Genomic DNA, 57,671 nt, shown 5'->3' with positions numbered 1-57,671 from the left:
AAAGAATTGAGAGCAATTTTAAGTAATCCTAGTACAGGCACAAAGTCTAATAACCCATCATCTGATAAAATAGGGGTTTTACCAGATTTAAAAGCGATTTTGTCTAACCTTGGATTTCATAGTGATTTGACTATCAATGATCCTATGGTATTTCCAGATAACGTAGAAAAAAATGAAGGAAAAGAAAATTCAATTTTCGTATTTCCAGGTGAAGAAACAAAAAGAACAGGTGATAAAAATTCAACTGTAACATTCCCAGAAGAAGATTTAAAACAGGAGGAAAAAGAAGAGGGATTAATTGTTTTTCCTGATTAATAAAAAAATACTACCTTCCATTTGGGGGTAGTATTTTTTATTTCTTGTCATTAACAAGCAGGCATGAAATTTGTATTTGTTTATCTTTCATAATGAATTTAACTAAAAAATCGAATATTTGACTGTTAATTTACTTTTTCGTCTCAATCAATTACATGAATCAATCTAGAAATGCTTGCTGCAATGCTTTCAATCCATCACTGTAAATACCATGAAACAGATTTATTGCCTCTTCGTCACTAGCTTCAACAGGAGTGAACGTACCAGACCACTCTACTAACGATGTATTACTTTCAGTACCTTTTTTCACCTGGATTGTAGATAGATAATTAGTGACTGGGAACGGTGCATTCATGATTGAATACGTGTAGTAGCGTTCTTTCTCATTGAATACTTCTAAGCGTTCTATAATTGTATCGCCATCTGGATTAGCTAAATGACGTACACGACCGCCTTCAGTTAATTTACTGCTAGGTATATAAGGTAACCAGTCTGGAAGGGAGTTGAACCCTCCGATTAATTGCCATACTTGTTCAGGTGAACCGAAAATTTCCATAGATGTAGTAGTATGTGCCATATTTGTTATGCTCCTTTTTAACCCGAATTTTTTTATTTAATATATAACTTATAAATCAAAACTATATATTTTTTATAACTAAACTATATAATAAATATAGAAACGAAAATTTATGAGCAAGGAAGTTGAAGAATATGACATTAACAATGGGCTTTATTGGGTTTGGAAAATCAGCTAACCGCTATCATTTACCTTATGTAAATACACGTAATAATATAAAAGTAAAAACAATTTTTGTACGTCAAATAAATGAAGAATTAGCGGCACCGTATGAGGAAAAAGGTATTAGTTTCACTACTGATTTGAATGAATTGTTGAATGACAAAGAAATTCAAGTGGTGACGATCTGTACGCCAGCACATACGCATTACGAATTAGCAAAAAAAGTTATACTTGCTGGAAAATCCGTTATCGTTGAAAAACCATTTTGTGATACAGTAGAACATGCGAAAGAATTATTAGCTTTAGGACGAGAGAAAGGCGTAGTCGTTATGCCTTACCAAAACCGTCGTTTTGATGGTGATTTCTTAGCTGTGAAGCAAGTTGTGGAACAAGGATTCCTTGGTGATATTATTGAGATTGAATCACATATTGATTATTTCCGTCCTGGTTCAATCACTCATGAAGCTCCAAAAGAAGAAGGTTCATTTTACAGTTTAGGTATTCATATGATGGACCGCATGATTTCACTATTCGGCCGTCCTGATACGGTAACATACGATATTCGTAATAATGAAGTGGAAGGTGCGGTTGATAACTATTTCGATGTTGGTCTACATTACGGAAATCAGCTGAAAATTAAACTGAAAACAAACCATGTCGTAGCGAAAGATTATCCACGCTTTATCGTCCATGGAACAAATGGATCATTTATTAAATATGGTGAAGATCAGCAGGAAAATGATTTGAAAGCGGGTATTATGCCTGAGAGTGCAGGATTTGGTGAAGATTCACCGATGTACTATGGAGTTGCTAAGTATCGTAATGCAAATGGTGACTGGATTGAAAAACAAATTAAAACGCCGCTTGGTGATTACGGTCGTTTCTACGATGCAGCGTATGACACAATTGTAAATGGTGCACCAAAACTTGTGAAAGATGAAGAAGCGGTAACGAATATTGAAATCTTAGAAAATGGATTTGCTGCCCCATCACCTTCAGTTTACAAACTTGAGGCTTTACATTTGAATGAATAGAAGAGAGTTTGCAGTATAAAGGAGGTATGGAAATGGCAAGCGGATCAACACAAGTAAAATACCTCGGCATTTACCAAAAGATTAAACAGCAAATTTTAGACGGTGAATATAAAATCAACGAAAAAATTCCGAGTAGCTCCGTCCTTGCTGAAGAATTCGATGTTTCAGCACTTACTATTAAAAAAGCGCTGGATCTATTAGTAAGAGACGGTTACATTATCCGCCGGCGCGGAAGTGGAACAGTCGTTCAAGATTGGCGTCAACAGGAAAAGGCACGAATGATTCAAACTTTAACAGGTACGAAAGCTGTTTATGGCAGCGAGGTAGAAAGTAAAATTATCGAGTTTACGATTGTCGGAGCCGAGGAAATCATTGCTGAAAAATTGGGCATTTCAGTAGGGGATTTTGTATATAAAATCATTCGCCTCCGTATCATTCACAGTATCCCAACGATTATGGAGCATACATGGATGCCTATTTCAGTCATTCCAGGTGTTGAGGTTTCTGTTTTAGAGGAATCGATCTACTCGCACATTCAAAATAAACTAGGTCTTGAAGTGGGAACATCCGTTGTTAGGGTCAAAGGAATTCGCCCAGATGATAAAGAAAAGCAGTTTATGAACTTAACAAATCAAGATTTCCTAATGAGAGTTGAACAGGTGGCCTATTTAACGGATGGACGAACTTTTGAATATTCTTATGCTGATCACCTCCCAGAAACCTTTGAATTTGAAACAGTTATTACTGCAAAAAGTTATAATGAAGCATAAAAAATAGGTTGGGGCACGTATTGCCTCAACCTATTTTGGTGTCTTCAATAACGCTATGGGGAAATTCACACAAACAAATGACTAATTACTCCAAGACTTAACATTTGATTAATTGAACTGTAAGGTTTAAAATTACAGTAAGCTTTTTGGAAGTGAGTTGTTAACGTCTGTAAAATGTAGCATGAATAATAGAGATAAATGATACATTGCTGAATAACTAACATGACATGAATTTGATTCTGAACTGTAATTTTTTTTAATACATTTAAATGACTGATATTTAAAATAGAAGTTTCATAAAGAACATTAAAGGAGTGAGTTAAATATGGTAATTCTATATACAACAGCAAGCTGTGCTTCATGCCGAAAAGCGAAAGCATGGCTTGAAGAGCATCAAATTGATTATATTGAAAAAAACATCGTATCAAATTCTATGACAGTTGATGAGCTTAAATCGATTCTTCGTTTAACTGAAGAGGGGGCTACTGAAATTATTTCAACTAGATCCAAAACTTTTCAGGACTTAAATATAAATATTGATGAGCTCTCACTAAATGAATTTTATACATTAATAATTGAGCATCCACTAATGTTACGTCGCCCGATTATGCTGGACGAAAAAAGATTGCAAATTGGTTTTAACGAAGAAGAAATTCGTAAATTTTTACCACGTAGCGTCCGAACATTTTTAAACATTGAATTACAAAGGTTGGCTAATTAATAAATAATATTTCTTACAGAAAATTTTTTTGAAAGGAGGAAACAAGTGATGATTGAAGTATGTGTCACAGTTAATTATAAAAATAGAAACTATCAAACAAATGTTATTGTGAACAAAGATACGATTTGGACAAAAATTAAACAATTGGCAGAAGAACAAGTGAAGAAACAGTGGAGTGTTTAATTTTATTTCCAACTTAAAAAGCTAAATGAAGTTATCAGATATAGGTGGGACCGGATAGGATATAAGGGAATTAATTTTTTGTGGCAAGAAGTATTCCACATGTTTTAACGTTCTAACCAATCTGTAATATTTATGGCTACAGTATGTTAATATATGAGAAACAATATTTTTAATCGTAGGAGGAAAATCATGAACAGCGACTTTACCTTGGCCATTCACAGTTTAACTTATTTAGCTTTACAGCCAGACCGGATGTCAACAAGTAATGCTATTTCAGAAAGTGCAGGTGTACATCCAGTACGTATTCGTAAAGTGCTAAGTTTGTTAAAAAAACATAAATTTATACAATCAAAAGAGGGAACTGGTGGAGGTTTTATTTTCGCTCGCGATTTAGATGAAATTAATCTTTGGCATATTTATCAGATAACCTCTGAAGGTGCTTTGCAGCCGAAGTGTCCGGAATCAAACAATCAGTGTGTTGTAGGTTCGAACATGCGAAAAGTTCTTTTCGCTATTTTCTTAGGTGCTGAAGAACATCTAGGTGAATACTTAAAGAATTATACAATGAAAGAAGTTGTTGACCTTATCAATCAAGAGCGTTAAGCGGCTTAATTATTATATAGCCGTGAGTTCTTAACACTTAAATGTAATGAAAAATATTACAGTATAATTTTTTTTTATATCTTTTTTATCGTCACAAAAAATATTTATAAGAAGGTGAAACGGTATGATGTCAAATAATAATCATGTTTTAAAAGTAGGAGATTGGGTTCGTGGAATATCAAATGAAGGTGAATTAATAGTTGGTTATATTGTATCACTTGATGATGTGGAGGATATAGTTACAGTTAGTATTGTGAAACGTGACGGCGAGTACACAATAAACGAAGCGATTTTACTCTTTAGTAAACACGTTAACAAACTCCCTGAATCAAAGGTAATAAATAAGGAACAAATCCTTTATCTTATAGATCTTGCATTATTAACAGGAGATGAAGAATGGTTTATCGAGCTTTCTTCAAAATTAAACTCGATAAAAGAGCTAGTTAATGAGGGATTTTAAAATTTAAACTTTTGAGGGTGCATACAATCCGCCGTATGGAGAGGACACAATTACTTTTCGCATAAAAGGAAAGAATCTAAAAACGATTCATTACAAACATAGAGATATTCCTGAAGAAGAGCCGAACAAATTACAATTAAGATGATATTGAAGTGATTTGTTTGTGTATTCCTGATAACGATAATTATGTAAATGAGCTGTCCATATGGGGCAGCTTTTTTGTTTTTTGCTCAGTGTAGTTTTTTTAAGTGTATATGAATTCAATATTAATAATATATATCCTAAAATTTGGTTTTTTTGTTTTGGGAATTTTTTCTTTTTACCTACATTAATTATTTATTAGAATATCTTTTATATTTAAAATGATTTTTTTGATAAAAGGGGGATATAAGTATCTTTATAATAAGTCACCTAGAAAGACAATGTATTATTGTATTTTTTTACTAACTAATTCAGCTTTAAGCGATAAAAACAATGGCTACATGCTAACTGTAAAATATTATCCATATAAAATTATTTCACTTTAATATTTCTGAAAATATAAAAATATTAATTTTATAAATATACACGTTATAATGAGGGCGTCGAGAGAAATTTTATTATCTCTGGAGAAAATATAAAAAATGCGATTCTTAGTAAGAAAGGTGTGTGATTAGAGGCGAAATGTATGTAATGTGCTTCAGTGGCTTGTGTAAGCAATATCATCAGTGCTACCGAAGTTATTAAAGTAATGTATAGAACTGAGAAAGAAATGCCTCGCAAATTAAGAGAGGCCGGTTTAGCTAAAATTACTGTTAAAAGTAAAAAAGAGTAACCATTAAAGTAATACACTGTTATTAGAAATGTTGCAACGTATTTATGAAGTCTATTCTATATTGTTCTCTTAAGGGGTCTTTATATAAAGAGCGGATATTATGAGTAAACTTTTTTGTGAACGCTAACAATTATATTAGGACGCTAACTAGCGAATGTTTCAATTTGGATTCATTATGATGAAGGACATACAATGTGGGGCAACTTGTAAGGAATTCATTTTCCGAAAAGGGAATATTTGTTAGATGCAAAGAGAGATGCAGGAATAGATACAAGGGGGAGTTATTATATGAACGGGAATACTGCAAAGAAAATAGAAGTTCAAGCTGAAAATACCGCACTAAAAAATGAGCAATATGCAGATCCGAAAAAGTGGCATAAGCAGGATACTACATGGGCACTGAGTCTATTTGGAACTGCAATTGGAGCAGGGGTGCTCTTTTTACCGATTAATGCAGGTTCAGGTGGTTTATTATCTTTACTACTAATTACATTACTTGCATATCCAGTTATGTACTACTCACATAGGGCGCTTGCTAAAATGATATACGCTTCTAATTCTGCTGATGAGGGGATCACAGGTACAATTAGAGAGTATTTCGGAAATAAAGCGAGTATCATTTTTAACATCGTATATTTCGGTTCAATTTATACAATCGTACTAATGTATTCGGTTGCGCTTACAAACACTGCAAGTAGTTTTATCGTGCATCAATTGCACATGCCAGAACCTCCAAGGGCTATTTTATCACTTGTATTAGTTCTTGGTCTTATCGCTATACTGAATTTTGGTCAAGATATTACTGTAAAGGTAATGAGTATGTTAGTGTATCCTTTCATAGTTTCTCTACTTTTTATCGCAATATCTTTAATTCCACAGTGGAATACGTCAATGCTTAGTTTTTCAGCTGTTTCAACTGCTTCAACAGGAACAGGCTATTTTGGGACGATATTGATGATTCTACCAATCATCGTATTCTCATTTAATCATTCACCTATGATTTCATCATTTGTTGTGAAACAGAGAGCTACGTATGGAATCGAAGCCACTGATGCTAAATGTGCGCAAATACAAAAGGTTTGTTATATCATGACATTCGCTGTTGTTATGTTCTTCGTTTGGAGTAGCGCATTGAGCTTGACTCCAGATGATATAAAAATGGCAAAAGAACAAAACTTATCAATCCTTTCATATCTTGCTAATGAGCTTAATTCGCCTGTAATCACTATTGCAGCTCCAATTATTGCTTTTGTGGCTATTACAAAGTCTTTCCTTGGCCATTATATAGGAGCATTTGAAGTAATGCGTGACATGATTATTAAGTTCGGTAAATCACGTGGAAAAGATATTGAAGAAAAAACAATTAAGACAATAATCCTTACTTTTGTTGTATTATCATGCTGGTTTGTTGCTTATACAAATCCAAGTATTCTTGGACTTATTGATTCTCTAAGCGGTCCTTTAGTTGCTGCTATCTTATGTCTATTACCGATGTATGCGATTCAAAAAGTACCAGTACTAGCTAAATACAAAGGGAAAATGAGCAACGTATTTGTTATTATTGTAGGTGTACTTACAGTTTTAGCAAGTATTAATTCATTATTCTAATTCACTATTGTTGATTTTAGTGTCAAAGTAGTGGCATATGAAATATCTATTTTTGGACAAACTTCTCAAGTTGGAGAGTTTGTCCTTTTTATTCAATCTATTAACAAACAGCCACCTTTCAGATAAGGTGGCTGTTTCGGTATTAATTTATTATTCACGTCTAAATGGACCTTTTGGAGCAATTAGCTCTAAATTAGTACCATCTGGATCACGGAAGTAGGCAACTCCTGTACCAAATCCAGATTTCAAGCCGTCTTCTTGAAAGATAATTGGTTCTCCATATGGGTGCTATCTTATGCCCATCAGGCTAACAAAATGAATTGCCTCTGAAACAAAAAAATGATTTTTATTACTATAAAAAACGTAAAGTATCTGTTTTTAGAAAAAATTAATTTTTATAAATTGATGGAGATATAACTCAATTCTTTTATATATTTAGTTAAATATGATTGTCAGAATGAACTTAAAGTAATTATGATTTCTAGAAATGCGAACTGATGTTTTGAATTGGTTTAAAGTTGCTGGAACAAAATAAAACCAATTGAGCAAAAAAACTTGCAAAAATAAAAAGAGAGATGTATATTAATTGATGTATCAATAATTGATATATCAATTAATGTTTTGACAAGAAAGAAAAGGAACGTTTCATGAAGGGAATGTTCGTAAATATCAGTGGAGAAGAACGCAAAATACTTATTCATGTTCTATTACAGATGCAAAAAAATGTAGGGAATATTAAAGAATAGAGAGTGTAGGGGGCAGAATAGTGTGGAAATAATCGTAGCTATTTTAGTCGGGATCGTAGCATTAGAACATTTGTTTATCATGATCCTTGAAATGTTTTTTATTGATTCAAAAGTAGCGAAACGTGTTTTCAAATTACCGAAGCATTTAGAAGGAGATCGAAACGTAGCCATTATGTTTGCAAACCAAGGTTTATATAATGGATTTTTAGCGGCTGGTCTCATTTGGGGACTTGTACTTGGACTCAATCCAATTGGTTATATGGTCCAATTATTTTTTGTGATTTGTGTGGTGGTAGCAGCTATTTTCGGAGGTTTCACATCTAATAAATCAATTATTGTGAAACAAGGACTTCCAGCTGTTTTAGCAATGGTTGCCCTTTTATGTATGATATAGAATCAAAGTTTCTCAATAAAAGAACTCATTTTTGAAAAGAATACGCTATTCTTTCTTTAGAATTATAGGAAAGGATGGCGTTTTTGTATGTCTATTTCTATAAGTAGTGAATTATAACTATTCCCTCAAGGGACTCAATTGCTTTTTAGCTTTTGGATATATGTTCATCCATCTATGTTTCCTCCTATTGTTGGATAGTGTAATAATTGATAAAAATTTTGATGAAATTGGATTATAACGATTGATCAAAAAAGTTAGTGATTAAAAATATTATTCTTTAGTACATACATTTTTAAGATGTTAAATATATTTCATAATAGTCTCTGTAAGATAGGGATAAGTAGAATAGTACTTTTTATAACTTTGAATATCATTCATAATAGCATCAGTAAGAAGAAAACAAGCTTTACGGTACTAGTTACCAACGATGTTACAGCAGTTTATTTGGAATCAGATTGATTGAAAGGTTGTACTATATGGCCTAATAATTTCGAAAAAATGTCGGTGTGGCATAAAACAATTATGGAGGTTAAAGATATGAGTACTTCAAATTTGAATGAAATAAGTAAACAAATTTTAAAAGAGGAGGAAACACTTCAATTTTCCTCTTTTACAAATGAAGATGCCTTGCAACTAGGTTTATTTATCGTTGAAACAGCGAAGCAAGAAGGGAAATTGATTGCTGTTGATATAACGAAAAATGGTGTGCAATTATTTCATTTCAAGATGACAGGGACAAATGAGGAAAATACGAAATGGATTGAGCGTAAAAAACGAGTCGTTTCCCTGCATGATCGTAGCTCGTATTATATGCAGATACAAAGTGAAATAACTGGAATTTCATATAATGAAAAATATCTTTTAGATACTTCGGAATATGCTGCGTTTGGTGGATGCTTTCCTATCAGAATAAAAAACGTAGGGGTTATTGGAATGATAACAGTTTCAGGATTACCACCAGAAGAAGATCATGAATTGGTTATAAGAGCGGTGAAAAATCAGTTAAATCAGTAATGAAAGTATTTTTATACTTTCATATTAGATAATGGAGTATTATAAGCAATTACTAATATGTAAATCCTTATGAGATGTTAATTATTAAATAAGTGACCAGTATGGTTTCTACTACAGTTCATTAGTAATATTTAGTTAAATTTAAAATGTAAAAAGCCAGGTAATGCATTATTCATGCTACCTGGCTTTTTAACTATCAATTTAAGTTTATTTTCATGTTTGTGTAAATATGAAACACGCAGGATACATGAATAGAGAATGGGTAAAATAGTACCGAATGATCACTAGATTTTATGAATGATGTTATAAGTCTTTTTTAGGGAAATTGAAGGAAGTGATGTGTTTAGATTTAGAATGACTGGCAATGGGTGTTAGGAAGTTCAATGATTCAAAAATGAACTCATTTAAACGCATATTATCTTTGAGATGTATCCTTTTGAAGAATATTAAAACTTAGGAGGAAATGAATTATGACAAAAGATTTCTATACTGCACTGAAAGAAAGACGTACTTACTATGGAATTAACAAAGAGGTACAAGTATCGGATGAAAAAATTAAAGAAATCGTGGAGTTTGCTGTGAAATATACTCCATCAGCTTTCAATTCTCAAACTGCGCGATTAGTTGTATTATTTGGTGAAGCTCATGATAAATTATGGGATATTACAACTGAAACATTAAGAAAAGTAGTTGGAGATGGAGATTTCTCAGGAACGCAACAAAAAATGGATTCTTTTAAAGCTGGTTATGGAACAGTACTATTCTTTGAAGATGAGGCTATCGTTAAATCGCTTCAAGAAAAATTTGCTGCATATGCTGAAAACTTCCCAATTTGGTCACACCAAGCATCAGGTATGCACCAATTAGTCGTGTGGACAGGTTTAGAAGCAGAGGGATTAGGGGCATCTTTACAACATTATAATCCATTAATTGACGATGAGGTAAAACAAGAATGGAATGTCCCTGCTAATTGGAAACTAATTGCACAAATGCCATTTGGTAATCCAACTGCTACTCCAGGTGAAAAAGAATTCCAACCGCTTGAAGAACGTGTGAAATTTCATAAGTAATATTCAAATGTAATAATACGATTTAGTTATAGTAGAGTTATTCGCTCTTTTTCGGGATAGGACTATGCTATTGATGAAATCGGAAAAATACTATTATATTTTTAAAAAGAACAAGGCGATCATTTTTGATCGCCTTGTTTGACATTTGTACAATTAATCTACGCATTACGCTTAATAAGCTAAACAGCATGAATTATTATGTATATTATCTAGTTATAGTTACCAAACATTTTTCAACACTATTTTACCTATTGCATTATTCGACTCCAAATACTTGTGTGCTTGTGCAACTTCATCAAACGTGAAAGTTTTCGAATCTAGCAATGGACGAAGTTTTCCTTCTTCTACTATTTGAGTTAGTTTAGTCAAAATTTCCCCGCAAGCGTCACGTTTATCGGTATGTAATATTTTTAACGCCATAAAAGTAACGTGCAGAGTAAGTCCTTTTGCGTGTAAAGGAGAGAGGTCATGGGTTGAACGAGCTGCAATTGTTACGACAGTTCCATTAACTGCGGCAGCTTCAAAAGAATGATCAAGATTCTTGCCGCCTACTGTATCAAATATAACTTCAAATCCGTTTCCGTTCGTATGTTTTTGTACATATTCTTGAACAGATTCTTCTTTATAATTAATAGCTATATCGGCTCCTAAACGATGGGCTATTTCTATTTTGCTTTGCTGAGAAGCGGTTGTAAAAACTTTAGCACCTGCCCATTTAGCTAGTTGAATGGCTACGTGTCCTACGCCACCAGTAGCTCCATGAATGAGAACATTTTGACCAGGTTTAATATTTGCACGATCAAATAAAGATTCCCAAGCTGTAATTGCCACTAATGGTAGAGCAGCTGCTTCTTCCATTGTTAAATTTTTAGGTTTGTGAGCAATTAATCGCGCATCAGCAAGCATAAATTCTGCAAGTGCACCTCCAGTTTCTTTAAAACCTCCGGCACATCCGTATACTTCATCCCCACATTTAAATTTCGAAACACCTTCTCCTACTTCAATAACAATACCAGCTACATCGCCGTGTAATATAGCTGGAAACTCAGGAGCGACTGCTGAAACGGCACCACTACGCATTTTTGTATCGATTGGATTTACACTTGTTGCTTTTACATCGATTAGAACATGACCTGGTAAAAGTTTTGGTTTTGAAACTTCTTCTAATTGAAATACAGATGAATCCCCAAAAGAATGGATAATTTGTGCTTTCATAGTTTATACCTCCTGTTTGTGGTTATAGCATAGCAAAGTACGAAAAATAAGTATAATATTTTGAATTTGGTTAGTGAGAATTTTATATAAAGAAGAGGAAAGTGCATGAAATGAAATAATGTAACGTACTTCTAAAAACTACTGTAAAGCTTTTTGAAGAAAGGGTAGATGTTATTTTTGCAGCATGATTTATTCATTACGTTTATCCCGCATTAACAGGCAGTAAGACCCCCGCCTCAAAATTCAGCGAAAGCAAAGAAGTTAGGTGGGAGTTGGGCTGCTCGTAAAAGCCCGATTGGTGAGGGCTGATTAAAGTTTCACTTTATTCGGAGCGACAGGGGATTTAGCGAAACGCAAAATTTACCCTGCTTTATATAAACTATTTAGTAATCAAAATATACCACAATCTATTTCGATTATCGGTATTGGCAGAAAGGCAATGTCAGATTTGGAATTTCAAACAAAGGTAGAACAATCCCTTGCTACATTTTCTAGAATATCTTCTGATGACGAATCAGGAGTAGAAGAATTTATTAGCACATTTCGTTATTGTCAATTAGATACAGCGAATATAGTGGGCTATCAAGATTTACTGAGCCTTGTAAAAAAGCGTGAAACAGAATTAAACATTCCTGAAAACCGTATGTTTTATCTATCTGTTATACCAGAAGTATTTGATGTGATTGCTTTAAATATTAAAGAGAGTGGATTGTGGGCTACAAAAGGATTAAACCGTCTTATTATAGAGAAGCCTTTTGATTATAATGTAACGTCTGCTCGCGAGTTTAACGGAAAATTAATTGAAGATTTTGATGAAACTGATATTTATTATATTGATCATTATCTTTGAAAATGAATGGTAACTAGGAATACACTTAGAAAAGTATTATGAAATAAATAGTATTTAATTCAAGACATTTTTATTGACGATAATAATTTATGTGGTTAATATATTAGACATAAGATTACTTAATTACTAAAAGTAATTAGATATAAAATATTTCGTTAAGTTCTATAAATAAGTAAGTTGCAGTAGAAATGCTTTGAATTGCCACTATTAATATTGGGGACAATGAGAGAGCGAAAGGTATAAAAAGAATTGGAATTAGATAACTCTTTGTTTTTTATAAAAACAGGAAGTATAAGAGTATGAGCTTCTGTACAATTCATTTTTAGTATATTGACGAGGATTATACAACAAGAGGGGGACTGAAATTGGAATCAATGACCTTTGTTTTATTTGGAGCGACAGGGGACTTAGCGAAACGCAAAATTTACCCCGCGCTATATAACTTATATAGAGATCAAAAGCTTCCAAAGCAGATATCTGTTATCGGGCTTGGAAGACGTCAAGTATCTCATGAAGATTTTCAAGAAAGAATAAAAGAATCAATAGAGACGTTTTCTCGTCAGAGGGAAGAAGGTACTCCGGAACTCGAAGGTTTTTTAGATAATTTTCGCTATTGTCCATTAGATGTGAGTAAACCGGAAGACTATGAGAGGTTATTACAAGTCGTTCGTGAAAGGGAAGAGGAACTACATATAAAAGGTAATAGAATGTTCTATCTTTCAGTTGCTCCTGAATTTTTCGAGACGATTGCTTTAAATATTAAGGAAAGCGGACTTGATAAAACAGATGGATGGAAACGCCTGATGATTGAGAAACCGTTTGGGCACGACCTTACATCTGCTCGTGAGCTTAATGATAAGCTTAGTCGCACGTTTGAAGAAGACGAGATATACCGTATTGATCACTATTTAGGTAAACCGATGATTCAAAACCTTGAAGCACTAGAATTTGCAAATCCTGTTCTCCAATCGATTTGGAACAAAGAACATATAGCAAATGTACAAATTACAGCTAGTGAAACAGTTGGGGTTGAAGAAAGAGCCGGATATTATGATCATGCAGGAGCCATTCGAGATATGGTTCAAAATCATATGTTACAAATATTAATGATGACTGCTATGAATCTGCCGGAAAAGGTTAATGCATGTGAAATTCGAGAGGAAAAACGAAAGGTAATGGAGACGCTTCGTAAAGTGAAAAAAGAAGACGTTCAAAGCCATATCATTCGAGGTCAATACTCTTCAGGAGAGATAAAAGGCGGGCAAGTTGTAGCGTATAAAGAGGAGCCAGGAGTAAATCCTTCTTCTAACATAGACACATTTGTTGCTGCTCGTTTGTGGATCGATAATCCATTTTGGACTGGCGTTCCCTTCTATATACGAACAGGAAAACGAATGAAAGAAAAGTCCACTCGTATTGTAATCGAGTTTAAAAATACGTTAAAACAGCAATATCAAGATAATAATCCAAATGCAGCACCTAACTTATTAATAATTGAAATTAGCCCAGGTGAGAATGTTTCATTACAGTTAAATAGTAAAAATCCATTGAAAAATGGAGAGATTGAACCGATGCGTATTAACTTTACTTGCGAGCAAGTGGATGTGGGAGTACCTGAAGCGTATGAAAGACTCATTCATGATGCGGTGAGTGGAGACGCTACATTCTTTGCACATTGGAGAGAAGTTGAATTGTCATGGGAATGGGTACAACCAATTCTTGAAGCGTTCGAGGAAAACTTATTACCGCTTCATGAATATGAGTCTGGTTCATATGGTCCAGAAGCGTCTAATGAACTGTTGCAAGAAAGTGGATTTAAATGGTGGTTAGATCAAGAGCCGGAAAAATAAGTACTTTCTTTCATGAAAGCATTTAGGGGGACGATTACTATGACACAAAACATAAATCAATTAGCAGTGAATACACTTCGTACGTTATCGATTGATGCTATTAATGCGGCAAACTCAGGTCATCCAGGTCTTCCGATGGGAGCAGCACCAATGGCTTATGCATTATGGGCGAATCATTTAAATTACAATCCTAATCACCCAGAATGGTTTAACCGTGATCGTTTCGTTTTATCGGCGGGACATGGATCTAGTCTGTTATATAGCCTACTTCATTTAGCTGGATATGACGTTTCAATTGATGACTTGAAAAACTTCAGAAAGTTAAATAGTAAAACACCAGGACATCCTGAGTTTGGTCATACTCCTGGAGTTGAAGCGACTACAGGCCCGTTAGGACAAGGGATTGCTAATGCTGTCGGAATGGCAATGGCAGAAGCTCATTTAGCAGCGAAGTTTAATAAGGATGGTCACTCTATTATAGATCACAATACGTATGCTTTAGTCGGAGATGGTGACTTAATGGAGGGTGTCGCTTATGAAGCGATGTCAATGGCAGGACATATGAAACTTGGCAAGTTAATTGTACTGTATGATTCAAATGAAATTTCACTTGATGGTGAATTAGGCATTGCTTTCTCTGAAGATATTCAGAAAAGGGCAGAATCTGTACATTGGCAATATGTAAGAGTTGAAGATGGAAACGATGTCGATGCTATTACAAAAGCCATTACATTAGCGAAAGAAAATACGGATCAACCTACTCTTATAGAAATTAGAACCATTATAGGTTATGGAAGTCCAAAAGTTGCTGGAACGAACAAAGCACATGGTAATCCGCTTGGAGTAGAAGAAGCGACAGCGACAAAACAAGTGTATGGTTGGCACTATGAGGAAGACTTCTTTGTGCCTGAAGAAGTAACAGCTCATTTTAATGAACTGAAACAAAAAGGTATTGAAAAAGAAAATGACTGGAATGAGCAGTTCAATTCATACAGAGAGTCGAACCCTGCACTAGCAGATGAATTAGAAAAAGCGATTACAGGTGAGGTTTTAATTGAAGCGAAAGACATTCTATCCTTTGATATTGAAAAAACGATTTCCACTCGTGTTGCAAGTGGGGAAGCTATTAATCATTATGTGAAATCGATTCCTTCTATTTTCGGTGGAAGTGCAGATCTTTCTCATTCCACTATGACAGATATAAAAGGTGAAGCTGTGTACGCGGTAGAATCGTATGCTGGACGAAATATATACTTCGGTGTACGTGAACACGCAATGGGCGCGGCAGCGAATGGACTGGCTCTCCATGGAGGAGTAAAACCTTTCGTAAGTACATTCTTTGTATTTAATGATTACCTTCGTCCATCGATTCGACTGGCTGCACTGCAAAATTTACCTGTTACTTACGTATTTACACATGATTCGATTGCTGTAGGAGAAGATGGTCCAACGCATGAACCAATTGAACAATTGGCAGCGCTTCGAGCAATTCCTGGTCTAACAGTTATCCGTCCGTCAGATGCAAATGAAACAGCAAGTGCTTGGGCGTATGCTTTACAGCAAACGGATGGTCCAGTCGTTTTAGTACTGAGCCGTCAAAATTTACCGGTGTTTAATGAAACGAAAGCGAACATAGAGAATCTCTCTAAAGGAGCTTACGTATTAACACAAACGAATGAAAATCCGGATGTAATTTTAATTGCGACAGGTTCTGAAGTATCCTTAGCTGCTAGTGCGAAAGCAAAATTAGAAGAAGATCAAGTTTCTGTTCGCATCGTTGCAATACCGAGCTGGGAGTTATTCGATCGCCAATCGAACGAATATAAAGAATCCGTTCTTCCGTCTTCTATAACGAAACGAGTATCTCTTGAGATGGGTGTATCTCTAGGTTGGGAACGTTATGTAGGACAAGAAGGAAAAGTACTATCAATTGAAACATTTGGAGCTTCAGGAACTGGGGCTGAAGTCATGAATCTATTTGGATTTACGACAGAAAATGTTGTTCAAATTACAAAAAATGTGTTGAATTCTTAAGCTATGACTGTGAATACCTTTCTGTACATACTAACATTTCAGTGCTGAAAGGTATTCCAGATTGTAGTGATATGGATTTTTAATAAAAGATGATTTGAGGAGGAATTATATTATGCAAGTAGGATTAATTGGGTTAGGTAAAATGGGATTAAATTTAGGGAAAAATTTAATGGATCATAAACATGAAGTAGTAGCATTTGATTTAAATACGAGCGCAGTAGAAGAAATGAAAGAGTACGGGGCAACAGGTACATCTAGTTTAAGTGAACTTGTTCAGTCATTACAATCACCAAGAATTCTTTGGGTAATGGTACCACACGCTGTTGTTGATTCTGTTATTGATGAGGTTACACCACTTTTATCAAAAGGAGATATTTTAATTGAAGCTGGTAATTCACATTATAAAGAGTCTATCCGCCGATATGAGCAATTAAAGAAAGATGGCATTCACTTTATGGATGCAGGAACTTCTGGCGGAATGGAAGGCGCTCGTAATGGTGCTTGTTACATGATCGGAGGAGATCAAGAAGCTTGGGACATCGTTGAACCTATCTTCCGCGATACTGCTGTAGAAAATGGATTCTTATATGCTGGAAAAGCTGGTAGTGGTCACTTCTTAAAAATGGTTCATAACGGAATTGAATACGGTATGATGGCTGCTATTGGTGAAGGATTTGAGATTCTAGAGAAAAGTGAATTTGACTACGATTATGAAAAAGTATCAAGAGTATGGAACAACGGTTCAGTAATTCGTTCTTGGTTAATGGAATTAACAGAAAATGCATTTTCTAAAGATGCAAAACTGGATGAAATTAAGGGTGTTATGCATTCTTCTGGTGAAGGAAAATGGACAGTAGAAACAGCATTAGACCTTCAAACAGCAACTCCTGTTATCGCAATGTCTCTATTAATGCGCTACCGCTCATTAGACAATGATACATTTACAGGAAAAGTTGTAGCGGCTCTGCGCAATGAATTTGGCGGACATGCAGTAGAAAAGAAATAAAGTGAAACTTTAATAAGTAGGGGCTTTATTCCACACCAATCGGGCTTTTACGGGATAAGCATATTAAACATGTAACTCATCAACGTTTAAAAACTGGAGGGAATTGATCATGAAATTTTTTATTGATACTGCAAATCTTGAGGACATAAAAAAAGCATATAAACTTGGAGTTTTAGCTGGTGTTACAACGAATCCTTCTTTAGTAGCAAAAGAGGGTGTTAAGTTTGAAGACCGTATCGCAGAAATTTGTCAGGCAGTACCTAAAGTTGAGTCTGTTTCGGCAGAAGTAACGCCAGATGCTGTTACAGCTGAAGAAATGATTGCTCAAGCAGAAGAATTAATTAAAATTAACGGTGGCGATAAAAATGTCACGATAAAACTTCCAATGACGCTAGCAGGATTAGAAGCTTGTCGCTATCTTACTGAAAAAGGTGTGAAAACGAACGTTACACTTATTTTCACTGTGAACCAAGCACTTTTAGCTGCTCGAGCAGGTGCAACGTACGTTTCTCCATTTTTAGGACGTTTAGATGATATTTCTGAAGATGGTGTATTATTAGTTGCTAAAATTGCTGAATTATTCGATGTTCATCAATTAGATACACAAATTATTGCGGCTTCTGTCAGACATCCAGATCATGTAACTCGTGTAGCGATGGCAGGTGCTCATATTGCAACAATTCCTTATAAAGTAATTGAACAACTTGCTATGCACCCATTAACAGACCAAGGTATTGAGAAGTTTGCTGCGGATTGGGCGAAAGCTCCTAAATTATAATGCATGAAAGTGAAGGTGCTTTCCGAAAATTGCTTTTTATGAGAGGACAAATCCTAAGTAACTTCATCGTTTAAACTGGATCCTGAGTTTGTAGTCTTACTACGTGAAAACAGCAGAGAAGAAAGTGTCATTCACTTTTAAAAAAGGAAAAATTGATCGCGCGAAGCATTTATCACAATAACATTATAATTATGAAAGAGAAATCCCCTTATTAGAGAGATGAGTTATAGTGTATCTCTAATAAGGGAGATTCTTTTTATATAAATCATTATGATGTGAAGATGCTTTTAAGTGTATAGCAATATGTAAAGGTATCTTTTACTCAAGTAAGAACTATATAGGTTCTTTTAATTATATAGTAATTATGAAAGGGTTTACATAAAGGGGGATTGAGTATGAATATGTACCTTTTAATTATTACATTATTATCAATTGTAATTGTTATTTTAGGGGTATCTTGGTGGAGATGGCATGCGTTTATTAGTTTAACGATTGCAAGTTTGTTTTTAGCAATTATGTCTGGAATGCCAATGGATAAAATAGTGAGTGCTTATGAAACGGGAGTCGGAAGTGTTCTAGGACATTTAGTAGGCATTTTAGTATTAGGTACAATTTTAGGGAAAATGATGGCAGAGTCAGGTGCTGGAATGCAAGTGGCAGAGTTCTTTATTAAATCCTTTGGGATAAAAAACTTACCATGGGCCATGTTAATTGCAGGTTTTATTATTGGAATTCCGGTGTTTTTTGAAGTAGGTATTTTAATATTACTGCCGTTAGTAATTTCAATTCATAAAACTACGAAACAAAATATTTTATTGATAGCGTTACCAGCAATTGCTGGGCTATCTGTCGTACACGGCCTTGTTCCTCCACATCCAGGGGCAATCGTTGCAATTGGTATTTATAAAGCGAATCTTGGGAAGGTACTATTGTATTCACTCATTATTACATTTTTTGCAGCGATTATTGCAGGTCCTATATTCGCTAAATGGATTCACAAACGTGTAATTCCTGAAAATGAGCCAGAATTGATTCGTGTAAATACAAAATCAACGAAATTACCAGGAATAGGAGTTTCATTTTTAGTTATTTTGTTACCTGTTATGTTAATGGTTTTAGCTGCAGCAGCTCCTTATGTGCCTTTTTCTACTACTTTGATGAAGACTGTCACATTAATCGGTAGTCCTATCATTGCGCTATTGATTGCATGTTTTGCGGCGTTCTATTTTCTTGGATTTCGTCAAGGTATCGATAAAAAAGCTATTAAGAAGATAACAGAAGATAGCTTATTACCAATCGGTTCAATTGTTGCGATTATAGGTGCTGGTGGCGGATTTAAGCAAATTCTTATCGATAGTGGCGTAGGGAATGCTATTGCTCAAATGTCTGAACATTTAGCTCTATCTCCAATTGTATTAGCATTTATGGTTGCTGGATTAATTCGAATTGCGACAGGATCAGCGACAGTCGCCTTAACAACAGCAGCAGGTATTGTTTCGCCAATCGTTGAAAATACGACAGGTGTGAACTTAGAGTTACTCGTCATTGCAACGGGTGCAGGAGCACTTATGTTTTCACACGTAAACGATGCTGGTTTTTGGATGGTAAAAGAATACCTAGGGTTAACAGTGAAAGAAACATTTAAAACATGGACGGTATTAGAAACGTTACTTTCATTTATCGCTTTTGGAGGAGTTTTACTACTCGATATGTTTGTTTAAGATAAAGATGTTTCTATTTAGATAATTGTGGCATACAACGTTATCAATAGATAAAAGGAATGTATTTTTATGGTGGGATACTGTAACAATTTTTTGTTAGGAGGAAGAAATGGTGAGCTCAAAATATATGATTGGTGTAGACATTGGGACAACTAGTACAAAATCAGTTCTATTTTCTACTGATGGATCTGTTATTGCTAGTCATGGAATTGAATATCCTTTATATTCTCCTACACCTGAAACAGCAGAACAAAACCCAGAAGAAATTTTTCGTGCAGTAATAAATACGATTAAAGAAACTGTACGATCAAGTAGTGTACAGCCGAATGATATTCTTTGTGTCTCTTTTAGTTCGGCAATGCATAGTATCATTGCTGTAGATGAAAAAGGAGAGCCGTTAACGAGATGTATTACTTGGGCAGATAATAGAAGTGCAAGCTGGGCGGAGAAAATAAAGAATGATATGAATGGTCATGAAATTTACCTTCGTACTGGGACACCAATTCATCCGATGTCACCACTTTCGAAATTAGTTTGGCTACAGAATGAGCAGGCAGAGTTATTCGCAAAAAGTTATAAATTCATTTCTATTAAAGAATATGTTTTTTACAAGTTATATAAAGAGTATGTAATTGATTATTCTATAGCGTCAGCAACAGGGATGTTTAATTTAAAATCTTTAAAATGGGATGAAGAGGCTTTACATGTTGCGGGAATTACAGATGAAAAGCTTTCAAAGCTTGTTCCAACAACGCACAGTTTAACAGGATTAGATGAAGAGCTGGCCAAAGAGATGAATGTACTTGTTTCTACGCCTTTTGTAGTAGGAGCGAGTGATGGAGTACTATCTAATTTAGGTGTAAATGCAATAGATCCTGGCGTTGTGGCTGTTACAATTGGTACAAGCGGTGCGATACGTGCTGTAACAAATCGTCCTGTAACAGATCCAAAAGGGAGAATCTTTTGTTATGCGTTAACTGAAGACCATTGGGTAATCGGTGGTCCAGTTAATAACGGTGGTATGATTTTCAGATGGGCTCGTGACCAATTGGGTACTTCAGAGATTGAACTTGCGAAGCGTTTAGGGAAAGATCCATATGAAGTACTTACTGAAATAGCAGCAAAAGTGAATCCTGGATCTGACGGTTTATTGTTTCACCCGTATTTAGCAGGGGAAAGAGCTCCTTTATGGAATGCAAATGCACGAGGATCTTTCTTTGGACTCGGATTGCATCATAAGAAAGAACATCTTATCCGTGCTGTTTTAGAAGGCGTAATTTATAATTTATATACGGTTCTTCTCGCTTTAAAAGAGTTAATTGGCGAACCGAAAAAAATTCAAGCGACAGGCGGCTTTGCAAGGTCGGAACTTTGGAGACAGATGATGGCGGACATCTTCCATCAAGACGTATATGTTCCGGAAAGTTTCGAAAGCTCTTGCTTAGGAGCTGCAATCCTCGGTTTATATAGTTTAGGTGAAATAGATACATTATCCGTAGTTTCTGAAATGGTAGGTGCAGATTTTCATCATGAGCCAAACATGGAAAGTGTGGAAAAATATAAAGATTTAACGCCAATCTATATTCGTCTGTCCCGTCAATTGGAAGAAGAATATGAAAGTATAGCAGCGTACCAAAAAAAGTGGGTTTAAAAGCTATTTACCAAGAAAATATGGTAACGTATAAAGAGGTACTCCGATTTTTTAGGATACTCTTTCAACATAAAATATTTTAAGAAGTATGATGAATGAAAAATATAGGGAGAGAGGGTTATGAAAATGAAGGATAACAAAGAGTTTAATGGATATGTTGGAACTTACACGAAAGAAAATAGTGAAGGAATATATAAGTTTACTTTAGACACAGAAGCAAAAAAAATTAGTAATGTAACACTTGCCGCTAAGCTTGATAACCCTACATATGTAACGATTAACCGAAATAATGAATATCTCTATTCTGTTGTTAAGGAAGGCGAATCTGGCGGTGTAGCTGCGTATTCCATTGATAGTCATACTGGAGAACTAAAAGCGAAAAATAGACAAGTAGTAGAAGGTGCTTCTCCTTGTCATATTAGTGTTGATAGTGGAAATCATACAGTAGTTACAGCGAATTACCATAAAGGAACGATTGAGTCTTTTGAAATAAATGAAGAAAATGGAACTGTAAATCCTGCTTCATCTATTATGGCACATGAAGGTTCAGGTCCGAATAAAGAAAGACAAGAAAAACCACATGCACATTACGCGGGGTACACTCCTGATGAAAAATATGTGATAGGTGTTGATTTAGGGATAGATAAAATAATTACGTATGAAGTAAAAGATAGTACATTAACAGAAGTGAATCGTTTATCTGTAAATCCAGGAAGTGGTCCAAGACATATTACTTTTCATCCGAATGGAAAGTATGCGTATGTGATGACGGAGCTTAGTTCAGAGGTTATTGTGTTAACATATAATCCTACAGAAGGATCCTTTACAGAATTACAGTATATTTCTACTGTTCCAGAAGAGTTTGATGAAAATAATCAAGGAAGTGCGATTCATATTTCTTCTGACGGCCGTTTTGTATATGCAGGTAATCGTGGTCATAATAGTATCGCTGTTTATAGCGTAGATCAAAATTCAGGTCAGCTTACATTTGTTGAACACACATCTACAGAAGGAAATTGGCCAAGAGACTTTGTATTAGATCCTACTGAAAAGTTCCTTGTTGCTACAAATGAAAAGTCACATAATCTTGTGTTATTTTCAAGAGATGAATCTACAGGAAAGTTAACACTTTTACAATCTGATGTTGCTGTGCCAGAGCCTGTTTGTGTGAAGTTTTTAAATGTTTAAGTTGTGTCCGATATAATTTCATATACTCAGAAAACAATAAAAAGCAAAGCGATATCGCTTTGCTTTTTATTGTTTCTTTTTCGGTCTACGTACTAACTCACCGCCGCAATTTGGACAAACGTTTTGCCTTTCTTCTGTACATGGTGCGCAAAATGTACATTCGTATACGCAAATGTAAGCTTCAGAATCTTGCTCGAGTGATTGATCGCAAATTTGACAGTTTGTTTTCATTTCTAGTGCCATAATAAGTCTCCTTTTAGTTTGAAAATTTATAATTTAATTATAATTCATTAAATAGAAATAGTCCTTTTCAATTGAAAGGAAATCGAATGATAAAGTTATGAATTGAAATGAAAGATGCTAGTTTATTTTAAAATTGATTATTTATTACAGTTGGAATATTATGAAATAGTCAAAAGACAACAGGGGGTATAGATTTTGACTAATCATAACGATCATTTAAAAGCAAACTGCGAAACATGCTTCGGTCTATGTTGCGTTGCATTACCGTTTGCAGCATCGGTAGATTTTGCAGTGAATAAAGATGGTGGTAAACCATGTTCCAACTTACAATCAGATTTTAAATGTAGTATACATAAAAATCTTAGAGGAAAAGGTTATAAAGGTTGTACAGTATTTGAATGTTTCGGTGCTGGGCAGAAGATTTCTCAGGGTACGTTTAAAGGGATTGATTGGAGGAAAGATGCAAAGCATGCAAGAAAAATGTACGATGCTTTTCCGGTTATGCATCAACTTCATGAAATGCTTTGGTATTTGAATGAAGCGATTCTTTTAAAGGCAACACAGCCAATTCATAAAGAGCTGGAGACCGCAATTGAGGAGACAGAGCGACTTTCGAATTTAAATCCAGATGAGTTAATGAAAATAAATGTTCCAATGCATAGGGCAGAGGTGAACATTCTTCTTTTAGAAACGAGCGAATTAGTATGGAAGGAAATGAATACTGCGCGTAAGAAACGAATCATTCACCGCGGAGCAGACCTTATGGGAGCGAATCTGAAAAAGAAAAATTTACAAGGTGCAAATTTAAGAGGAGCTTACTTAATTGCGGCTAACTTAAATGGTGCAGATTTAAGAGGAGCAGATCTCATCGGAGCAGATTTGCGAGATGCAGATATTCGCGGGGCTGATTTTACTAATAGTATTTTTCTGACGCAAGTTCAAGTTAATGCTGCTAGAGGGGACAAACATACGAAATTACCGAAATTATTGTCTCGTCCATCGCATTGGAGTGCGTAAAGAGTGAGGAGTATTTAGTGTGGATATATTTCAGTATTTAGAAGAGATGCAAGAGGATGTCTTTTCGTTAGCAGTAGAGCAAATAGAAGCGAAGTATTATGATATTTGTTGCATGTTGGCATCTACAGAATATGCAGAACGAATTAAAGTAATTGATGTAGAGTCATATAAGGTAAGTATTCGAGTAGGTTTGGATGCAGCTGTAGAAATGGCTACTAATGAAGAAGCAAAAGCGATTTATTTTGAGTATGACCTTGATAACGAGTGGACTAGTCAGTTTTATATTTGTGAGGAGTATGCTCCACTTGAAGAAGAGGATGATGATTGGGCTTCTGAATGGACATATGATGTTGAGGGACCGGAGTCTGTAGAATTAGCGGATATGTATAATGAAAATGGCTTTGACACAAGTGAAAAAGCAATCGGTATCACTTTATATTTAATTGCTAAAACGCTGTGTAGTTTTATAAGTGTACGTAGTGAAGTGCAAAATAATATACCGATTTGTATTGGTTTTCACGACCAAGATCCAATAATGCGAACAGGCAGAGACTAAGAATCTCTGCCTGCTTTTTATTTCTTTTCAAAAGTAGTAATTAAAACGCTACATATAATAAGAATACCACCAATAAAAAAGTTACTATTTAATGTTTCATTTAAGAGCAACCAACCAAGTAACGATCCAACGATAGGTTGGAAGAAGAAAAATAAGGAACCTATGCTTGCATCCAGTAATTCTAATCCTTTATTCCAAAGGAAAAAGGCACCTGCTGTTGAGACGATTCCTAAGTATAATACGCCTAATATTACGTACGTATTTACTGTTCCGATAGAGGCCGCTTGTAGCTCCCATATCATAAAAGGTGTAATAAAAAAGAGTGAAAAGAAAATTGCGTACGTTGTAATAACTAAGGATGAAAATTGGATTGAAGCGATTTTTACATAAATAGATAGTAAAGCCCACGTAATAGCGGCTCCAACTAAAATGATTGTTCCGATAAAATAGGAGCCAATTTCAATATCCCATCCGATTACGATAATGACACCGATTGTCGCTATTATAGTAGATAAAAGTCTACGAGCAGTTAGTTTTTCTTTCAAAATGAGCGCTGCAAATATAACCATAAATGCAGGTGTAGCTGATGTAACTAACGAGCCTGTATGAGCGTCGGATAATTTTGTTCCGATAAATTGGCATGTGATCGAAATGAAATAGCCGATAAATCCAATCCAAGCGAATAGGAGCCAATCTTTTTTGCGAATGGTTACTTTTTTCTTTTGCTTTTTCTCAGCTAGTTTCAAAATGCCATATAAAACAACAAAAGCGATAATAAAGCGTAGCCAAACGAGTGTTAGTGGTGGGATAAAATCGAGTACGTATTTGCTAACAACATACATACCGCCCCATATACTTGCTGCTAGTGATAAGTATATAGCTCCTAAAATTGTTTGTTTCATTTGAAATACCTCCGTCTATTTTTAGGGTAATATGAGTTCCCTAAGACGAGGCATAGTGTATGTGCTAAATGAATGCCCGTCTTAGTTTATAGACGGCCTACAGGTTGATCGTTTTCGAATGAAGTGTTGTAGTACATGAGTGCATTCCTCCTTCATAATTTTATAATGATATTATAACTTAATTTTCAGTTTATTGGAGGTTCTTATGAAATATATCGTTATAAAATCACATGTTAGCAATTATCCTAATCCAATTCGCTTAGAAGAGAGGGGTGTAGTGAAAATGATAGAGAGTTACGTTGGTCCAGAAGACTGGGAAAACTGGATGTTTTATCACGAAGAGAAGTATAACTGGAAAGGATGGGTTTGGTGAGAAGGAACAGATGATGAGAAGGGCTGGACACCAAAGGAAAACTTACAAAAATATTAGTAATACTATTTGTTTAATAATTAGGACACATATTTTTTGTTTGTGAGTATATTGGTTGTAGAGTAAAAAGTAGATTAATAGAGAAAGAGGAGGAGATTGTAATAACTACAACCGTTATTTCTCATTTTTATAACGAAGAGTATTTGCTACCATGGTGGCTTATGCATCACACGAAACTGTTTGATCATGGTATTTTAATTAATAAAGGTTCAACAGATCGTTCCGTTGAGATTTGTAAAAAATTCGCACCGCATTGGGAGGTGCGAGATTCTGTAAATCCAGAGTTTGATGCATATGCGACAGATCATGAAGTGATGAGGATAGAACAAGAAGTACAAGGATGGAAAACGATTTTAAATACGACTGAGTTTCTTTGCGTGCAAGATAAAAATCAGTTTTGGAAATCGCTAAATGAATTGGGGGGGAGGATGTATTGGCTGGACGGGCTTATTATGGTTGATGATCCTAACTACAACTATCCGGACCTTAACTTTGGAATACCTTTAATGAAACAGCGATTTCATGGTTATTTACCAGAAGATTGGCCGTTATGGAGAAGAGGTAGATTTATTCATAATCATGAGCATGGAAGTTATACGGTTGGAAGACATTTATCTGCGCATGAATCGATGATTTATCCACCTCTTGCCTGTATATTATGGTTTGGGTTTAGTCCGTGGAACGATGCGATGAGAAAGAGAAAGTTACAAATTGGTCCGACTCTTTCTGAAGCTAGTAAGCATGGGGGAATGGGGACGCACCATATTATTACGCCGGAAAGATTAGAAGAATGGTATAAGGAATTAGCGAGAGGAACGAAGGATTTACGTTTTAATGATGCATATCGTTATGTTTTTGTATAAATGATTCCCACCATAAAATTGTTTCGTCTATTCCTGTATTTAAATCGTATGTTGGTTTCCAGTTTACTTCAGTTTTTAAACGTTCTACACTAACGCCGACGAATAAAGGTTCATCCTTAGAGAAAGGAATCGCGTCTAGTATAATTAAATGTTCTTTTCCTATTTTTTTAGCGATGATAGAAGCTAGTTCTTTAATTTGTACAGATTGACCTGAAGCGATATTGATGGTGCCTGTAACGCCATGTTCTAATATTGTTACGAGAGCGTCAGCGACGTCACTCACATGGAGGAAATCTCTCGATTGTTTTCCATGTGTACATAGTGCTTTCTCATTTTTTAATAAGGAAGTGATAATGTTAGAAACGAGCCGATTACCTTGTTCGTAAGGTCCATACATATGAAAAATGCGGCCCCAACACATGCTGAGGCCTGTTTGTTGTGCATACGTTTCTAGCCAGGAGTGCAGTGCATTTTTACATAAAGAATACGGGGTTTTATAGGAAAGGAGCGGTGAATCTTCAAATAATACGCCGTTAAACCATTCGTATTCTGCGCCAGTACCTGCAACGACAACACGCTTTCCGCCGCATGTTGTAAAGTGTTGAATCAATGAAATACTAGACTTTAGCCAATAGTAATTATTAATAGATACATAGCATGCTGGTGGCACTGCTTCCCAAGCAAGGTGAATGAGATGGCTAGGCTGAACGTCGTAAATGAATTGTTTTACTTCGTCATCGCGGAGCAAGTTGACTTTATGCCAGTGGCAAGGGAGGTGAGAGGATTTATTTTTATTATACGTGGCGTGCACTTCATATCCCTTTTGTATAAGTGAATGTACAACATATTTACCTATCCAGCCACTACCACCTGTTACAACAACTTTCTTCATGGATCGATCACCTCAACTTCTGGAACCGTCACTAAAAATTTACCGCCCCATTCACGAATGAAAGAGCATTCTTTCATAATTTCGTCTTTCAAATTCCAAGGAAGTATGAAAATGTAATCCGGTTTTGTACGTTTAATTTCTGCTGGAGATTTTATTGGAATACGAGTTCCTGGTAAAAGAAGATTTTGTTTGTGAGGATTTTTATCTACTGTATAAGCTAGAAATTCTTTACCTATCCCGCAATAATTCAAAAGGGTGTTTCCTTTAGCTGGAGCACCGTAACCGATAATTTGTTTGTTTAAAGCTTTCGCTTCAATAAAAAACTTTAAAATATTTATTTTCAATTGTTCGATGCGTTTAGAAAAAAGGAGATAGCAATCTAAAGTATCTAACCCGTGGTCGACTTCTCTTTGAATTAATTTTGTAACATTGGAATGGATAGTTGATTGGGCACTTAGATGGTTTACAAAAATCCGTAAGGAACCACCATGCGTTGAAAGTTCTTCTACATCAACAATTTGTAAATGATGATAACTTAAAACTTTTTGAAGGCTTATAAGTGAGAAGTAGGAAAAGTGCTCATGGTAGATAGTATCGAACTGTTTAAAGGATATGAGGTTTAATAAGTGCGGGAATTCAATTGTTATCGTTCCATCACGTTTTAATAAGGTTTTTAAACCAGAGACAAAATCATGCAAGTTTGGAACGTGTGCTAATACGTTATTTGCGACGATTAAATCAGCTTGTGGTAATTTTTTTGCTAAGTCATTACTGAAAAAATTCACATGAGTAGGAATTCCTTTTTTGATAGCGATGTCTGCTACGTTTTTTGCTGGTTCAATTCCTAACGCATCGATATTTTCTTTTTGAAAGTATTGTAATAAGTACCCATCGTTACTTGCGATTTCAATCACTTTTGAATGTTTCGTTAAGTTGAAACGCTTAATCGCCATTTCTACGTATTGTTTAGCGTGTAGTAGCCAACTTGAGGAGTAAGAGCTGAAGTATAAATAGTTATGAAAAATATTTTGTGGGGATTCAAATTCATCTAGCTGTACGAGTAAACAAGAGTTACAAACAAATGTGTGCAGCGGATAAAAAGGTTCCATTTTATATGAGCTTTCAGGAGCTACAAATGAATTAGCAAGAGGGGAAACGCCCAAATCTAAAAAAGTGTTGGTTAGTAATGAGTGGCAAAAACGGCATTTTTTCTGTTCCATTTTATAGCCCCCTTATAAATTTTTGAATGCATCGATTTGTTGTCGTGTGAAAGATTCTATATTTTCACCAGATGCATATTTTTTGTACCAATCAACAGTCCAAGCGATAGAATCATCTGTTGATAATTTAGGAGTCCAGCCGAGTTTGTTTACTACTTTTGTACTGTTGAGTGTTAAAATTGGTGATTCATAAGGAGTTTTCGTAGGAGGAGAATGGATTGTGAGTCGTTTATTCCATAATTTCATTACGGATTGAATGACATCATTTACGGTTCTGCTAGATTCATTAATCGGTCCGAAATTCCACGCTTCTGCATATTTAGCATCATCCCAAAGTTTCTCAGCTAAAAGGATATAGCCATGTAGAGGATCTAAAACATGTTGCCACGGGCGGATGGCATATTTGTTTCGAATACACAAAGTATGATTGTGCAAATATGCCCGAATGATATCAGGGAATAATCGATCTTCTGCCCAATCACCACCACCAATAACGTTACCTGCTCTTACAGAAGCAAGCGAAGTAGTATTCGTGTAAAAAAAGGATTTGTGATAAGATGTCGCCACTATTTCAGCACAAGCTTTACTAGCGCTATAAGGGTCGGAACCTCCTAGTCGGTCATTTTCCACGAACGCTCGGTCGCCACTACCGTCATTCTCATAACATTTATCGCTTGTCACATTAATAATGACACGTACGCTTTCGACGGACTTTGCTGCTTCTAGCACGTGGACAGTACCTAAAACATTCGTTTTGAATGTATCGATAGGATTTTTGTATGAAGCAGTTACGATTGGCTGAGCTGCTAAATGAAATATTATGTCGGGTTTATGCTGCTTCATGGCATGACATAAAGAATGGTAATCTGTAATATCGCCTTTTATTGTCGTGCACTCTTTTGCTACGTTACCTTGTTCAAAAATGTTAGGAATGGATGGGGGATGAGAAGAAAAGCCTACTACTTCTGCACCTAAAGAACTTAAGAAAAGGGTGAGCCAGGAGCCTTTAAATCCAGTATGTCCCGTAATAAATACTTTTTTCTTATTCCAAAAAGATGATGAAGCCATATTACCAAACCTTCCACGGAGCGTTATTACTTTCCCATAGCTCGACTAATTTATTTTTATCGCGCAATGTATCCATCGGATGCCAAAAACCAGAATGTTGATATGCGGCCAATTCATTTTTGTTTACTAACTGAACTAAAGTGTCTGTTTCAAAAACAGACTTATCTCCACTAATGTAATTGAAAACTTCAGGATTTAAAACGAAAAATCCACCGTTAACCCATCCGCCATCACCTAATGGTTTTTCTTGAAAAGATGTTACAGACTGTTTATCTAATATGAGAGAACCAAATCTACCAGGAGGTTGTACGGCGGTAACAGTAGCCATTTTTCCATGTTTTTTATGGAATGTAATAAGTTCTTTTATATTTACATTACTTAATCCATCACCATAAGTGAGGCAGAAAGGTTCGTCTCCGACATAATTTTGAATCTTTTTCACTCGGCCACCCGTTTCGGTATTTACACCAGTATCGATTAGTGTAACTTTCCATGGTTCTACACGATGAGAATGGCTAGTAATTGTATTATCGTTTAACTGTATTGTGAAATCAGACATGTGTAAGTTGTAATTTAGAAAGAACTCTTTAATTGCATATCCTTTATAGCCTAAGCAAATAATAAACTCAGTAATCCCGTAATGACTATACAAACTCATAATGTGCCATAGAATGGGCTTTGTTCCAATTTCAATCATAGGTTTCGGTTTTAAATGTGTTTCTTCCCCAATTCTTGTACCGTACCCACCAGCAAGAATAACAGCTTTCATTTTTTCCTCCTAAAATAAAAATTTATTATTTATACAGTATTCATGTTTTATGCAAATGAGATTGTTTTTGATTAAGCGAATGAAAATGTTTGAGGTGATGACGATGCAGAAAATATTACGGTTTGAATTTTGGGAATAATTCTTGATATTCAGGGTTATGACGGAGGTCTTGTGTTAGGTTACTAAGCTCTAAAAAACGTATGTCCAGTACTTCAGGAGATTGACCGTAATGTGTTTGAAGCCCCATTTGAATACCCCTTTTTGAAAGGGTAGGTGTAATTTGTAATTTTCTTGCTTTTGATTGTTCATTCCAAGGGCTAAAATAGAATTTTAAAATAAATGAAGGATAGTCATAAATTATATATCCGTGCCGCGAATGATGTCTACCAGGTAAATATGCACCGTCTAGATGATTGTGAATAAATCTCCAAGCACATCCTAGATTTGGGTTATAAGGGAAGACACCGTGGTATCGCTGTTCTACTAAGGGGATAGAATATCTAGGCTTTGAATAATTATAATTATGATTATCTATCATTAAAATCATTCTAATCGCATACATGTTTTGGCCTAGTGTATGAAGAGATGAAAAAAATTCTTCAGTATTATTACAACAAAAGAATTCAGTAGTATTTAAAACGATTTTCCAACCTGAAACTTCTCTTTCAATTTCCATCACTTCAATATCAGTATTAGTTGGATCAAACTCAAGAAATCTTGAATTTCGTACTTCCCAGTGGGGTGCTAATAGTTTACAAATCTCTACGGAACGATCTGTAGACCCTCTATTAATTAAAATGCCGTGATCGAATATTTTCGTGTGATGCATAAGCCACCATGGAAGTAGGTATTCTTCATTATAAAAATGAGAAATGATTGTCTTTTTCATGTTAATTCCCTCCTATACAAGCAATCGTTATTAGTAGGATATGCTTTTAAATAAGAAAGGTTAAAAGGTGCAGACAATGTAGTGATTAGGTAATAGTTTAGTAATTTTATTGTATGAGTTTAGATTACTCGTATTGAATAATAATAGGGTGGAGCTTGGAATTTTATATAAACTGTGAATAATAAACCGTCACGTTTGACTGTACAGTTTATGTGTTGTATGATGTAAGTAATATAAACAAGGGGGGAAGATCGTTGGGAAGGTGTATCGAATCGGACAGTTGGCTCTCATGGCTCACGTGTCGAAACGAACGATTGATTATTATACGAATCTAGGTATCTTAAAAGCGGAGCGATCTCAATCTAATTATCGCTATTACGACGAAACAGCATTTGAGACATTACAATTTATTGAGAAGTGCAAAGAAATGCATATGCCGCTTTGTGAGATTAAAGAGAAAATCGAGGAGAAGAAGAAGCTGCTCGGTATCAATGAACACGTTTCGAAACAAGTGAATGAAGTGACAGACCATATTCATCGATTAGAAGTGGAGCTTACTGAGTTAAAACCGCTTTTAGATGAATTGACTGATTCACAACGTGAAAAAATATCGAAATCTTTATCAGGTCAAACGACAGCTTTAATACAGACACTTGCTCTATTATTATAGAATAAGTGAAATCCGACCTCTTTAATTTTTGTATCGGGCTATGTTTTCTAACAAACAAATAAGAAAACATTATAGTATACAGGAGGTGGACACCTTAGTTTTTTAACTAAGGGGATTCATTGGAAATATTTAATTTAGTCATGGTTGCGATTTTAATCGCATTTACTGGATTTTTCGTAGCAGCAGAGTTTGCGATTGTAAAGATACGTTCAAGCCGTATCGATCAGCTTGTTGCGGAAGGAAAACGCGGTGCTTTAGCAGCGAAAAAGGTAACAACAAATTTAGATGAATATTTATCTGCTTGTCAATTAGGTATTACAGTTACAGCTATGGGATTAGGTTGGTTAGGTGAACCGACAATTGAAAAGTTATTACACCCGTTATTTGAGAAATGGAACTTAAATCCTTCTATTTCATCAGTATTAACATTTGGTCTTGCTTTTATGATTATGACGTATTTACACGTTGTAGTAGGAGAATTAGCTCCAAAAACGATGGCAATTCAAAAGGCTGAAAGGGTAACGTTATTATTGGCAGGTCCATTAATGATGTTCTATAAAGTAATGTATCCATTTATTTGGGTATTGAACGGTTCAGCTCGTGTGATAACTGGTTTATTTGGTTTAAAGCCAGCTTCAGAACATGAAGTAGCTCATACAGAAGAAGAATTACGTCTTATCCTTTCAGATAGCTATGAAAGTGGCGAAATTAATCAAGCTGAATACAAGTATGTAAATAACATTTTTGAATTTGATAATCGTATTGCAAAAGAGATTATGGTACCGCGAACAGAAATCGTTGGTTTCTACCTGGAAGATTCAGTAGAAGAACACATGAAAGTAATCCAAAATGAGCGATACACACGTTATCCGATTTTTGGAGAAGATAAAGATGATATTATCGGTATGGTCAACGTAAAAGATTTCTTTATTCGATATATGACCGAGGATCAAAAAGATTTATCATCTATTCGCTCGTATATGCGTCCGATTATTGAAGTGATGGAAACGACTCCAATTCACGATTTATTACTTCAAATGCAGAAGAAGCGAATTCCGATGGCTGTTTTATATGATGAGTACGGAGGAACAGCCGGAATTGTAACGCTTGAAGATATCTTGGAGGAAATCGTCGGCGAAATTCGTGACGAATATGATGAAGATGAAGCACCGCCAATTCAACATGTGAACGAGCAACATATCATTGTTGATGGAAAAGTGCTTATCTCAGAAGTGAAAGATTTATTTGGATTACACATCGAAGAAGATGATGTGGATACAATCGGTGGATGGATTATGATGCAAAATCATGAAATCGAAGAAGGACAACACGTTGAGGCAGAAGGTTATGAATTTAAAGTGTTAGAAAAAGACGCTTACCAAATTAAACGTGTTGAAATTCGTAAGATGGAACAAGAACAAGAAGAAGAGAAAGCAGCAACTGTGTAAGTTGCTGCTTTTCTTCTAAAGTACAAAAAATGAGAACTTAGGAGCGGATATTTTGATTCAAGAAGCCTTACGTGTATATCGATTACAATTGTATGTGATCTTTAGTGGTTTACTACTTATGTGGACGATTACTCCGTTTGGAAAACAAGTGACAGGGTTCGGTATTGGATTAGCAGTAAGCGCCTATTGTCTTTGGTTATTAGCTCGCAGAGTGGAGAAACTCGGGAAAAGTATCGTAATGAAGGAAAAGGCTCCTGGATTAGGAGTTTTAAACCGATTTGCAGCTGCTATTTTAGGAGCTATCATCATGTATGAAATTGAGCATGAAATGGAAATGTGGGCATTCGGTACAGGGATTTTAGGTGGTCACTTTTTAATGATTGCAAATTTAGCTTATGCAAATATGCAATTAGTGAAAGAAGAAGAGAAACAAAGGGAACATGCTTCGAAAAACATAGAGCTATGATGAAAGGGACCTAATCGGGTTCCTTTTTTAGTTTAGCGATATTATACAAGTAATCAAATTAACGACAAATATAATACGCTTCTTTTTTGCGTTTTTCAATAGTATGAAAAATAATAAAAAAATTTTAAAAAACCCATCGATTTCTAAAGGTTATGTATGTTATTATGACAAAAGACTTTTTGAAAGAGGTGGATACCAATGTTACAAGCGCTACTTATTTTTGTGCTTCAAATTATTTACGTTCCAATTTTAACAATCCGTACGATTTTGCTTGTAAAGAATCAAACAAGATCCGCTGCTGGTGTTGGATTGTTAGAAGGAGCTATTTACATTGTCAGTTTAGGTATTGTGTTTCAAGATTTATCAAATTGGATGAACATCGTTGCCTATGTCATTGGCTTTAGTGCGGGACTGTTATTAGGCGGTTATATAGAGAATAAATTAGCAATTGGTTATATTACGTATCAAGTTAGTTTACTAGACCGTTGTAATGAATTAGTAGATGAGTTACGTCACTCTGGATTTGGCGTTACAGTATTTGAAGGCGAAGGTATTAATTCTATACGTTATCGCTTAGATATCGTCGCAAAGCGTTCTAGAGAGAAAGAGCTTTTAGAAATCATTAATGAAATTGCACCGAAAGCGTTTATGTCTTCGTATGAAATTCGCTCGTTTAAGGGTGGATATTTAACGAAGGCGATGAAGAAAAGAGCGTTAATGAAGAAGAAAGATGAACATGTATCGTAAAGAAAAGGGAGTTGTGCAGCTTTAAAAGCACGGCATAATCCCCATATAAAAAAGAGAGGAATCTATATTGAAAAAGATTCCTCTCTTTTTTCTGCGTTATTTTTTTCTGCTTTTTCTCAGATTAACAAGTGACCATACAACTTGAATAATTAGTGGTAATATAAATGCAATTAATAAAACGATAAAGGCTATTAATTTCAGCTCAGGTGTTTGAGTAACACCAGTCCCATCAACCTCTCTTAGCCAAATGATAGCTGCCAATATCCCGAAAGTTATAATCCAAAATATGTTACCAATCCACCAATAAATCCATCTTCTTTTCATGCTAGCACCCCTTACATGTACCCTCTGTTAAAAGTGAATTTTCGTTCGTTACATTTATAATGAAATACCTATAAAATTAATTTTTTTTAACTGTATATCTAACTTGTTTAAACGTTACCATCTCTCCATCTTTATGATCATCTTGCGTTTGCAAAAGTTGAACTTTTGGTTTGTAATCTGTCCTATGAGCGTGCTCGATATCTTTAATGTTAACTTTGTAGGGTTCGCCATTATTAATTTTTTGTTCCAATACTTTTTTATTGGGGACATAAATAAACGTCACTTTATTTTCATCAATGCCTTCAGTCTTAAATTCTAATTCGTTATCTTTTGTTGTAATCGTCGGTGTTAATAATTCAATACTGCCTTTTCCAGTTTCTAAAGAATTTTCTGCTATAGTTGAACATCCGCATAATATGATTCCGATGAATAGAAGAGCGCTTAATTTCTTTCTCATAACATCCCCCAATTTCAAGTGATTTTTGATTTTGGCATTGCTAGACTGCTAGTGTGGAACGTAACTGTTTAGCTAGCACTCTTTTTGATTGTACCATAATATGTAAATTTAAACAGGCTGTATATCCAATTTAAGGGGTTTGAAAAGTTTACTTATTGTTTTAAATCAGTATCTTTCCAGTAGGTATATATTTTCTGTAGAAAGCAGTGTTGTCAAAATCATTATGAATTGGCTATCCAACTATATGATGACATGTAGACAGGCGAAAGAACTTATTTTTATGGAAATTACAATTTTTTCATATTAAAATAACGATGTGGAATAGATGAATTCATTCACTTCGGAGGTAGTTACTTGAACATTAACGAGAAGGCAATTGAAATGTTTGAACAAAATGAATATGAGGAAGCAATGGAACTGTTTCAACGAGCTGTACATGAATCTAGAGGTGTACAATCTCTCAATAATCTTGCATGGATGTACTTTTATGAGGAAGAGAATGATGCTAAAGCTCTTGAATTAATAAAAGAAGTTGTTAAGTTGAATCCTTCCTCATACTTTCCTTATAATATCTTAGGGGAAATTTACACGAAACAAGAAAAGTGGGAAGAAGCGAAAGAAGTATTACAAAAGTCTATTTCGATGCAACCATCCAATGAAGCATTTCACAATGTAGCTGTAGCGCATTATAACCTTGGAGAGTTAGAAAAAGCTTCGGAATTTTTCTTGCGAGTTGCGGGGGATTCGGACTATATCATGTATAGCTATGTAAAATGTTTAATTGATTTAGGGCGAACGACAGAAGCGAAAGAGAAGTTAGATGCTTTTAACAGGAAATCCGATGATTTTTTAGGAGGAGTTAATATAGCAGATTTATATGTTGAGTTGAATTGCTATAACGAAGCAATTGAATGGTTCGAAAAGGGATACAAAGAAGTTTGGAAAAGCCCTAATTGGATTAGTAGGTTTGTGTATGCTTTATATAAAGCTAATAATTTCTCACGTATAAATGAAGTTATACGGGAATCGATCGAAGCGAAAACAGCAGAAATAGAAGATGTTCAGAATGAAGAAGTAGAAGAAAACTGGACAGAAGAAGATAAGAAAGAGTTAATTGAGGAATATACAGAAGAGAATAATTGTTATAAAAAAATGATAGAACGTATCGAATCTGGATATGTTCCAGGGTTAGAATTTGAAACTTATCATTTAGGGGCTTGCTATTTATTTGGTTGTAAAAGACATAATCATCTTGAATATGAAAAATAAAAAGATTTGACTGTCAAATATGATGGTCGAATCTTTTTATTATAGGTTGCTTGTCTAAAGGTACCATCTTAATTGTAATGTGTTAAAGGGGTAGCACCACATCGCTATCAAGCTAACGAAACTGGTTACCCCCATAACGAAAAAATGAAATAGATTCTCATTAATAACTAGAGAAATATTTTTTGTTTTGGGACATATCAGAATGCTGCTTGATAAGTATAGCCCCATTCCATATTTAAATGAAAAAGATACGCTAAGGGAAATTCCCCATTAATTACTGATAATAAAAATTTATTAAAATTAAGGTTTAGGTTAGTTTTATATATTGATTTTGTAAAATGGATTTACTTTATGCTATTATAATCGTTTAGGACTTACAGTACATAGAGTGTATGGAAAATATTTAACAAGTTAAAATAGGGGGTGTATTATATTGAAATGGTTATCATGGGATCGCAACTTAAAAACTAGATTGATTGGTGAGACCCTTTTCAATACATTATTTTGGATGTATTTTCCATTCATGGCGATATACTATAGCGATGCTTTTGGTAAGACCATTGGTGGAATGTTAATGGCTATTGTACCTCTTATGGGTATGATCGGTAATTTATTTGGCGGATATTTGGCGGATCGATTAGGACGTCGCCCTGTAATGCTATTAGGTACAATCATACAGGTTGTAATGTTTGCAATCTTTGCCTTGTCTAATTCACATTGGATTAATTATTTATCCTATATCGGCATTGGGATTGGGGGATCAATCTACAGCCCAGCAAGTTCTGCAATGATAGCTGATCTTGTACTAGAAAAGGATAGAAGAATAGTCTTTGCCACTTTTGTTACAGCAAATAATATTGGTGCTGTATTTGGACCGGTCCTAGGTGCAATTTTTTTCTTTCATTATCGAAGTCAATTGTTATGGACTTGTACAATTGTTACACTTATCTATTTTATAGTAATCTATTTTATAATTAGAGAAACATTACCAGAGGCCTCTAAAAATGTCGGAAATAAAAATTCACTATCACGAATTTTTAAGGAACAATGGAATAATTATATTAAAATCTTTAGCGACAAAATTTTCACTTTTTACATATTTGCTGGGATTTTGATTATGATAGCTTTCATGCAGTTAGATCTTTACCTTGCATTATATGTAAAAGAATTTGTACCAACTCAATCTCTATTTCTATGGAATAATGATTCATTCTCTCTGAGTAATACTGAGATTTTCGGATGGATGATGGGGTTAAATGGGATTTTATTTGTTTTATGCTCTTTACCTGTCGCAAAATGCTTTGAGAATTGGAGCGATCGTAATATTTTAATTATTTCTAATGTTTTATTTGGCACGGGTATGTTTTTAATTGGACTTACAACGAATATATGGCTATTGTTTGGATTTATGACAATCTTAACTCTTGGAGAATTGCTTCGCTCGCCGGTTGTACATAGTTTTGTAAGTAAGTATGCACCTAAAAATTCCAGAGGACAATATATGGCTGCTTCTAATTTACAATTCACCATTGGGCGTTGTATTGCACCTATTATGATTGTATTTTCTACATGGTTATCTCCAATTGTTGTGTTTGGAATTATATTACTTTGTTCGCTTGTTAGTGCTGTTTTTTATGTAAAGGTATTTCGAATGATTTCAAATAAAAACATGCACAATACATGATATATTATTCTAAATGGATTAAAAGGGGTTCGCCACATCAATATCAGGCTAACAAAACAAAATACCCCTTAAAATGAAAAAATACGCTATTCTTTCTGTAGAATGATAGGAAAGGATGGCGTTTTTTATGTCTGTTTCTGTGTCTGACGAATTACAACTATTTGCTCAAGAGATTCAAAGTTTTTTATCTCCAAATACCTTACGGGATCTTGCTAGAGGTGTTGGTTTTGTACAACGAACCAGTAAGTACCAAGCAAAAGATTTAGTCGCTTTATGTGTATGGGTGAGCCAAAATGTAGCTATGACTTCTTTAACTCAGTTATCTAGCTGTTTAGAAGCATCAACTGCAGTACTCATCAGTCCTGAGGGACTAAATCAACGGTTTAATAAGGCGGCCGTCCAACTTTTACAACACCTACTAGCCGAACTACTAAGCAACAAATTGGCCGCATCTATGCCGATTTCTTCTCCATACACTTCTGTTTTCAAGCGTATTCGTATTTTAGATTCAACTGCATTTCAACTCCCGGATGTATTTTCATCGGTTTATCCAGGTGCAGGAGGCTGCAGCCATACAGCTGGGATAAAAATTCAACTTGAGTATGATTTGTTAAGTGGACAGTTCCTTCATATTCATACAGGTCCAGGTAAACAACATGATCGCACTTACGGCTCTCTGTGTGCTCCAACTGTGACAGCAAATGATTTATGTATCCGAGATTTAGGTTATTTTCATTTAAAAGACCTTCAATATATACAAGATAAAGAGGCCTACTATATCTCTCGTATCAAGTCGAATACACGTATTTATCAAAAGAATCCTAACCCTGATTATTTTCAAGACGGAAGAATTAAGAAAGGTACAGAGTATATACAGATAGATATGGAGACGTTAATGAACTCCCTTCAACCAGGACAAACATGTGAAATAGCCGATGCTTATGTAGGAATGATTGATAAAGTGCCAGCTCGTGTAATTGTTCACCGATTAACAAAACAACAGCAACAAAAACGATTACAAGATCAAGCTGTAAGAGAAAAAAAGAAAGGAATGAAGTATTCTCCTCGTAGTAAACGACTCAGTGGTATCAATGTATATATGACAAACACCCCTACAGATATTGTCCCGATGGGACAGGTACATGACTGGTATTCTTTACGTTGGCAGATCGAAATTTTATTTAAAACGTGGAAGTCATTCTTTCAAATTCATCATTGTAAAAAGATAAAACCAGAACGATTGGAGTGCCATTTATATGGTCAATTGATTGCCATTCTAATCTGTTCTTCTATCATGTTTCAAATGCGCCAATTGCTCCTCATGAAGAAAAAACGAGAGCTTAGTGAGTATAAAGCCATATATATGATTAAAGAATATTTTCTTCTTCTATTCCAAACTATACAAAAAAACACCCAAGAGCTATCAAAGGTGTTACTTCGCCTGTTCAATCTCCTACAGCAAAACGGGCGGAAATCTCATCGATATGAGAAAAAAACGGTCTTTGATATATTAGGTGTCGTTTACAATTGTACCATGTCTGATAATCAAGCGGCTTAATTCAAAAAAAGGAAACCCGTTAGGGTTTATTTCATATGCAAATCTTTAAATTTCCTACATGTAGCCTTTAGAAAAAGGAAACAGCCTCTACTATAATTGACGTTGTATGAGCTTAGCTTGATGGCGATGTGGTGCTACCCCTTAAAGAGGTTTCGTCTCATTACATAAATATATATCCTCTTTAGAGCTCTCTTTTTTAATATTTAAAATATGGAGTGAAATAAAGCCAATAAGTCCTATTCCGCCGAAAATAAGCCATGGTGTATACATTCCGCTTAAGTTGGCTGTAAAAGATGTACCGGTATAATTACCGATGATAAAACCAAATGCGAGTGATAGTTGATAAAATCCGAAGTAAGTAGCTGTATATGATTCGTTACTGTAATTTGCAATAGCGATATCAGCGTTAGGTAATACGAGTGTTTCGCCAATTGTAAATAAAATTACACAAATAAATAGCCAATACGGGTGTTGAAATAAAGGAATGAGTAAAAAGGAAATACTCATTAATAAAACACCGTATTTAATAATCGAAAGTGTATTGTATTTATGAAATAGTTTTCGAAATAATATCATAAATATGACGCCTGTTATTGCATTTATCGTAATAACTAGTGTAGCAAGCTGGTTGCTATTACTAATGTTTTTCATATGAAGTGGAAGTGCGACAGTAAGCTGAGTAAACATAATATAGAAGAAAATCATAATAAATGAAAACAAAAGGAAAGATTTGTTTTGTAAGATAGCCTGTAGCCCTAATGTAATAGACGTATTTTCAGTAGTGACTTGGAAGTGATTTTTAAGTAAGTAAAAGATAAAAGCAAATAACAGCATAAGAGATCCTGTTAGAGAAAAAGCATAGATTGGATCGAGTAAGAGTAAGAACCCTCCTGCAATTGGTCCAATTATTGCACCGCAATTAAAACTAAGGTTTAAATATGTAAATAAATTTTTTCTCATATGAGCTGGTTGTGAGCCGAATATGGCGCGCGCAGCAGGTTCGTAAAATGCGGTTCCGAAGCCAATAAGTGCAGAAGAAATAGAAGTTGTATAGAAATCAGAGCATATTCCTAAAGCGATAAATCCGATTCCTCTTAAAAATAATCCGGCTATCATCATAATGATATAGCCTATTTTGTCAGCAATTAATCCTGAGAATAATGGGACAACTCGTGATGTGATTGTCATAACCGTCAACACTGTTCCTACTTGAACAGCAGAAAAATGAAGAAAGCTTAATAGATAAATAGCTAAAAATGCGTATACTGCAAAATACCCAAAAGACATAAAAAATGAAGAAATAAGCATGAAACGTATCGGTATTGAGAAACTTTTCATAGAACTCCTCCTAATATTGTAACCAGTAAAATTATTTAATGGTTAACTATTTTATATTATAATTATACATAAAGTCAGAAAAAAGTAAATTTTAAGAAGAAGGTGGATGGAATTGAATCAAAATGCACCAAATGAATTAGAATATATTCGGGAATTTTTAAATACATGGAAAATACCAAACGATACGAGAGAGCCAATTGATTTCCTGCAAACAGAAGAGGATATAAAGCTCTTTATGAAAAAATATTTTCATGAAGAGGTTCCATTTCATACGATAGAGGAATTAAAAAGTTTTCGAGAAGATATTCGGTTAACCGTTGAAGGCGAAGGATCATTGCAAAAGTGGTTAGAGAAATACCCATTTCATGTACATGTAAAAGAAGATATGAAAGGTATTACATATGAGCCTGTGCACGAAGAGAATGTATATACAAAAGTATTAAGCGTTGTTTTAATGGCGATTCAAGAAAATTTGTGGGGAAGGTTAAAAGCATGCCCAGATTGTCGTTGGGTATTTTATGATCATTCGCGTAATGGAAGTAAAAGATGGTGCGGTATGTATGCTGGAGAAGAAGGAGGAAGAGCGTGCGGAACGATCGCGAAAGTGAAAAACTACCGAGCGAAGAGAAAAGGAAGAACAGGTTATAATGTGTAATTTATATTAGGGGAAGAAAATTGGATGGGGGAATGTAGAATATGAAAGGGACACAAATGTTAGCTTTAAATAAAAAGTGTTGGGATACAGTAGCGCCATATTTCTTTCAAGTGGATTGTTTACCGAAATATGGTCCGTATACAGCGTCTGAAGAAGAGATTCATTTGTTTGATTCAATTAGAAATAAAAAGGTTCTTGATATTGGATGTGGAAGTGGGCATTCGTTGCAATATATGGCAGAACATGGGGCAGAGGAAGTATGGGGTCTTGATCTTTCAAGTGAACAAATTAAAACAGCAAATGAAACTTTAAAGTGTTGGAATCCAAAGTTAATATGCGGAGCAATGGAAGAAGAAGGAGATATTCCAAAAGGGTATTTTGATATTGTATATTCCATTTATGCATTAGGTTGGACTTCGAATTTAAGAAAAACGTTGGAACTAATTTATTCGTATGTAAAGCCAGGAGGAAGTTTTATTTTTAGCTGGGAGCACCCAGTATATTCAAACTTACAGTATGGTACAGAAGTAATTGTTTTAAAGTCTTCATACCATGAGGAAACACCTATTACGTTTGAAACATTTAAAGGAGAAAATGTACAAGCGACATTATATAAGAGAAAAATAAGTACATACATAAATGAGTTAAATAGAGCGGGGTTTACAATTGAGAGAATAGAGGAGCCTGAACCATCTAGCTCATTTGATGAAGAACGAGCTGAGCCATCTACGAAATATTATTCTTTATATAAAGCTAGAATGGTGCCAACGACTTTTATTATTAAGGCGAGAAAGTAAAGTGCTTTATAAAAAGAAGCCTATCATTTCAAATACGCTTCTTGTGAATGTAACGAGTGCTAATTCAACATTAATATTACAAAATGGCCCGTTAGGTGTAGGGCATGTGACGACTATAGCAGGTGCGATTACGGCAAGTTTAAATGTAGTGAGAATACTATAAGGAATATAAAAAACACAAGGAATGTCTGTATAGACACACCTTGTGTTTTTTTCTTTATCTTTTCGGTTGAAAAATATGTTGAAAGAAGTATTTGTGATGTAAGTTATCTACAACTTTATTAGCTTGATATGTGCGATGTTGTTCGAGTCGAAGTCTTTGCTCCATCATTTTTATTGCGTGATCAGATAAACGTAACATTATACATGTCTCCTTTTCTATAAATATAGGTGTCTATTGGTATCGATCCCATATTTATAATTAAGGAGGTACACTGTGTAACATAGGCAAAAAGCACCTTCCTCTCCCATTACGCTTACGAGGTTAGCTGTCGGACTCGGGAAGTGAGAGTTTCCCTACTTAAATAAGATTCGCCCCAAGTAGCATGGCTACAAAAATGGTTCCCCCGCTCCAAAATTTGGACTCAGCAAAAGGATTTATAAAGTAAAGGATAACATAAATAAATTGATGAGTCAAACTATTTTATGTTTTCTGATTTTTTGAGTGAGGTTAAAACCACTCCATCGGGTAATATAATATCATTTATTTTAATAAATCCATGTTTTTTATATAAAGACAGAGCAGGTGTATTTTCTTTCCCTGTTTGTACAATATATGTTTGTGAAGGGGAGAACATGTCAAATACATAAAGTAGTAGTTTTGTGGCGATTCCTTTATGAAAATGATCGGGGGATACTACTAAACGATGAATATCAACTTCCTCTTCATCCATTTTAAAAGAAATAAACCCAGCAAGTGTATCTTCATAAAAATAGCCGTAAAAAATTTCATCACATAATTGAATATCGGCTACAGTATCATAAAGACGAGGAATAGCCGTACTATTTATATATTTTGCTTCAATTTCATAAGCGGGTATTTGAATGTTTAAAATAGAAGTAGCGATGTTGTGAGAAGTTGTTACTAATTTTTGAATCATAGGGTAAAACCTCCTTATAGACTTTATTTTCATAGATTTGACAAGATTTTTCTTTATTGGATATAATAATTATAATAGTTACATAACAATTTAGTATCAAAAAGAAATACACTATAATAGAAATGGAGGACTAAAGATGGGATGGATTATCACATTAATAGTTGGTGCTATTATAGGTGCAATTGCAGGTTCTATAACGGGTAAAAATTTTCCGGGTGGTATGTTTGGAAATATTATCGCAGGTTTGTTAGGTGCTTCGTTAGGTGGTAGATTATTTGGATCTTTTGGGCCATCATTTGGTGGGATTCATGTCGTGCCAGCATTATTAGGTGCAATCGTATTAATTCTTATTGTATCATTTGTAGTGAAAGCTGCAAGAAAATAAAGATATAGATCATGATGAAAAGCCCTGAATAAGGGCTTTTCATCATTCGAAGAGGTGGTTTCATTGGAGAAATTAAATATTAGAAAAAGAGATAAGTTGAAAAAGTTTTTTAGAGAACAAAATTATTTAGCGGTGTTACTCGGCTTTGCGTTATTGTTTATTAACATATTACTGCTAACGAAAATTTCTTTTGTTTTTACTCCGTTTATCGTCTTTTTAAAAACAATTTTCTTCCCCGTATTATTAGCGGGAGTGCTATTTTATATTTTGCATCCATTCGTTTCGCTTTTAGAAAAGAAAGGTGTTTCCAGAATCGTATCAATCGCTTCTATATATATAATAGTACTAGGATTATTTGTATTTTTAGTTGTAACAGTAATCCCGATTATTAAAGATCAAATTGATGCATTAATAGATAACTTACCGTATTTCGGTCATGAAATTGAACGAGCAGCACGTAGATTCGGGGAAAGTAATTTACTAGGCAAAATTCAAGAGAATTTAAATATTGATGTAGCGAGTATGGTAAAAGACTACACAGTTGATTTTACGAAGTCGCTATCATCAGTAACTGGAAATGTAACTGGATTTTTAAGTACTGTTACAGAGGTCGTTTTAACGTTTGTAATGGTTCCGTTTATATTGTTCTATCTTTTAAAAGATGGTGAACAATTACCGAACCACTTTTTAAAGTTTATTTCAGAGCAAAGACAACCAGCAGCGATGAGAATACTAGATGATATGCATTATGCGATTAGCTCGTATATTAGAGGGCAAATTATCGTTAGCTTATTTATCGGTATTATGCTATTAATTGGTTACCTTATTATCGGTATTAAATATGCGGTACTACTTGCTATTTTAGCGATGATTGTAAATATCGTTCCGTACGTTGGGCCAATCATCGCAATTACACCAGCATTAATTATTGCATTTATTGACTCGCCAGCAATGGTTCTAAAAGTAATTATCGTTATGATGGTCGTACAATTAGCAGAAGGGAAATTTATTTCTCCGCAAGTTATGGGGAAAAAATTAGACATTCACCCGATTACTATCATTTTTATTATTTTAACTGCCGGAAATTTATTTGGGATTATGGGGATTATTTTAGCAATTCCAGGGTATGCGATATTAAAAGTGTTAGTGACGCACGGGTATAGATTTGTTAAGTTGAATACGTGAAAAAATAGCTAAAACAGTATTATTTAAATAGACTAAACTAGTAAGAGGATATTATGTTCAATATATGAGCATATATCCTCTTTTCTTATACATATTAGGTTAGTTATACAGTTATTAAAAATATAGTTTAATATATATGAATTATTCATAAAATAAGCGCAATCTAGTTGGCGGACGTAGGTCATAGTGGGAGGTGTAGAGCTGTCTTTAGACCAAGCCGTTAATATTTTTTAGGAATGAAGTGCTATGAGGGTAAAAGAGGTTCTTATAGAGAATAACAACAAAAGATATATATTACTGAATCAAGAGGGATTTCCAGTGATGCCAGCAATGAAGGAAATCATGGATTGGATAAAGGTTAACTATCAAGGAAAAGAAGTAGTAAGATGGAAAATGAAAACAACTGAATTATTTAAGACATATTTAGAAATTTAAGAAGACTGCCCAATCCAAGAACTAGAGTTTTTTGTCTGTTTATTCCAAAAAAATCTTTGTCGGAGATTAAAAAATTATGGTTTAAACAGTAACAATGATCGGTATTAAAGAACTGTTGAGATGAAATAAGGTTTGATTAGAAATGATTTGAAAATCCTTTTTGAATGAGCACTAAAAAGAACCCATTTTGAAAACAATTAATCAAAATGGATTCCCATGTTAAAAGTTTGAATGTTGATTTTATAAAACAGATTGATTAAAACTCATGAACATATCAATTACAAAATTTCACATACTTGTACTAGAATTAATCTACTCTTCAAACCAAAACAGAGTCTCGATAGGCGCTTTTAAAACCTTTGCAATATCATAAGTAAGTTGAAAGAAGTGTTATATTTTCCATAGAGTAAGTGATTAATATAACTGTTTTTTAGTTAGTGAAATAATTAATATTTTATTTTAGCTGATAAAGGCTAGTAAGTTTATCTAAAAAAGTATATAGCTGATTATTCATTGGTGTATAATTATTATTTTTTAATTGCTCTGGAGACTGAACGAAACGATTTTCCTTATACTTTTCTAGTTCTTGTTCAGAATGTTGAATTAATAATTCTATTAATTCAGGAGTAAACTCCATATGGCATTGGAAACCATAAACGAGTTCACTATATTCCACAATTTGCTGTGGACACCCCTCACTAAACGCTAATATTTTACTGTTTTTAGTTAAACCAGGCATATCGTTGTGCCAGTGGCCAACCGTACTTGTAGTAGCGAAATGAGAGAAAAGTTCATTCGTTTTTCCTTCTTCAGTTAAAGTAATAGGGAAGGCTCCTACCTCTTTTTCCGGACTATGTTCATGAGATGCACCTAAGGCTTCACCAATTAACTGGGCACCCAAACAAACTCCTATAACAGCTTTATTAGCCTCTATACATTTTTTGATGACTGATATTTCTGCGACTGCATCAAAATGCGGGCACATTTCTTTCGTTGTACTAGGACTTTGTGGTCCACCTAATACTATGAGTAAATCTATGTCTTCGATATTATAAGGAAGTGGTTCTTGTTCGTAAACTCTTGAATAACTGACCACATGTCCATTCATCTCTGCCCATGCTAGAAAAGCCCCTGGTCCTTCAAATATTTCATGAATAATAAAATGTAAGTGCATTTGTTTCTCCTTTTTAAAAGAATTAATTAATTTGTGAATTGATTAATAATATTATAAGATGTTGACTGACATATATAAAGGTACAGTTTTATAAAAAATCACATGTCAGATGAGGGCTATATGAAAAACTTCTTGTTTACTTTTGAAAAAAGTATCCCTAAATATAAACAAATTTATACAAATGTCAAATTACTCATTGAAAAGGGGGTATTAAAAAAAGATGAATCGTTACCTTCGATACGTCAGCTTGCAGATTCACTCAATGTCAGTAGAAATACGACACTATTAGCATATGATCAGCTTGCAGCTGAAGGATATATCCGTGGCGAAAATCGAAGGGGGTTTTTTGTTAATGAATTAGAACCAAATTTATATCAAAGAAGAAAAAAAGTTAAACAAAAAGATGAGAAACAAATCAGTAAAGAAATTACCATTAACTTCAAAGTAGATACAGTGGAAAAAGAAATGTTTCCAAAAAATACATGGAAAAGGTTTGTGAATCATTCCATGGAAGAAAACCTTTTATATACATATGGTGACCCATTTGGAGAAGCAATTCTTAGAGATCAAGTCGCAAAATATTTATTAGAGTCTAGAGGATTGAGTACGGATCAAGGATCTATCATTATAGGTAGCAGTACACAACAAATGTTAACTTATATTGGTCATGTATTAAAAAGTGATTTCTCGAGCATTATTTTAGAAGACCCAGGTTTTTGGGGCGCTAGAGAAGTTTTTAAACTACATCATTTTTCTTTTGAATTTCTCCCAGTATATGAAAATGGAGTTGAATTATCTGAGTTAAGTAATTTAAAAGCTAGACTAATTTATGTAACCCCATCTCATCACAGCCCTTATGGAGTAAGCATGTCTATTCAACAACGACAACAACTTATTCAATGGGCTAAAAAAAAGAAGGGGTATATAATAGAGGACGATTATGATAGTGAATTTCGATATACACAACGCCCATTTCCTTCATTAGCATCTATTGATCAAAATAGGGTAATTTATATCGGTAATTTTTCAAAAGCATTTTTGCCAGGTCTACGATTAAGCTATATGGTCTTGCCAAAAGAACTATTAATAAAGTATAAAGAACACTTTAAAGGTTTTGAGAATACAGCATCAACGATACATCAAATTGCCATGGCAAAATTTATGAAGGAGAATGAATGGTATAGACATATAAAACGAATGCGTAATATTTATAGAAAAAAAATGGAACATTTAATTTCTACCTTAAACGAACATTTCGGTAACGATATAACTATTATCGGTCACAATTCAGGATTGTATCTACTCATAAAGGTGCATTTGCAAAAATCAGAGGATTGGTTAATAAAACAGGCGTATAAAAATGGTGTAGAGATAGGCCCGACATCCAGATATTTTGTTAATAATTATATTGATAGACCAATTATTAAATTAGCTTTTGGAGGTTTATCTCACAAAGAAATTACTTTAGGAGTAAAATTACTTAAAAAGGCATGGTTTTAAATAATAAAAGGAGTAAGCTTTAGTACTATAACTAGATCCCACTCCTTTTATGTAATTTAAAACGTTATTTTAATTCTAGTAAAAGGTAACAGCATGATTTAAATACAGATTAGAAATACAAGTAAAGATATAACCTGTTTTCACATATCTCTACTGCACCCATTATTGGATTCTAATAAACGGAACTCAAAACCCGTACTTTACGGTAAATAAGGGTTTTGAGTTCCGTTTTGAAAGAAAGATTAATAAAAATGGATTATTTTCTATTCAAATAAAAATTCTTTTTTTATAAAAATGTTTGATTAAAATTCACTTAGAATTCTTTAATTAACAAAGGCCAAACATCGTAACTTTTAAATAAAGTCGCGCTTTATTCAAAACAACGCGACTTTATTTAAAAGCAACAATCATAGTTGTTCCGTTAAAGGGTGATACATATTAGTCATATATATATAATATGTATCACCCTTTATTATTTAAGACTTTTACAATTTAGGTCTTGATAATAACGCTCTGTTTTAGGTCTTTTTTATTAACAATTGATGTGCATATTGGCGTGCCCATTGATCTACTTCTAAAATAGCATCTAATGAAGGATCTTTTACGTTATGATGAGCTTCAATTGTTTTGTAAATTGTTTTTTCAATATCGAAAAAGGCAATTTCGTTTTTAAGGAACAGTGCATTTGCAATTTCATTTGCTGCATTTAATACAGCGGGAGTAGTACCACCGATTTTGCCACATTCATATGCGTATTGTAGGCAAGGAAACGTCGCTAAATCTGGTTTTTCAAAATGTAAACTACCAATTTCTAGTAAATTTAATTTTTCATAGGAAGAAGGTAGCCGAGTAGGGTAATGAAACGCATATTGAATCGGCATTCTCATATCAGGGGCACCGAGCTGCGCCATAACTGATCCATCAATAAACTCCACTAAAGAGTGAATGATACTTTCTTTATGAATCATAACATCAATTTTTTCATAAGGAATATCGAATAGCCATCTAGCTTCCATTACTTCAAAACCTTTATTCATTAACGTAGCAGAATCAATCGTTAGTTTTGCACCCATTAGCCAGTTTGGGTGTTTTAAAGCATCCTTCGCTTGTAATGTTTTCATTTCTTCACGTGTTTTATCACGAAAAGCACCGCCAGAAGCTGTAACAATTAATTTTTCAATTTCCTTATTATTTTCTCCGTTTAAACATTGGAAAATAGCTGAATGTTCGCTATCAACTGGAATTAAACGACATCCGTTTTGTTTCGCAAGTTCAGTTACGATATGTCCAGCTGCAACCAAAGTTTCTTTATTAGCAATGGCGATATCTTTCTTCGCTTTTAATGCTTCAATTGTTGGGAGTAATCCCGAAACACCAACGACGGAACTTAATACAAGATTTGAATCAGGGTGAGTAGCTACCGCAATTAAACCGTCAGTTCCATATGTAATTTTTGTGTTGGTTGAAATTCGTGTACGAAGCGTGTCCGCTAATTCTTTTGTCGCAACGCTTACAATGCGAGGTTGAAACGTTTCGATTTGTTGTTCAAGAAGATCAATATTATAATTTGCGGTTAAACCGACGATTTTAAAATGTTCAGGATGGGCTGAAACGACAGCTAATGCAGATGTGCCAATGGATCCTGTTGAACCTAAAATAGATATATACTTTACCATGAAAAAACCTCCAAAGTTGTTTCGAGTATTTCTGCAAACCTATATAGTATTGGACAATTAAAGTGGAAATTCCTGCTATATAAAACGAGAAATTTAGGTTTATTTGAAAGTCAAATGTGATAAACTGTAAAAAATAACGAAAAGCAATGAAAGAGAAGAGTATATATTCGAAACTTTTCAGAGAGCTGATGTGTGGTGGAAATCAGTAAGGGATGAATGTGGAATGGGCTCTGGAGCTTCTTGCTGAAATGAGTAAGCAAAGACGGTTACTTCACGTTAAGAAGTTAAAGTGAGCTATGATGATAGCTAATTAAGGTGGTACCGCGGGAGTCTCTCGTCCTTTTTATAGGATGAGGGCTCTTTTTATTTTTGGAGAGGAGGAGTTAGGTTGAGCGAAAAAATAATGTTAACAGGAATTAAGCCGACAGGTTATCCGCATTTAGGGAATTATATTGGGGCGATTAAACCTGCATTACAAATGTCAAAGAAGAATGAAGGAAAAGCACTGTATTTTATAGCTGATTATCATGCGTTAAATGCTGTACATGACCCAAGTCAGTTTAGTAGTTATACGAAAGAGGTAGCAGCTACTTGGTTATCACTCGGACTTGGAGAAGATGTTATTTTTTACAGGCAAACAGAAGTGCCGGAGATTCTAGAATTAGCTTGGATATTAGCTTGCCTAACTCCGAAAGGGCTTATGAACCGTGCTCACGCGTATAAAGCGAGGGTGGAGCAAAATAAAGAAGTGGGTTTAGAGGTAGATGCGGGAGTGAATATGGGATTATATACGTACCCGATTTTAATGGCAGCTGACATATTATTATTTCAAGCAACTCATGTACCAGTCGGGAAAGATCAAATTCAGCATATTGAAATTGCGCGTGATATTGCGACGTATTTTAATCATACATTCGGCACGACATTTACGCTTCCGGAGTATGTCATACAAGAAGAAGGTGCCATTTTACCTGGTCTTGATGGAAGGAAGATGAGTAAAAGTTACGGAAATGTGATCCCATTATTTGCAGAGCAAGCAAAACTACGAAAGTTAATATTTAAAATCAAAACAGATTCTTCACTTCCAAATGAACCGAAAGAACTAGAAATCTTATTTACAATTTATAAAGAATTTGCGACAGAAGACGAAGTACAGTCATTACGTGAAAAATATGAGACTGGAATCGGATGGGGAGATGTGAAAAAAGAGTTGTTTCGCATTGTAGATCGTGAGTTAGCTGGACCTCGTGAAAAGTACGCAATGTATATGAATGAGCCGAATTTATTATATGAAGCGTTAGAAAAAGGTGCTGAGCGAGCAAGAAAAATCGCGAGGGTAAATTTAGCGGAAATTAAAAAACGGATTGGATTTGAGAGGGGGCGCTGAGCGTTCCCTCGTTTTTCGATATAAATTATTCTTCATATTGATACGTAGAGCAAGGAGTTCGCACTTCTTTTCCGAACTTATTAGTTGCATATATGAAAAAATATGCTAATATAGGGTTACTTATTAAACATGTTTAATAAGTAAAGTTAAAGTCACTTATTAAAGGTGTTTAATAAGTTGGCCCTATTCAATAAAAAAGGAGATGAATGTATGAAAACGGAGAAAGAAAAGATGGTGGCAGGAGAAATGTATATTGCGGATGACGAAGAATTGGTGGCTGATAGGGTGGAGGCAAAACGTTTAACACGCCTTTATAACGAGGCGATGGAGACAGGAGATGAGAGGCGTTTTACGTTATTAAATCAGCTTTTAGGTTCTTCAACTGATGGGAAAGCACAAATTAATCCTGATTTTCGTTGTGATTACGGCTACAATATTCATGTCGGAAAGAGCTTTTTCGCAAATTTCAATTGTGTGATTTTGGACGTTTGTGAAGTTCGAATCGGTGATAATTGTATGTTTGCACCTGGTGTTCACATTTATACTGCTACTCATCCATTACATCCGGTGGAACGAAACTCTGGCAAAGAATATGGAAAACCGGTAAAGATAGGTAACAATGTTTGGGTTGGCGGAGGAGCTATTATTAACCCTGGTATTTCAATTGGAGATAATGTTGTAATTGCTTCAGGGGCAGTTGTGACAAAAGATGTACCTAATAATGTAGTTGTTGGTGGTAACCCAGCTAAAGTTATTAAAACGATAGACTTATAGAAATCGTTTTTTATGAGTGCATGAATAAACAGATGTCGTATCGTATAGAAAAGGTGAAAGATGTTTCATATAAAGAAAAATAGTACGGAAAATCGTACGAAGACATTACTTACTTCTTGAAACGCTCTTTTTCGTATTTGTTTTGCCGGTTTTCTCGTTTGCTGTAAGTTTCTATCATGCCTTTCGAGAGGACTCCCACCTCTAAACGTAAGTGAAGGTGGTGAGGTGAATCGAAAGAAATATTTTATTTTCAAGAAAACAACAGAAACATACGTTCTGTTTTGCTATAATATCCTTAACAAGGAGGTGAATAAAATGACAAAGGAAAATCCGTCAAACTATAAAACTCTTCAAATTTGGATTAAAAAAGGGCATCGTATGTATTCTTATTTTCAAGAATGTTGTCATAACGCTAAGAACATGTACAACACCACAAACTTTTATATACGCCAGGTGTACACTGGATTAACACAAGAAAAAGAGTTGCAGCCTTTGCAAAAAGAAGTTCTGGATAATATTCATAAAAATATTGATAAGATGAATGACACACAACTTCTTGCCTATCAGAAGAAATTGGAAAAAGAGAAATTAAAGCCTAAAGAAGAACAGAAAGAGATTACATGTAATTTGTTTTCAGAACCTAATTTTGAAAAACCTTATGTAGATTACAACTTTCTAGATGCACTATTTAAGGCTATGATTCAAAATGATTATCGAGCTTTGCCTACGCAATGTAGCCAGTCAATCATGAAGGGTTTGTTCCAAAATTGGAAATCTTTTTTTGCTAGTTTAAAAGACTATAAAAAGAATCCAAACAAATATGCTGGAACGCCTAGGATTCCAAAGTATATTCGTTCTTCTGAAAAAGAGATTCTGTATACAAACCAAGATTGCATCATTAAAAACGGTAGATTTTTAAAGTTTCCAAAGACGAAATTGCAATTAAATATTGGGAAACTAGGTTTCACTGAAGGTAAACTGAAACAAGTTCGTGTGATTCCAAAATACAATGAATATGTAGTGGAGTTGGTAATTGATGTTCCTTCTGAACAACAAATGATTGAAGAGAATGCTCGTTATATGAGTATTGATTTAGGGATTGATAACCTTGCAACCATCGTAACAAACACAGGTATGAAACCTGTCCTTGTTAAGGGCAAACATATCAAAAGCATAAATCAATATTACAACAAAATGAAGAGTCATTTTACAAGCATTCTTAGAAATGGAAAACAAACGAATGAAGGACCTTTTACTTCTAAAAGGATAGAAAAACTTCATCAAAAACGTTACTTGAAAATAAAAGACGTCTTCCATAAAGTTAGTCACCATATCGTAAAACTAGCTCAAGAAGAAGTTTGTAAAATCGTTATTGGTCAAAACAAAAGTTGGAAACAAGAAACGAATATGGGAAAAAGAAATAACGAATCGTTTTGTCATATCCCGCATAATTTACTGATTCAAATGATTACATACAAAGCAAATGCTGTAGGCATTCAAGTTGTTGTAACTGAAGAATCATATACATCGAAAGCAAGTTTTCTGGATAACGACTTCATTCCAACGTATGGAGAAAATGACCAAAATACAACTTTTTCAGGAAAACGAATAAAGCGCGGCATATATCGTTCAGCAAATAAAACTTTAATTCATGCAGATGTAAATGCTGCGGCTAACATTTTACGAAAAGTAATCCCAAATGCATGGACAAATGGGATAGAGGGGTTAAGCGTGAAACAGCTCGCTAATGTGTTAACTCCCCTGACGTTAATCGTCCGTTAGGTCGAAACGTTAGAAACCCCCACTTCAAGCTTTGCTAAGTGGGGGAGTGTTCATTGCTTTAGAAAATGATGTATGATATATTGTCAACGCAACTTATTAAAAGTGTTTAATAAGTATGTTGATTAAGGTGGTGAGCGATTTGAGTGAACAATTTGTTACTCAAAAATCGATTAAAGAGACGATCCTTCGCGGCATTCGTACAGCTCTTCTAGAGCGAGGTAGTGCAACGAAAGTTGAACTTAGTAATACATTAGAAATCAGTTTTCCAACGATAAGTAAATTTATAGAAAAAATGAAACAAGACGGTGAAGTCACTTTAGCCGGTTTAGATGATTCAAGTGGTGGAAGAAGAGCAAAACGATATGAATATAATCCAGAATATATGTTAGGTTTAGCGATATTTTTAGAAAAAAATGAGACGAACTATACAATTTTTAACTGTTTAGGGGAAGTAAAAGAACAAGGCAGTACTTCAAGTGCATTAATCAATACGGGTCTAAGTGTATTGACAGAACATATAGAAAGTCTTATAGCTACGTTTCCAAAGATAAGTTCAATCTCAATTGGTGTTCCTGGTGCTGTCGATAATGGGCGTATTTTCTATATTCCTGGATATGAAAAGTTCCAAAATTTTAATTTGAAAAGTCACTTGGAGGAACTGTTTTCTATACCAGTAGTAATAGAAAACGATATGAATGCTGCAGTACTCGGCTATCATAAAAATACTGGAAACAATGAAAATTCCTCTCTTGTATATTTGTATTCAGGTCAAAATGGCCCAGGTGCGGGGATTATGGTAAATGGAGATGTCGTACGCGGAAGCACATTTTTCTCAGGAGAGATATCTTTCGTCCCGCAGTACGATAATAAAAATTTCTTGCAAGCTTTGAGAAGTGAAGATTCGAATAATCCAGAGGAATATAATATAGATGCTATTACTCGTTTAATAGCTACATGTATAGCTATTATTAACCCTCATGGATTCATCTTCTGTGATGATGAAGTGAACCAAATTGTAATAGATCAGATTGTAAAAAGTTGTCCGCAGTACATTCCGGCAGAACATATTCCGAAAATAACAGTGAGCAACTGGAAAGAAGATTATTTATATGGGTTAAAAAGCCTTGGACTTGATCTTATGATTACGAGAACAAATAAAGAAAATTAAATGTACTGGCAATGAAGCATCCAATTGCCAGTTGAATAACATAAAAGAAAAGGTGTCGATTATGAAAATTGAACATGTAGCAATTTGGGTGAATGATTTAGAAAGAATGCGTGATTTTTATAAACAGTACTTCGGTGGTGAAGAAAATAGCTTATATCACAATCCGAAAAAGCAGTTTGAATCTTATTTCATAACTTTTGAAGGCGGTGCGCGTCTAGAACTTATGAAGCAGGTAGGGATAGACGAGAAAGTACAAACACAAACAATAGGATATGCGCATATTGCTTTTTCAGTAGATAGTAAAGAAAAAGTGAACGAATTAACTAATACATTAAGAGAAGCAGGATACTCAGTGTTAAACGGGCCGCGTACTACAGGGGATGGTTATTATGAAAGTGTAGTAAGTGATCCTGAAGGAAATCAGATTGAGATAACAATCTAACATTATATTTACTAATAATTGATAAAAAATAAAATTTTGTTGTTCCCCCAAATGTGTACGAGAAACCTATTATTTCTGCAGAAAGGGGGACATAACGTTGAGTGAAATCATTTTTATTTTCTGTATATATCCATTGCTTGTTTGTATTGTTTCAATAGCTGGAGCATATAAAGTAGGTACATTTTATGTGATGCCAATAGTAACATTTCTTATTTTTCTTATGTTAAATGTTACAGTGCACGATCCAGCATTTTTCTTTTGGGTGGGCATGTATACTATTCTTTCATTTATTGTTTCTTATATAACTATCCTTTTTATAAAGGGATATAAAGTTGTAAAAAGAGAGCGTTAATATCATTTTGGGGAAATAGGGATTTACGGTGAACGATAACAACCTCATTTCACGTTGTAATGATGGGAAATGAGGTTGTTTGATTTCTATTTTTTATTGGAGTGATGAAAATCGCGAAGAATCTTCTCAATGACTGGATGAAGAGTACTAGGTAACTCATCAAGCGGAAAGAAACGTAATTCTTTTGACTCAGTTTTATCACATACAAGCTCCCCATAAAATTCTCGGCAAATATAAACAACGAGTACACCGTGTACTTGATCGCCATTTGGATAGATTTGAAAGAAATCTGGCCCTGAGTATGTACGGAATAGTTCTGGATTTTTAATAATAAGTCCAGTTTCTTCAAACACTTCTCGTTTTAAAGCATCTTCTAATGTTTCGTTATATTCTAAAGCACCGCCAATAATGCCCCAGCGGTTAAAATCTGTACGGAGCTGCAGCAATACTTCATCTTTTTCATTTACTATAATGGCGTGCGAACCTATTCAAATAAGTGGATGATTTCCTACTAGATTTCTCATATCTTCAATATAACCCATGTCATTGCTCCTTGTATTTAATAATAGTTAGGAAGTTCTTTTAACATTCTTTCTGTTTTACGTGCTGTAAAGGCTAAGTTATGGTCATCTTTCGTTCTAAAAAATAATGTGCGTAAAAAGGTTTTAATGTTGGCGCATAAAATACAATATTCATTAAGCGAAAGGCGTTTTCTAATTTGAGGAAGCCTTTTTATTTTTTTTTGAATAATAGAAATTAACTCGTTTTGAGGAAAATCATGATACAGCATTGCTAGTAATGGAGTAACGATGCGCTCATCTTCGTTATTATGAAAAAGGTCAGATGGAATAAAGATTTTATTTAATAAACAATGAATTAATTCTTCGTACCATTCAAAAGTGGTATACGTATTATGAACAATTTCAGTAAAGGCATCAGATACGTGAGCAAGACAATGAGCCCATCCTTTATTTTCGATATAGCCCCGAAAATCTGTTTCTAAGTTTGTGTAAGTAATGAGTTTATTTTTTATTTCTTCGATATCCTCCTCTGTACAAAAGTAGTGCGAATTAGCGAATTGGAGTATTAACGCAATTAACGAAACAGTGTAAGAACGTGTGAAAACCCCATCTGTATGTGGGGAGTAAATGTCACAATATAAATACTCATCACTTAAACAAGTTTGCAGAAGTAATTTCAGTTGATCATCCATAAGGAATTCATGATGAATGAAATGCGCAAAACATTTATATATAAGTTGGTAACGAACGTAGCTATCAGTCGT

The 57,671-nt window shown here is 34.5% G+C and carries 58 protein-coding genes, 6 pseudogenes, 1 riboswitch and 1 other annotated feature (2 of these 66 running past the window's edge); of the genes and pseudogenes, 44 read left to right on the top strand and 20 right to left on the bottom strand.

Annotated elements, in window-relative coordinates; genetic code table 11:
- A protein-coding gene (locus ACS2FK_RS14720) for a S8 family peptidase (protein ID WP_063548108.1) crosses the window boundary here: on the top strand, positions 1–315 show its 3' portion. It extends 1,062 nt beyond the left edge of the window; 315 of the gene's 1,377 nt are visible here — the last part of the coding sequence; its start codon lies beyond the left edge, outside the window; it ends in the stop codon at positions 313–315.
- Positions 316–475: 160 nt separating this feature from the next.
- Here ACS2FK_RS14720 and ACS2FK_RS14715 read toward each other — a convergent pair whose 3' ends face one another.
- Complete coding sequence (locus tag ACS2FK_RS14715; RefSeq protein WP_063548106.1) at positions 476–892, bottom strand: SRPBCC family protein; 417 nt, start codon at positions 890–892, stop codon at positions 476–478.
- Positions 893–1,026: 134 nt separating this feature from the next.
- Here ACS2FK_RS14715 and ACS2FK_RS14710 point away from each other — a divergent pair, with 134 nt between their 5' ends.
- The 8 genes and pseudogenes from ACS2FK_RS14710 to ACS2FK_RS14675 all read left to right on the top strand — a co-directional run bounded on the left by ACS2FK_RS14710 (position 1,027) and on the right by ACS2FK_RS14675 (position 7,247).
- Complete coding sequence (locus ACS2FK_RS14710; RefSeq protein WP_063548104.1) at positions 1,027–2,088, top strand: oxidoreductase; 1,062 nt, start codon at positions 1,027–1,029, stop codon at positions 2,086–2,088.
- Between the two features lie 32 nt (positions 2,089–2,120).
- On the top strand, positions 2,121–2,858 hold the full coding sequence (locus ACS2FK_RS14705) for a GntR family transcriptional regulator (RefSeq protein WP_063548102.1): 738 nt from the start codon (positions 2,121–2,123) through the stop codon (positions 2,856–2,858).
- Between the two features lie 325 nt (positions 2,859–3,183).
- Positions 3,184–3,579, top strand: coding sequence for a transcriptional regulator SpxA (gene spxA / locus ACS2FK_RS14700; protein ID WP_063548100.1), 396 nt, complete (start codon positions 3,184–3,186; stop codon positions 3,577–3,579).
- 48 nt (positions 3,580–3,627) lie between these two features.
- Entirely contained in the window at positions 3,628–3,762 is a 135-nt protein-coding gene (locus ACS2FK_RS14695; protein WP_063548098.1) for a BA3454 family stress response protein, read from the top strand.
- 189 nt (positions 3,763–3,951) lie between these two features.
- A complete protein-coding gene (saiR, locus tag ACS2FK_RS14690) occupies positions 3,952–4,365 on the top strand; it encodes an Rrf2-family transcriptional regulator SaiR (RefSeq protein ID WP_001083465.1) in 414 nt (137 codons plus the stop codon).
- Between the two features lie 124 nt (positions 4,366–4,489).
- On the top strand, positions 4,490–4,825 hold the full coding sequence (locus ACS2FK_RS14685) for an IDEAL domain-containing protein (RefSeq protein ID WP_063548096.1): 336 nt from the start codon (positions 4,490–4,492) through the stop codon (positions 4,823–4,825).
- A gap of 7 nt (positions 4,826–4,832) precedes the next feature.
- Positions 4,833–4,970 (top strand): annotated as a pseudogene (locus ACS2FK_RS14680) (DUF3888 domain-containing protein); the annotation flags it as partial.
- 957 nt (positions 4,971–5,927) lie between these two features.
- A complete protein-coding gene (locus ACS2FK_RS14675; protein WP_063548094.1) occupies positions 5,928–7,247 on the top strand; it encodes an aromatic amino acid transport family protein in 1,320 nt (439 codons plus the stop codon).
- A gap of 150 nt (positions 7,248–7,397) precedes the next feature.
- Here the strand turns inward: ACS2FK_RS14675 and ACS2FK_RS14670 are convergent.
- Positions 7,398–7,532 (bottom strand): annotated as a pseudogene (locus ACS2FK_RS14670) (VOC family protein); the annotation flags it as partial.
- 483 nt (positions 7,533–8,015) lie between these two features.
- Here ACS2FK_RS14670 and ACS2FK_RS14665 point away from each other — a divergent pair.
- From ACS2FK_RS14665 to ACS2FK_RS14655, 3 genes are all read left to right on the top strand, one after another.
- Positions 8,016–8,387 (top strand): DUF1304 domain-containing protein, encoded by a 372-nt coding sequence (locus tag ACS2FK_RS14665; RefSeq protein WP_063548092.1) that lies wholly within the window; start codon positions 8,016–8,018, stop codon positions 8,385–8,387.
- A gap of 498 nt (positions 8,388–8,885) precedes the next feature.
- Complete coding sequence (locus tag ACS2FK_RS14660) at positions 8,886–9,401, top strand: heme-degrading domain-containing protein (protein ID WP_140157131.1); 516 nt, start codon at positions 8,886–8,888, stop codon at positions 9,399–9,401.
- A gap of 470 nt (positions 9,402–9,871) precedes the next feature.
- Positions 9,872–10,471 (top strand): nitroreductase family protein, encoded by a 600-nt coding sequence (locus ACS2FK_RS14655; protein ID WP_000158939.1) that lies wholly within the window; start codon positions 9,872–9,874, stop codon positions 10,469–10,471.
- A 219-nt stretch (positions 10,472–10,690) separates the two neighbouring features.
- On the opposite strand, the gene ACS2FK_RS14650 is transcribed toward ACS2FK_RS14655, so the two are convergent.
- Positions 10,691–11,686, bottom strand: coding sequence for a zinc-dependent alcohol dehydrogenase family protein (locus tag ACS2FK_RS14650; protein WP_063548088.1), 996 nt, complete (start codon positions 11,684–11,686; stop codon positions 10,691–10,693).
- Between the two features lie 334 nt (positions 11,687–12,020).
- On the opposite strand from ACS2FK_RS14650, the pseudogene ACS2FK_RS14645 reads away from it, so the two are divergent.
- From ACS2FK_RS14645 to ACS2FK_RS14610, 8 genes and pseudogenes are all read left to right on the top strand, one after another.
- Positions 12,021–12,536 (top strand): annotated as a pseudogene (locus ACS2FK_RS14645) (glucose-6-phosphate dehydrogenase); the annotation flags it as partial.
- A gap of 365 nt (positions 12,537–12,901) precedes the next feature.
- Complete coding sequence (gene zwf, locus ACS2FK_RS14640; RefSeq protein ID WP_063548086.1) at positions 12,902–14,386, top strand: glucose-6-phosphate dehydrogenase; 1,485 nt, start codon at positions 12,902–12,904, stop codon at positions 14,384–14,386.
- Between the two features lie 39 nt (positions 14,387–14,425).
- Complete coding sequence (gene tkt / locus ACS2FK_RS14635; RefSeq protein WP_063548084.1) at positions 14,426–16,420, top strand: transketolase; 1,995 nt, start codon at positions 14,426–14,428, stop codon at positions 16,418–16,420.
- Between the two features lie 112 nt (positions 16,421–16,532).
- Entirely contained in the window at positions 16,533–17,426 is an 894-nt protein-coding gene (gnd, locus tag ACS2FK_RS14630; RefSeq protein ID WP_001195925.1) for a phosphogluconate dehydrogenase (NAD(+)-dependent, decarboxylating), read from the top strand.
- A 109-nt stretch (positions 17,427–17,535) separates the two neighbouring features.
- Positions 17,536–18,204, top strand: coding sequence for a fructose-6-phosphate aldolase (gene fsa, locus ACS2FK_RS14625; protein ID WP_000667692.1), 669 nt, complete (start codon positions 17,536–17,538; stop codon positions 18,202–18,204).
- A 395-nt stretch (positions 18,205–18,599) separates the two neighbouring features.
- Positions 18,600–19,925, top strand: coding sequence for a gluconate permease GntP (gntP, locus tag ACS2FK_RS14620; protein WP_063548082.1), 1,326 nt, complete (start codon positions 18,600–18,602; stop codon positions 19,923–19,925).
- 109 nt (positions 19,926–20,034) lie between these two features.
- Positions 20,035–21,576, top strand: coding sequence for a gluconokinase (gntK, locus tag ACS2FK_RS14615; protein WP_063548080.1), 1,542 nt, complete (start codon positions 20,035–20,037; stop codon positions 21,574–21,576).
- Between the two features lie 120 nt (positions 21,577–21,696).
- Positions 21,697–22,764, top strand: coding sequence for a lactonase family protein (locus ACS2FK_RS14610; RefSeq protein ID WP_080469852.1), 1,068 nt, complete (start codon positions 21,697–21,699; stop codon positions 22,762–22,764).
- Positions 22,765–22,830: 66 nt separating this feature from the next.
- Here ACS2FK_RS14610 and ACS2FK_RS14605 read toward each other — a convergent pair whose 3' ends face one another.
- Positions 22,831–23,007: a DUF1272 domain-containing protein gene (locus ACS2FK_RS14605; RefSeq protein WP_001162791.1), complete on the bottom strand. Its 177-nt coding sequence runs from the start codon at positions 23,005–23,007 to the stop codon at positions 22,831–22,833.
- 195 nt (positions 23,008–23,202) lie between these two features.
- Between ACS2FK_RS14605 and ACS2FK_RS14600 the strand changes: the two genes are divergently transcribed.
- Together ACS2FK_RS14600 and ACS2FK_RS14595 are read left to right on the top strand one after the other, a co-directional pair.
- On the top strand, positions 23,203–24,024 hold the full coding sequence (locus tag ACS2FK_RS14600) for a pentapeptide repeat-containing protein (RefSeq protein ID WP_000181453.1): 822 nt from the start codon (positions 23,203–23,205) through the stop codon (positions 24,022–24,024).
- 19 nt (positions 24,025–24,043) lie between these two features.
- Complete coding sequence (locus ACS2FK_RS14595) at positions 24,044–24,580, top strand: hypothetical protein (protein ID WP_000350943.1); 537 nt, start codon at positions 24,044–24,046, stop codon at positions 24,578–24,580.
- A gap of 17 nt (positions 24,581–24,597) precedes the next feature.
- On the opposite strand, the gene ACS2FK_RS14590 is transcribed toward ACS2FK_RS14595, so the two are convergent.
- Entirely contained in the window at positions 24,598–25,482 is an 885-nt protein-coding gene (locus tag ACS2FK_RS14590) for a DMT family transporter (protein WP_000814762.1), read from the bottom strand.
- A 205-nt stretch (positions 25,483–25,687) separates the two neighbouring features.
- Here ACS2FK_RS14590 and ACS2FK_RS14585 point away from each other — a divergent pair, with 205 nt between their 5' ends.
- Together ACS2FK_RS14585 and ACS2FK_RS14580 are read left to right on the top strand one after the other, a co-directional pair.
- Positions 25,688–25,855, top strand: coding sequence for an SH3 domain-containing protein (locus ACS2FK_RS14585; protein ID WP_000875292.1), 168 nt, complete (start codon positions 25,688–25,690; stop codon positions 25,853–25,855).
- 107 nt (positions 25,856–25,962) lie between these two features.
- Positions 25,963–26,775 carry a glycosyltransferase family 2 protein gene (locus tag ACS2FK_RS14580; protein ID WP_080469851.1) on the top strand — a complete coding sequence of 271 codons (813 nt, stop codon included), beginning with the start codon at positions 25,963–25,965 and terminating at the stop codon, positions 26,773–26,775.
- Here ACS2FK_RS14580 and ACS2FK_RS14575 read toward each other — a convergent pair.
- From ACS2FK_RS14575 to ACS2FK_RS14555, 5 genes are all read right to left on the bottom strand, one after another.
- The gene (locus tag ACS2FK_RS14575) at positions 26,744–27,667 is read right to left on the bottom strand and encodes an NAD-dependent epimerase/dehydratase family protein (RefSeq protein WP_063548076.1); all 924 of its coding nucleotides are present in this window, start codon (positions 27,665–27,667) and stop codon (positions 26,744–26,746) included. The genes ACS2FK_RS14580 and ACS2FK_RS14575 overlap by 32 nt on opposite strands.
- Complete coding sequence (locus tag ACS2FK_RS14570) at positions 27,664–28,887, bottom strand: class I SAM-dependent methyltransferase (protein WP_063548074.1); 1,224 nt, start codon at positions 28,885–28,887, stop codon at positions 27,664–27,666. Before ACS2FK_RS14570 ends, ACS2FK_RS14575 begins: the two co-directional genes overlap by 4 nt.
- Before the next feature lie 12 nt (positions 28,888–28,899).
- Positions 28,900–29,955, bottom strand: coding sequence for a CDP-glucose 4,6-dehydratase (gene rfbG / locus ACS2FK_RS14565; protein ID WP_063548072.1), 1,056 nt, complete (start codon positions 29,953–29,955; stop codon positions 28,900–28,902).
- Position 29,956: 1 nt separating this feature from the next.
- Positions 29,957–30,724, bottom strand: a complete 768-nt coding sequence (rfbF, locus tag ACS2FK_RS14560; protein ID WP_000648807.1) for a glucose-1-phosphate cytidylyltransferase — start codon at positions 30,722–30,724, stop codon at positions 29,957–29,959.
- A gap of 115 nt (positions 30,725–30,839) precedes the next feature.
- Positions 30,840–31,613, bottom strand: a complete 774-nt coding sequence (locus tag ACS2FK_RS14555) for a glycosyltransferase family 2 protein (protein ID WP_000750972.1) — start codon at positions 31,611–31,613, stop codon at positions 30,840–30,842.
- A 262-nt stretch (positions 31,614–31,875) separates the two neighbouring features.
- Here ACS2FK_RS14555 and ACS2FK_RS14550 point away from each other — a divergent pair, with 262 nt between their 5' ends.
- From ACS2FK_RS14550 to ACS2FK_RS14535, 4 genes are all read left to right on the top strand, one after another.
- A complete protein-coding gene (locus ACS2FK_RS14550) occupies positions 31,876–32,283 on the top strand; it encodes a MerR family transcriptional regulator (protein WP_000285639.1) in 408 nt (135 codons plus the stop codon).
- 119 nt (positions 32,284–32,402) lie between these two features.
- The gene (locus tag ACS2FK_RS14545; RefSeq protein ID WP_000402258.1) at positions 32,403–33,731 is read left to right on the top strand and encodes a hemolysin family protein; all 1,329 of its coding nucleotides are present in this window, start codon (positions 32,403–32,405) and stop codon (positions 33,729–33,731) included.
- A gap of 52 nt (positions 33,732–33,783) precedes the next feature.
- The gene (locus ACS2FK_RS14540; protein WP_000613876.1) at positions 33,784–34,197 is read left to right on the top strand and encodes an ATP synthase subunit I; all 414 of its coding nucleotides are present in this window, start codon (positions 33,784–33,786) and stop codon (positions 34,195–34,197) included.
- 198 nt (positions 34,198–34,395) lie between these two features.
- A complete protein-coding gene (locus tag ACS2FK_RS14535; RefSeq protein WP_063548070.1) occupies positions 34,396–34,944 on the top strand; it encodes a DUF2179 domain-containing protein in 549 nt (182 codons plus the stop codon).
- 96 nt (positions 34,945–35,040) lie between these two features.
- On the opposite strand, the gene ACS2FK_RS14530 is transcribed toward ACS2FK_RS14535, so the two are convergent.
- Positions 35,041–35,268, bottom strand: coding sequence for a DUF3923 family protein (locus ACS2FK_RS14530; RefSeq protein WP_063548068.1), 228 nt, complete (start codon positions 35,266–35,268; stop codon positions 35,041–35,043).
- Positions 35,269–35,344: 76 nt separating this feature from the next.
- Entirely contained in the window at positions 35,345–35,725 is a 381-nt protein-coding gene (locus tag ACS2FK_RS14525) for a hypothetical protein (protein WP_063548066.1), read from the bottom strand.
- 354 nt (positions 35,726–36,079) lie between these two features.
- On the opposite strand from ACS2FK_RS14525, the gene ACS2FK_RS14520 reads away from it, so the two are divergent.
- The 3 genes from ACS2FK_RS14520 (at position 36,080) to ACS2FK_RS14510 (ending at position 40,236) form a co-directional block, all read left to right on the top strand.
- Positions 36,080–36,994 carry a tetratricopeptide repeat protein gene (locus ACS2FK_RS14520; RefSeq protein ID WP_063548064.1) on the top strand — a complete coding sequence of 305 codons (915 nt, stop codon included), beginning with the start codon at positions 36,080–36,082 and terminating at the stop codon, positions 36,992–36,994.
- A 433-nt stretch (positions 36,995–37,427) separates the two neighbouring features.
- A complete protein-coding gene (locus tag ACS2FK_RS14515; protein WP_063548062.1) occupies positions 37,428–38,678 on the top strand; it encodes an MDR family MFS transporter in 1,251 nt (416 codons plus the stop codon).
- 127 nt (positions 38,679–38,805) lie between these two features.
- Positions 38,806–40,236: an IS4 family transposase gene (locus ACS2FK_RS14510; protein WP_063548060.1), complete on the top strand. Its 1,431-nt coding sequence runs from the start codon at positions 38,806–38,808 to the stop codon at positions 40,234–40,236.
- Positions 40,237–40,377: 141 nt separating this feature from the next.
- On the opposite strand, the gene ACS2FK_RS14505 is transcribed toward ACS2FK_RS14510, so the two are convergent.
- Positions 40,378–41,574: an MDR family MFS transporter gene (locus ACS2FK_RS14505; protein WP_063548058.1), complete on the bottom strand. Its 1,197-nt coding sequence runs from the start codon at positions 41,572–41,574 to the stop codon at positions 40,378–40,380.
- A gap of 112 nt (positions 41,575–41,686) precedes the next feature.
- Between ACS2FK_RS14505 and ACS2FK_RS14500 the strand changes: the two genes are divergently transcribed.
- The 3 genes and pseudogenes from ACS2FK_RS14500 to ACS2FK_RS14490 form a co-directional block, all read left to right on the top strand.
- Positions 41,687–42,229 (top strand): CGNR zinc finger domain-containing protein, encoded by a 543-nt coding sequence (locus ACS2FK_RS14500; protein ID WP_063548056.1) that lies wholly within the window; start codon positions 41,687–41,689, stop codon positions 42,227–42,229.
- A 41-nt stretch (positions 42,230–42,270) separates the two neighbouring features.
- Positions 42,271–43,026, top strand: coding sequence for a class I SAM-dependent methyltransferase (locus tag ACS2FK_RS14495; protein ID WP_063548054.1), 756 nt, complete (start codon positions 42,271–42,273; stop codon positions 43,024–43,026).
- 16 nt (positions 43,027–43,042) lie between these two features.
- Positions 43,043–43,189, top strand: a pseudogene (locus tag ACS2FK_RS14490) (collagen-like protein); the annotation flags it as partial.
- Positions 43,190–43,243: 54 nt separating this feature from the next.
- On the opposite strand, the gene ACS2FK_RS14485 reads toward ACS2FK_RS14490, so the two are convergent.
- Together ACS2FK_RS14485 and ACS2FK_RS14480 are read right to left on the bottom strand one after the other, a co-directional pair.
- The gene (locus tag ACS2FK_RS14485) at positions 43,244–43,387 is read right to left on the bottom strand and encodes a hypothetical protein (protein ID WP_000945246.1); all 144 of its coding nucleotides are present in this window, start codon (positions 43,385–43,387) and stop codon (positions 43,244–43,246) included.
- Positions 43,388–43,483: 96 nt separating this feature from the next.
- A riboswitch (cyclic di-AMP (ydaO/yuaA leader) is annotated at positions 43,484–43,626 on the bottom strand.
- Positions 43,627–43,664: 38 nt separating this feature from the next.
- Positions 43,665–44,126 carry a GNAT family N-acetyltransferase gene (locus ACS2FK_RS14480; RefSeq protein WP_063548052.1) on the bottom strand — a complete coding sequence of 154 codons (462 nt, stop codon included), beginning with the start codon at positions 44,124–44,126 and terminating at the stop codon, positions 43,665–43,667.
- A 136-nt stretch (positions 44,127–44,262) separates the two neighbouring features.
- Between ACS2FK_RS14480 and ACS2FK_RS14475 the strand changes: the two genes are divergently transcribed.
- The 3 genes and pseudogenes from ACS2FK_RS14475 to ACS2FK_RS14465 all read left to right on the top strand — a co-directional run.
- Positions 44,263–44,511, top strand: coding sequence for a GlsB/YeaQ/YmgE family stress response membrane protein (locus tag ACS2FK_RS14475; protein WP_000539721.1), 249 nt, complete (start codon positions 44,263–44,265; stop codon positions 44,509–44,511).
- 63 nt (positions 44,512–44,574) lie between these two features.
- Positions 44,575–45,696, top strand: coding sequence for an AI-2E family transporter (locus ACS2FK_RS14470; protein ID WP_063548050.1), 1,122 nt, complete (start codon positions 44,575–44,577; stop codon positions 45,694–45,696).
- Between the two features lie 342 nt (positions 45,697–46,038).
- Positions 46,039–46,128: pseudogene (locus ACS2FK_RS14465) on the top strand (tubby C-terminal domain-like protein); the annotation flags it as partial.
- Between the two features lie 315 nt (positions 46,129–46,443).
- Here the strand turns inward: ACS2FK_RS14465 and ACS2FK_RS14460 are convergent.
- A pseudogene (locus tag ACS2FK_RS14460) lies at positions 46,444–46,541 on the bottom strand (helix-turn-helix transcriptional regulator); the annotation flags it as partial.
- Between the two features lie 44 nt (positions 46,542–46,585).
- Positions 46,586–47,305, bottom strand: coding sequence for a type 1 glutamine amidotransferase (locus ACS2FK_RS14455; protein ID WP_063548046.1), 720 nt, complete (start codon positions 47,303–47,305; stop codon positions 46,586–46,588).
- Between the two features lie 120 nt (positions 47,306–47,425).
- On the opposite strand from ACS2FK_RS14455, the gene ACS2FK_RS14450 reads away from it, so the two are divergent.
- On the top strand, positions 47,426–48,805 hold the full coding sequence (locus tag ACS2FK_RS14450; protein WP_063548044.1) for a PLP-dependent aminotransferase family protein: 1,380 nt from the start codon (positions 47,426–47,428) through the stop codon (positions 48,803–48,805).
- Positions 48,806–49,323: 518 nt separating this feature from the next.
- On the opposite strand, the gene ACS2FK_RS14445 is transcribed toward ACS2FK_RS14450, so the two are convergent.
- A complete protein-coding gene (locus tag ACS2FK_RS14445) occupies positions 49,324–50,481 on the bottom strand; it encodes a 1-deoxy-D-xylulose-5-phosphate reductoisomerase (protein ID WP_063548042.1) in 1,158 nt (385 codons plus the stop codon).
- Positions 50,482–50,618: 137 nt separating this feature from the next.
- Positions 50,619–50,826: a binding site (T-box leader), on the top strand.
- A 43-nt stretch (positions 50,827–50,869) separates the two neighbouring features.
- On the opposite strand from ACS2FK_RS14445, the gene ACS2FK_RS14440 reads away from it, so the two are divergent.
- The 6 genes from ACS2FK_RS14440 (at position 50,870) to ACS2FK_RS14415 (ending at position 56,386) form a co-directional block, all read left to right on the top strand.
- Positions 50,870–51,868 carry a tryptophan--tRNA ligase gene (locus ACS2FK_RS14440; protein WP_063548040.1) on the top strand — a complete coding sequence of 333 codons (999 nt, stop codon included), beginning with the start codon at positions 50,870–50,872 and terminating at the stop codon, positions 51,866–51,868.
- A 210-nt stretch (positions 51,869–52,078) separates the two neighbouring features.
- Positions 52,079–52,642, top strand: a complete 564-nt coding sequence (locus ACS2FK_RS14435) for a maltose O-acetyltransferase (RefSeq protein WP_000845630.1) — start codon at positions 52,079–52,081, stop codon at positions 52,640–52,642.
- A gap of 315 nt (positions 52,643–52,957) precedes the next feature.
- Positions 52,958–54,424, top strand: coding sequence for an RNA-guided endonuclease InsQ/TnpB family protein (locus ACS2FK_RS14430; protein ID WP_063548038.1), 1,467 nt, complete (start codon positions 52,958–52,960; stop codon positions 54,422–54,424).
- A gap of 139 nt (positions 54,425–54,563) precedes the next feature.
- Positions 54,564–55,592, top strand: coding sequence for an ROK family transcriptional regulator (locus ACS2FK_RS14425; RefSeq protein ID WP_063548036.1), 1,029 nt, complete (start codon positions 54,564–54,566; stop codon positions 55,590–55,592).
- Positions 55,593–55,653: 61 nt separating this feature from the next.
- The gene (locus ACS2FK_RS14420) at positions 55,654–56,034 is read left to right on the top strand and encodes a VOC family protein (protein ID WP_000687573.1); all 381 of its coding nucleotides are present in this window, start codon (positions 55,654–55,656) and stop codon (positions 56,032–56,034) included.
- 97 nt (positions 56,035–56,131) lie between these two features.
- Positions 56,132–56,386 (top strand): YbeF family protein, encoded by a 255-nt coding sequence (locus tag ACS2FK_RS14415; protein WP_001289515.1) that lies wholly within the window; start codon positions 56,132–56,134, stop codon positions 56,384–56,386.
- Positions 56,387–56,472: 86 nt separating this feature from the next.
- Here ACS2FK_RS14415 and ACS2FK_RS14410 read toward each other — a convergent pair whose 3' ends face one another.
- On the bottom strand, positions 56,473–56,874 hold the full coding sequence (locus ACS2FK_RS14410) for an NUDIX hydrolase (RefSeq protein ID WP_230387353.1): 402 nt from the start codon (positions 56,872–56,874) through the stop codon (positions 56,473–56,475).
- Between the two features lie 71 nt (positions 56,875–56,945).
- Positions 56,946–57,671 carry the 3' portion of a DUF2785 domain-containing protein gene (locus ACS2FK_RS14405; RefSeq protein ID WP_053563955.1) on the bottom strand. Its footprint extends 114 nt past the window's final position, so the window shows 726 of its 840 coding nt (coding positions 115–840); its start codon lies beyond the right edge, outside the window; the stop codon is at positions 56,946–56,948.

Source organism: Bacillus cereus group sp. BceL220, from assembly GCF_051776965.1.
Classification (GTDB): domain Bacteria; phylum Bacillota; class Bacilli; order Bacillales; family Bacillaceae_G; genus Bacillus_A; species Bacillus_A cereus.
This window is presented reverse-complemented; position numbering and strand designations above follow the sequence as displayed.

Bases quoted from the DNA above. Each gene is read 5' to 3' on its own strand.
- ACS2FK_RS14715 (WP_063548106.1), bottom strand. From the start codon at position 892: ATGGCACATACTACTACATCTATGGAAATTTTCGGTTCACCTGAACAA.
- ACS2FK_RS14710 (WP_063548104.1), top strand. From the start codon at position 1,027: ATGACATTAACAATGGGCTTTATTGGGTTTGGAAAATCAGCTAACCGC.
- ACS2FK_RS14705 (WP_063548102.1), top strand. From the start codon at position 2,121: ATGGCAAGCGGATCAACACAAGTAAAATACCTCGGCATTTACCAAAAG.
- spxA (WP_063548100.1), top strand. From the start codon at position 3,184: ATGGTAATTCTATATACAACAGCAAGCTGTGCTTCATGCCGAAAAGCG.
- ACS2FK_RS14695 (WP_063548098.1), top strand. From the start codon at position 3,628: ATGATTGAAGTATGTGTCACAGTTAATTATAAAAATAGAAACTATCAA.
- saiR (WP_001083465.1), top strand. From the start codon at position 3,952: ATGAACAGCGACTTTACCTTGGCCATTCACAGTTTAACTTATTTAGCT.
- ACS2FK_RS14685 (WP_063548096.1), top strand. From the start codon at position 4,490: ATGATGTCAAATAATAATCATGTTTTAAAAGTAGGAGATTGGGTTCGT.
- ACS2FK_RS14675 (WP_063548094.1), top strand. From the start codon at position 5,928: ATGAACGGGAATACTGCAAAGAAAATAGAAGTTCAAGCTGAAAATACC.
- ACS2FK_RS14660 (WP_140157131.1), top strand. From the start codon at position 8,886: ATGTCGGTGTGGCATAAAACAATTATGGAGGTTAAAGATATGAGTACT.
- ACS2FK_RS14655 (WP_000158939.1), top strand. From the start codon at position 9,872: ATGACAAAAGATTTCTATACTGCACTGAAAGAAAGACGTACTTACTAT.
- ACS2FK_RS14650 (WP_063548088.1), bottom strand. From the start codon at position 11,686: ATGAAAGCACAAATTATCCATTCTTTTGGGGATTCATCTGTATTTCAA.
- tkt (WP_063548084.1), top strand. From the start codon at position 14,426: ATGACACAAAACATAAATCAATTAGCAGTGAATACACTTCGTACGTTA.
- gnd (WP_001195925.1), top strand. From the start codon at position 16,533: ATGCAAGTAGGATTAATTGGGTTAGGTAAAATGGGATTAAATTTAGGG.
- fsa (WP_000667692.1), top strand. From the start codon at position 17,536: ATGAAATTTTTTATTGATACTGCAAATCTTGAGGACATAAAAAAAGCA.
- gntP (WP_063548082.1), top strand. From the start codon at position 18,600: ATGAATATGTACCTTTTAATTATTACATTATTATCAATTGTAATTGTT.
- gntK (WP_063548080.1), top strand. From the start codon at position 20,035: ATGGTGAGCTCAAAATATATGATTGGTGTAGACATTGGGACAACTAGT.
- ACS2FK_RS14610 (WP_080469852.1), top strand. From the start codon at position 21,697: ATGAAAATGAAGGATAACAAAGAGTTTAATGGATATGTTGGAACTTAC.
- ACS2FK_RS14605 (WP_001162791.1), bottom strand. From the start codon at position 23,007: ATGGCACTAGAAATGAAAACAAACTGTCAAATTTGCGATCAATCACTC.
- ACS2FK_RS14590 (WP_000814762.1), bottom strand. From the start codon at position 25,482: ATGAAACAAACAATTTTAGGAGCTATATACTTATCACTAGCAGCAAGT.
- ACS2FK_RS14585 (WP_000875292.1), top strand. From the start codon at position 25,688: ATGAAATATATCGTTATAAAATCACATGTTAGCAATTATCCTAATCCA.
- ACS2FK_RS14575 (WP_063548076.1), bottom strand. From the start codon at position 27,667: ATGAAGAAAGTTGTTGTAACAGGTGGTAGTGGCTGGATAGGTAAATAT.
- ACS2FK_RS14570 (WP_063548074.1), bottom strand. From the start codon at position 28,887: ATGGAACAGAAAAAATGCCGTTTTTGCCACTCATTACTAACCAACACT.
- rfbG (WP_063548072.1), bottom strand. From the start codon at position 29,955: ATGGCTTCATCATCTTTTTGGAATAAGAAAAAAGTATTTATTACGGGA.
- rfbF (WP_000648807.1), bottom strand. From the start codon at position 30,724: ATGAAAGCTGTTATTCTTGCTGGTGGGTACGGTACAAGAATTGGGGAA.
- ACS2FK_RS14555 (WP_000750972.1), bottom strand. From the start codon at position 31,613: ATGAAAAAGACAATCATTTCTCATTTTTATAATGAAGAATACCTACTT.
- ACS2FK_RS14535 (WP_063548070.1), top strand. From the start codon at position 34,396: ATGTTACAAGCGCTACTTATTTTTGTGCTTCAAATTATTTACGTTCCA.
- ACS2FK_RS14530 (WP_063548068.1), bottom strand. From the start codon at position 35,268: ATGAAAAGAAGATGGATTTATTGGTGGATTGGTAACATATTTTGGATT.
- ACS2FK_RS14525 (WP_063548066.1), bottom strand. From the start codon at position 35,725: ATGAGAAAGAAATTAAGCGCTCTTCTATTCATCGGAATCATATTATGC.
- ACS2FK_RS14510 (WP_063548060.1), top strand. From the start codon at position 38,806: ATGTCTGTTTCTGTGTCTGACGAATTACAACTATTTGCTCAAGAGATT.
- ACS2FK_RS14505 (WP_063548058.1), bottom strand. From the start codon at position 41,574: ATGAAAAGTTTCTCAATACCGATACGTTTCATGCTTATTTCTTCATTT.
- ACS2FK_RS14495 (WP_063548054.1), top strand. From the start codon at position 42,271: ATGAAAGGGACACAAATGTTAGCTTTAAATAAAAAGTGTTGGGATACA.
- ACS2FK_RS14485 (WP_000945246.1), bottom strand. From the start codon at position 43,387: ATGTTACGTTTATCTGATCACGCAATAAAAATGATGGAGCAAAGACTT.
- ACS2FK_RS14480 (WP_063548052.1), bottom strand. From the start codon at position 44,126: ATGATTCAAAAATTAGTAACAACTTCTCACAACATCGCTACTTCTATT.
- ACS2FK_RS14475 (WP_000539721.1), top strand. From the start codon at position 44,263: ATGGGATGGATTATCACATTAATAGTTGGTGCTATTATAGGTGCAATT.
- ACS2FK_RS14455 (WP_063548046.1), bottom strand. From the start codon at position 47,305: ATGCACTTACATTTTATTATTCATGAAATATTTGAAGGACCAGGGGCT.
- ACS2FK_RS14450 (WP_063548044.1), top strand. From the start codon at position 47,426: ATGAAAAACTTCTTGTTTACTTTTGAAAAAAGTATCCCTAAATATAAA.
- ACS2FK_RS14445 (WP_063548042.1), bottom strand. From the start codon at position 50,481: ATGGTAAAGTATATATCTATTTTAGGTTCAACAGGATCCATTGGCACA.
- ACS2FK_RS14435 (WP_000845630.1), top strand. From the start codon at position 52,079: ATGAAAACGGAGAAAGAAAAGATGGTGGCAGGAGAAATGTATATTGCG.
- ACS2FK_RS14430 (WP_063548038.1), top strand. From the start codon at position 52,958: ATGACAAAGGAAAATCCGTCAAACTATAAAACTCTTCAAATTTGGATT.
- ACS2FK_RS14420 (WP_000687573.1), top strand. From the start codon at position 55,654: ATGAAAATTGAACATGTAGCAATTTGGGTGAATGATTTAGAAAGAATG.